This is a genomic window from Devosia sp., assembly GCF_048261455.1.
Lineage (GTDB): Bacteria > Pseudomonadota > Alphaproteobacteria > Rhizobiales > Devosiaceae > Devosia_A.
Genome location: NZ_JBLXGA010000007.1, coordinates 1 through 57,671, shown reverse-complemented (window position 1 = coordinate 57,671; position 57,671 = coordinate 1). Strand labels below are relative to the sequence as shown.

Sequence of the window (57,671 nt, the reverse complement as noted above, 5' to 3'; positions counted from 1 at the left end):
CTGTTCCGCTCGCTGGAAGCCGCCGTGCTGACCGCGGTGGCGCTGGTGATGATCATTTGCGTGGCAACGCTCGGCGTGCGCCCCGCCATCATGATCGGCACGTCGATCCCGATCTCGTTCATGATCGCCTTCCTCGTCGTGCAGATGCTCGGCATGACCATCAACATGATGATCATGTTCGGCCTGGTGCTGGCAGTGGGCGTGCTCGTGGACGATCCGATTGTGGTCGTCGAATACGCGGAACGAAAGCTGCAGGAAGGCGTCCCCAAAAAGGATGCCTTCATCATGGCGGCGCGCAAAATGTTCGTGCCGGTGGTTTCGGCCACGTTCACGACGCTGGGCGCCTTCGTCCCGCTGCTGTTCTGGCCGGGCATCATCGGCAAGTTCATGAGCTACCTGCCGATCATCGTGATCGTGGTGATGGTGGCATCGCTGGTGTCGGCCCTGGTGTTCATGCCCGTCATCGGCGCGATCATCGCTTCGACCCATGTCGACCCCAAGGCCAAGGAAGCGGCCGACGTGGTGATGTATGCCGACAAGTTCGATGTGAAGAAGGTGCGCGGTGCCACTGGTGGCTATGTGCGCATTCTGCAGCACCTGATCCGACACCCGATCATCACACTGACCGTCGGCGTGGCATTGGTCGGGGCAGCTTTTGCGGCCTATATCGCAAATCCGACCGGCGTCGAGGCCTTCCCGGCATCCGAGCCCGAGTTCGGCACCGTTCACGTGATTGCGCGCGGCAATTATTCGCCGCCGCAGATTCGTGATCTGCTGGTCGAAGTCGAAAACGAGATCCTGCAGGTGCAGGGCATCCAGGACTCGATCATGACCTTCGCCGGTTCGGGCGGCGGGTTGGGTGGCAGTTCGCCTCCGGATACCGTGGGCCAGTTCAGCCTGCAGCTGATGCCGTGGAACGAACGCGTCAAGGCCGACGAGATCTTCCAGAACATCCGCGAGCGGGTGGCCGATATCTCGGGCATCGAAGTGCAGATCGCGGCGCAGGAAAACGGCCCTCCGGCCGGCAAGGCGATCAACCTCACCGTTGAAAGCACGGTCTATGCCGATCTCGTGCCGATCGTCACCAAGCTGACCGACTATGTCGAAAACGATCTCGGCCAGACGATTGACGTCGAGAACGGGTTGCCCTCCCCCGGCATCGACTGGGAAGTGACCATTGACCGTGTCGCTGCAGCGAGGTCCGGCATCGGCGTGCGCGAGCTGAGCCCCTATGTCCAGCTGGTGACCACCGGCGTGACGCTCGGCAGCTATCGGCCGGACGATGCGACCGACGAGCTCGACATCAAGGTGCGCCTGCCGGAAGACGAGCGGTCGTTCGACAGTCTGGACTCGCTGCGCATCGTCACCAGCCAGGGCCTGGTCCCCGTCAGCAACTTCATCAAGCGCAAGGCTGTGCCGAAGGTCGCCAACATCTCTCGCAAGAACGGCCTGTATGAAATGGCGGTCGCTGCGAATCTGGAGCCCGGTGTTCCTGCCGATCAGAAGATCGAGCAGCTGAAGACCTGGGTCGATCAGCAGGACTTCCCGTCCACCGCCCAGGTGGTGTTCGGTGGTGCGGACGAGCAGATCGGCGACACCAACGCCTTCATCGGTCAGGCACTGCTTGCCGCGATGTTCCTGATCTTCCTGGTGCTGCTGCTCGAGTACAACAGCTTCTACCAGGTGGTGGTGACCCTCTCGACCGTGATCATGTCACTGGCCGGTGTGCTGCTCGGCATGCTGGTCACCGGCATGAGCTTTTCGGCGATCATGACCGGCCTCGGCATCGTGGCGCTGGCGGGTATCGTGGTGAAGAACGGCATCGTGCTGATCGACACCTACAACCACTACACTCGTGAAGAGGGTGTGGATCCGGTGAAGGCGATGCTGATCACCGCCAGCCAGCGTGTGCGGCCGGTGCTGCTCACCGCGACGGTGACCGCACTCGGCGTGATCCCGATGGCCCTGAATGTCGAGTTCGACTTCATCCGCCAGGAGATCGTGGCAGGTGGCCTCGCAGGTTCGTGGTTCACCCATCTCAGCGCCGCACTGGTGTCGGGTCTGTTCGTTTCGACCGCCCTGACCCTGGTGATGGTGCCGGTGATGATCACTGCGCCGAGCGTGATCTGGGCTGGCTGGATCGGTTCGGTGATCCGTGGCATTGGCCGGGCGTTTGCCGACGGCTGGAACTCGCTGCTCGGCCGCAAGCAGACGGCCGCGACGCCCGACGGCCAGGAGATCGAGATCCCCGCCGACGTGGACAGCGCCCAGCGCTTCATCCGCAAGGACAGTCCTCAGGTCAAGAAACCCGATGACGATGAACCGCATGTCTCCCGCGACGCTGCCGAGTAGCAGGCGTTGCAGCTGAATTGAAAAGGGCCGGTGGCAACGCCGGCCCTTTTTTCGTGCCGGGAAGCCACAATTGCACCTCACGACGCGATGAGCTAATTTAGCCAATATGGACACAGGAGACTGCGATGGCCGAGATCACTGCAACGGATGCCAAGAACCGCTTCGGGCAGGTGCTGGAAATGGCGCAGGCCGAGCCCGTGCGCATTCAGAAAAACGGCCGCGACGTCGCCGTCGTGCTGTCGGCGGAGCAGTATGCTGCGCTGATCAAGGATAATGCCGCGCCACGGGTGAACCCGATGGTGGCAAGGCTGCATGGCGAGAGTATCAAGCGCTGGGGCAAGGTCTACGAAGCGCTGGCGAAGTAGACCATGGCCGGGCTCACATATCTGACCCTTGATGACGCGCTCTGGATCCATCAGGAGCAGATCCGCATCTTTGGCGGTGCCGAAGGCGTGCGTGACGAGGGGCTCATCCTGTCCGTACTGCTTCGACCGCAGACGGGCTACTACGCCGACATCATCGAAGAAGCGGCGGCGCTATGGGAAAGCCTGACGATGAACCACGGGTTCGTCGATGGGAACAAGCGTGTGGCCTTCGCGAGCACCATCCTCTTCCTGCAGATCAATGGCGTCACGCCGACGGGTGAAGAGCAGGCGTGGATCGACTTCATCTACGCCCATCTCGACGCCGGCACGTTCCGCAAGGACGTCCTCGAGCCCTGGCTCAACGCCCATACCGCGCCGTTCGACCCGGAGGCCTGAGGCCTCCGGCGAGCAGGTGCCACAGCGGCCCTACTCTGCCGCCGGGGTGCCGCGCCGGACGAAACCTTCGGCATCGGCCGCCTTCTTGCGGGCGATCTCTTCGGCTTCCGACGCCTCGCGCTGGCGGTTCCACATCTGGGCATACAGGCCATTCTTGGCCAGCAGCTCGGTGTGATCGCCGCGCTCGGCGATCTTGCCATCACGCAGCACAATGATCTCGTCGGCCTTGATGACGGTCGAGAGGCGATGCGCGATGACCAGCGTGGTCCGGCCCTGCGAGACGGTATCGAGCGCCGCCTGAATGTCCTGCTCGGTCTTGGTGTCGAGCGCCGAGGTGGCCTCGTCGAGGATCAGGATCGGCGGTGCCTTGAGGATGGTGCGGGCAATCGCGACGCGTTGCTTTTCGCCACCCGACAGCTTAAGCCCGCGCTCGCCCACCGGCGTATCAAAGCCCTTGGGCAGGCTTTCGATGAAATCGGCAATCTGCGCCAGCTCGGCGGCCTTGCGCACCTCGGCATCGGTGGCGTCGGGGCGGCCGTAGCGGATGTTGTAGGCGATGGTATCGTTGAACAGCACCGTGTCCTGCGGGACCATGCCGATGTTGGCGCGCAGACTTTCCTGGGTGATGTCGCGCAGGTCCTGCCCGTCGATCGTCACCTTGCCCGAGATCACGTCGTAAAAGCGGAACATCAGCCGCGAGATGGTCGACTTGCCGGCGCCTGACGGTCCGACCACGGCGATGGTCTTGCCGGCGGGAATCTCGAAGCTGATGCCCTTGAGGATCGGGCGATCGTCATCGTAGTGGAAGCGCACGTCTTCGAAGCGCACCACGGCCCCATCGACCTCGAGCGGCCGGGCGCCGGGCTTGTCCTCGATCTCCGGTGTCTGGTCGAGCAGCTTGAACATCTCTTCGATGTCCGTCAGGCCCTGGCGGATCTCGCGATAGACGAAGCCGATGAAGTTCAGCGGCCGGTAGATCTGGAGGAGGAAAGTGTTGAGCAGCACGAAATCGCCGAGCGTCAGCGTGCCATCCATGACCCCCATCACCGCCATGACACCGATCAGTCCGGCACCAGCATAGAACACCAGCGCCTGGCCGAAGTTCAGAAAGCCCAGCGAGGTCCAGATGCGAATGGCGGAGCGCTCGTATTGCGCCATCGAGACGTCGAACCGGTCCGCTTCCATCTTCTCGTTGGCGAAATATTTCACCGTCTCGAAGTTCAGCAGGCTGTCGATGGCCTTGCCATTGGCGTCGGTATCGCTCTCGTTCATGTCGCGGCGGATCGCGATGCGCCAGTTCGAGGCCTTGATGGTGAAGTAGAGATAGAGCCAGATCGTCACGACAAGGACGCTGAGATAGCTGATCCCGAACATCACGACGAAGATAATGCCGACGATGAGGAACTCGACCAGCGTCGGCGCGGTGTTGAGCATCGTGAAACGCACGATGGTTTCGATGCCCTTGGTGCCGCGCTCGATAACCCTGCTCAGCCCGCCGGTGCGGCGCGCCAGGTGAAAGCGCAGGCTCATGCGGTGCAGGTGGCGGAAGGTGCGCAGCGCCAGCGAGCGCACCGCATTCTGACCGACCGAGGCGAACAACACGTCGCGCAGCTGCTGGAAGCCGGCATCGATGATATTGCCCAGCCCATAGGCGATGACCAGGACGATCGGCACGGCGAGCCCGAGGATCAGCGCCGCGTCGGCGCCGTTGGTATCGAGGGAGTCGATGACGCCCTTGTAGGCAAAGGGCACCAGCGTGCTGGCGACCTTGGACAGCAGCAGCGCACCAACAGCAAGAAGGACGCGCAGCTTCAGGTCCGGGCGGCCATCGGGCCACATATAGGTCCACAGATTGCGGACTGTGCCGAAAAGATCGCCCTCCTCGGCGCTAACCGAGGGGCGCTTGGTCGTGTCGTCTTTGGAAGCCATTAGGCGAGCTCTTTTCGAGTCCCGGAAAGGTCGGCCGACAGCCCGGTAAACAGACCGGCGCAGGCAGCATCGAGTTGGTCGAGACGGTCCCGACGCAGCGAATAGCAATTGCGCGTGCCCTTGGCGTGCCGCTCCACAAGTCCGGCATCGAGCAACACCTTGATGTGCTGGCTGACGGTGGACTGGGCGAGCGACAGGCACTGGATGACATCGGTGCAGCAGCATTCGCTGCGCCCCTGCTCGCCGAGGATGCGCAGGATGTTCAGCCGCACGGGGTGCCCGAGCGCGCGCATCAGATTGGCAAGATCATCGTCTTCAAGACTATTCATCGCCGATCAGCGATAAAAGAAGACGGTCACGAAGGCAAGTTGAAAGCACCTGCCCAGGCGGGCAGCTGCGCCGCAAGCGGGCGGTTCAGTCGTCAAAGACCAGCGGCAGATCGAACACCTGGCCGGGGTAGATGCGGCCGGCACGGCGGATCAGGGCGCGATTGGCGTTGACTATGGTGCGGTAGTGGATGCCGCGGCCGTAGTAGCGGCGGGCGATGGCCCACAGCGTGTCGCCGGGGCGGATGATGGCTTTGCCGGTCCGGAACCGGCTCCTGACGGGATCTCCGTAAGGCAACAGACGCAGGACAGTCGGTGGCCCGGGCGGCGGCTTTTCAGCAATGTCGAATTCGGCGGCGCTGGCAGGACCCCGCTCCTCGGCCAGCTTCTCGATTGAAGGCGTCTCACTGCCCTGCTCAAAGGTTTCGAAGGCGTCGCTGTCCCCGGGCAGCGGCGGTGGCGCCAGCACCTCGATCGACGGCGAGCCTGGGGCCGGCAGCCTGGGTCGCACTGCAGGCAGGTCAAACGTCACGTCCGGCCGGAGGGGCGCAGACGTTGCGGTGTCAGTGCCGGGCTGCTCTTCGGCCAGGGGCGCCTCTTCGGCCACGGGCCCCTCTTGTTCCTGCGGCAGCTCCAACGTCTCGACCTGCCGCGAAGGTGGCGCGCTCGCCGGCGGTGGCAGGTCGGGCGCGGCTTCGGCGCCGTCGTCCTCGGCTGGCGCCTGTGGTGCTTCGGTCGCGCCACCGATGCCCGGCGGCTGCCGGGTCGCAGGCGTCGACTCCCTCCCTGCCGGCGCGCTGCCTTCGGCGCCCTCGTCGACCGGCGCCTGCCGCTCATCACCCTGAGACGCGCCGTCGTCGGCCGGGTCGGGTTCCGCTTCGGGCAGTTCGATCTCGATGAGGATAGAGGCACTGCCGATCGTTTCCCCGGTCGCCGGGTCGATGGCGTCGACGCGGATGGCGATCTCGCCGCCGCGCAGGATATCGGCGGCCTCGATCAGCCAATAGCCATCGACCACCGGCGCGGAGCCGAACGCCTCTTCGTCGACGAAGAGGTGCATTTCGGCACCCTCCGGGCCCTGCCCGGCGAAAGCGCTGCTCAGGCCGTCGAGTTCGATGGCGTCGATGGTCGGCGCCTCGGGCGGCGTATCGATCAGTGGCGGGGCTTCCGGCTGCAGCTCGGGACCGACGGCTGCGGTATCGAAGGGCGCAGTCGATGGGACCGACGGCGTGCCCGCCGATGCCGGCAGTTCCGGTTCACCGGCCTCCAGCACCCTGCCCGGCTCCGGCGCTGCTGGCAGCAGCGGACCACCGGACGCCGGTGGACGCTCGGGCTGAGCTGGCGGCGGTGCGACGGGCTCCGGCGCCGGATCGAGCGGTGGCGGCATGGGCGCAAACGGCACGGTGTCGCCCGCGTCTGGCGGCGTCGGCGTCAGGTCCGCGCCGTCATAGTAGATCTGTGGCAGCGGCGTCGCAGGCGGCGGCAGCGGCCGGGCCGGCTCGCTCTCCGATTGCGGAATGGTGGCCGTTTCCGGCACCGGATCAGGCTCGGGGATCACGGGGTCCGGGGCGTTCGCGACATCCATGTCCGCCGGCAGTTCAGCCGGTGTCTCGGCTGGCAAGAGCGGGAGGGGCGACGGCGTCTCGGCGGCGCCTTGCGGGTCCAGTGGCGAATCCGCTGACACGGGCGCGATGGCGTCCGCCTCAGGTTCCGAGACGGTCTCCGGCTCTGGTGTGGGCACGGGCGTGGGCGCCATAGCCTCCGCTTCAGGCTCTGGCTCTCGCACAGGCACAGGCTCGGGCGCAGCCGAGGGCGCAAATACCTCTGCTGCGGGCTCTGACAAAGACTCGGGCTCCGGCGCAGTCTCGGGTTCCGGCGAAGCCTCTGCCTCAGAGGCAGACTTGGGTTCTGGCGCAGGCTCAGGTTCTGGCGCAGGTTCGGGCTCCGGCGCAGGCTCGGGCTGCGAGACAGTCTCTGGTTCCGGCAGATCGGCGACGTCGAAGCGCTCCGGTGCGGTCAGCGGGCGATCCTCGCCATCATCGGCCGCCTCGACAGGGGGCTCATCAGCAAGCGGTGCCTCGACCGTACCCTCCGGCGACGGCAGGGCATCCGGTCGCTCGGCGACAGCCGCTTCGTCCGGCACCGGCGCGATCGTCTCGACCGGCGCAGGGCGTGGCAACTCTGGTTCAGTGTCAACAGCTTCAGCGGCCGGCGCTTGCGGCAAAAGCTCCGGTGCCGCAGGCACATCAGGCGCCTCCGCCATCTCGACCGGCACCGCGTCGGGCGCAGGTTGCTGCTCTGGCTCCGGGGTCGGCGCGGGCTCCGGCTCCTGTGCCGGGGTCAAGGTCGGTGCCGGTTCGGCGTCAGGCCCGCTCACAGCAATTTCGCTATCTGCAGAAGCTCCGTCGTCTGCTGGCAGCAGCACCGTGACTTTCGGCTCGACAACAGGCGGCACTGGCGGCACCGGGGTCTCGGCGACTTCAAGCTCGGCCGCTTCTTCCGGCGCAGCCGTTGGCAGGGCCTTGGGCTCCGTCTCAGGTTGCGGTTCGGCTATTGCCTCCACCGACACGGCCGGTGCTTGCTCCGGCAGGGGCCTGACGGGGTCACCGGGCAGGTCGAAGCGTCTGTCGAGGCCGTCGCGCAGGCAATCGACAATGCCGCGCGGATCGTCGCGGCAGGCAGCAAGCGGCGGCCCGCCCAGCAGCACAGCGGCGACGGCAAGCGTCGCCCCCGCGGCGGCGAAGGTCAGCAGCAGACTGCGGCGGTGGTCGGAACGTCCCAGGCAAGCCTCCGTTGGCGGCGCCCGCCCTATTGCACTAAACGCCGACGGACGCTTCTGTTTTCATCAGCTTATACGTAATCGACTCGTAAAGTGCCTCAAATGAGGCATCGATGATGTTGGCGCTGACACCGATGGTATACCAGCGCTCGCCGGTCCCATCACGGCTTTCGACCAGTACACGGGTGACCGCGCCCGTGCCGCCGTCGAGGATACGGACCTTGAAGTCGACCAGTTCGAGATCGGCAATCCGTTCGGAGAATTTGCCGAGGTCCTTGCGCATCGCCACGTCCAGCGCGTTGACCGGGCCATTGCCCTCGGCCACCGACATCAGCAGCTCGTCGCCGACGCGCGTCTTCACCACCGCCTCGGTGACGGTGATCTGTTCGCCGCGGGCGTTGTGACGCCGCTCGACGCTGGCGCGGTAGCTTTCGACGGTGAAATATTCGGGCAGCGTGCCGAGGATGCGGTGTGCAAGCACAAAGAACGAGGCGTCCGCCCCATCATAGGAATAGCCCCGCGCCTCGCGTTCCTTGACCGAGCGCAACAGGCGCTCCAGCCGCGGATCGTCCTTGGCAATCGCAATGCCGTGCCGGTCGAGCGCCGTCAGCAGGTTGGATTTGCCGGCCTGCTGGCTGACCATGATCGAGCGCTCATTGCCGACGGATTCTGGCGGCACGTGCTCGTAGCTCGACACGTCCTTGGCCAGCGCCGAGGCATGAATGCCCGCCTTGGTCGCAAAGGCGGAGGTGCCGACATAGGGCGACTGCCGGGTGGGCGCCCGGTTGAGCAGGTCGTCGAAGGCCCGCGAGATCGAGGTCAGTCGCTCCAGCTGCTCGGGCCCGAGCCCCAGCTCGAAGCGATCGGCGAAGCCGGGCTTCAGCATCAGCGTCGGGATGAGGGTGATGAGGTTGGCATTGCCGCAGCGCTCGCCAACGCCGTTCAGCGTGCCCTGGATCTGGCGCACGCCCGCGTTGACCGCAGCCAGGGTGTTGGCAACGGCCTGACCGGTGTCGTCATGGGCGTGAATGCCCAGCTTGTCGCCGGGCGCTACCTCGAGCACGGCGGCGACGATCTCGGCGATCTCGGCGGGCATGGTGCCGCCATTGGTGTCGCACAGCACCGCCCAGCGCGCGCCTGCGGCGATGGCGGTTTCGACGAATTTCAGCGCGTAGTCCGGATTGGCCTTGTAGCCATCGAAGAAGTGCTCGCAATCGAGCATGGCTTCCTTGCCGGCCTCGACCGTCGAGGCGATCGTTTCGCGCATATTGTTCAGGTTCTGCTCGGGCGTGATGCCGAGAGCAACCTTCACCTGCTTGTCCCAGGCCTTGCCGACAAAGCAGGCCGCGTCGGCAGCGCAGTTGAGGATGGCCTGCACACCGGGATCATTGGCCACGGAGCGCCCTGCCCGCTTGGTCATGCCGAAGGCGGTGAACACCGCGTCGCGGGTGCGATTTTCAGCAAAGAACTGGTCATCGACGACATTGGCGCCGGGATAGCCGCCCTCGACATAGTCGACGCCGAGCCGCTCGAGCAGGCCGGCGATCGAAATCTTGTCCTCCAGCGAGAACTCGATCCCGGCCGTCTGGGCCCCATCGCGCAGCGTGGTGTCGAACAGGTAGAGGCGTTCCTTGGTCATGATACTCTTACTCGGCAGGCGGCCAGCTGGCCGTGTCGTGGTCGGGGTGCTGGTGGTTCGTGGCGCGGATGCCCTCGACCCAGCCGGCATCATTGTCGCCTTCGGTTGTCCCTTCGATCTGCCCGGCGGTGAGTTCGGAAAAATCAGGGTGGCGGCCTTCGAGACCGCACTGGAAGCGGATGGGGATCAGGTGTGGCTCGTCGAAGCTGCCGATGGTCAGCGAGACGAACTGGCCTTCGAGGTTCTGATAGAACAGCGGCGTGCCGCAATCGCTGCAAAAGCCGCGGGCGATGTGCTCGGAACTCATGAAGACGGCTGGCTCGCCCCGCGTCCAAGTCAGATGGTCGTGGCGCACGCCGACGAGCGGGGCAAAGAAACTTCCCATGGCCTTTTGGCACATGCGGCAATAGCAGATGTGTGGATTGTCATGCAGTTCGGTCGCGTGGAAGCGCACCGCGCCGCACTGGCAGCCGCCGGAATATTCGCGGAAGCGATAGGCGTCGTCGCTCATTTGGCGGTACCTCCCTCGGTCGGCCAGACCTCGGTGTCGTGGTCGGGATGCTGATAGCTGGTGACGGTGGCGTTGAAGGCCGCGTCGTCGCCCCGGTGCGGGTTGGGCAGGGTGTGCAGCGTCGCGAAAAACGGCAGGGCGTCCGCGTCGTTGATCTGCTTGACCGGCGGGACCGCAGACGGATCATCGAGCGTGCCGAGCGCCAGTTCGATGCCCCCATCATCCTGCAGGTAGGCGAGCGGCGTGCCGCAGGCCGAACAGAAGGCGCGGGCCGCGCGGTTGGACGAATTGAACCGGCTCGGCGCTCCTCTGGTCCACACCAGATCGATCGCCGTGCCGAGCGGGGCGAAGTAACTGCCGAAGGCCTTCTGGCACATCCGGCAATGACACAGCGCCGGCCCCTCGACCGTGCGGAGGGCATAACGCACGGCGCCGCACTGGCAGCCACCGGTCAGCCGGGACTCACTGTTCGCCATGACACACCGCCTCGATGTTGTTGCCGTCAGGGTCGAGCACGAAGGCACCGTAATAGTTCGGGTGATACTGCGCGCGGATGCCGGGGGCGCCATTGTCGGTGCCGCCCATGGATTTGGCTACCGACCAGAAAGCCTCGACCTCAGCGCGGCTGGCCGCGGTGAAGGCCACGTGGCTGTCGCCCTGCTTGCGGGTGCCGCTCGAGATCCAGAAGGTCGGCCGGTCCGTGCCGAAACCGGCATGGCGGTCGCGGCCATGGGCAAAATCGGCGAGCAGCTCGATGCCGAGCGTCGCCAGGGCCTCGCGATAAAAATCCCGCGCGCGCTCGAAATCGGAAACGCGCAAGCCGACGTGGTCGATGATGGCACTCATCGCTTGGTCTCCCATTTGGTCTGCCGGTTGCCGGCTTCGTCCTTGTAGTCCATCAGCTGGACGCCCTCGGCCAGCAGGTCGGCGCGGATTTTATCCGCGGTGGCGAAATCGCGAGCTTCGAGGGCCGCGAGACGGGCGGTGACGGCGGCGGAGATCGCCGGATCGACGTCCGCGTCAGTGGCGAGCAGGCTGTCGGCGGACAGCCCCAGAAAGCTCAGCGTCGCCGACAGGCAGCCGGCGGCCGAGGCCTCACCGCGGTTGGCCTTGCGCGCCATCGCATCCAGCGCCACCGCGGCGCGGTGGAAGTTCAGGTCATCGGCCAGTTCGGCTATTACCGATGCATCCGGTGCCGCGGACGGGTCCGCCCCCTCGGCGGTTCCGGCGGCCCGCTGCCAGTCGCGCAGCTTGGTCTCCGCTTCTTCCAGCCGCTTCACCGTGAAATCGATCGGCTCGCGATAGTGGGTCATCAGCATGGCGAGGCGCAGGACTTCGCCCGGCCACTTGCGGCCGCCGAAATCCTCGGTTTCCAGCAATTGAGCGATGGTGAAGAAGTTGCCGAGGCTCTTCGACATCTTCTGGCCCTCGACCTGCAGGAAGCCGTTGTGCATCCAGACATTGGCCATGGTGGGCGTGCCATGGGCGCAGCGCGACTGGGCGATCTCGTTCTCGTGGTGCGGGAAGATCAGGTCGAGCCCGCCGCCGTGGATGTCGAAGACCTCGCCGAGATAGCGCTCACTCATCGCCGAGCATTCGAGATGCCAGCCCGGCCGGCCGCGGCCCCAGGGACTGTCCCAACCCGGCTCGTCCTCGGCCGAGAGCTTCCAGAGCACGAAATCGGCGGGGTTGCGCTTGTGGTTTTCGACGGCGATGCGGGCGCCTGCTAGATTGTCTTCGAGGTTGCGGCCGCTCAGCTTGCCGTAGTCGGGCATGGACTCGACCGAAAACAGCACCTCGCCGCCGGCCTCATAGGCATTGCCATGGGCGATCAGCCTGGTGATCAGCGCCAGCATGCCGTCGATATTGTCGGTGGCGCGCGGCTGGACCGTCGGCTCGAGGCAGCCGAGCGCCGTCACGTCCTTCTGGTATTGCGAAGCGGTCGTCTCGGTGACCTTGCGGATCGCTTCGTTGAGCGGCAGGTCGGGGTGGTCGCGCAGGGCCCGCGCATTGATCTTGTCGTCGACGTCGGTGATGTTGCGCACATAGGTGACATGTTCGGCGCCATAGGTCTGCCGCAGCACCCGGAAGAGCAAGTCGAAGACGATCGCCATGCGGCCATTGCCGATGTGGGCGAAGTCGTAAACGGTCGGGCCGCAAGCATACAGGCGCACATTGTCGGGATCGATCGGGGTAAAAACCGCCTTCGACCGGGTCAGCGTATTGTAAAGCCGCAGTTGTGTCGTCTCGCCCAAACTCTTCGTCCTTCGCGCACAGGGTTACGCGCCGCGGGCGGGTTCTTCGGGGGTCGAGAAATAGGGGTGAAGAAAACCGCGCCGCCGGCAGATGCCTAGCGGATAATAATGCAGCCGGAAATGCAGATCGCGGTGCTGGTCTTCATGGCGCGGAAGATGCCGGGTTCGGCGCGCAAAATCAAGTGCGGATCATTCCGCGGTAATCTGGTCGGTGACCATCGACATGCCGGCCTGCACCTCGGCCGTTCCGAAGCAGAAGTTCAGCGCCGGGGCGACCCGCTCCTGCAGCTCGGGATAATCGGGATGCGCGGCATGCATTTCGTCGGTCGCCGTGCCGGCGAGATCGGCCGCCAGAATGTCGATATCGACCTGCGGAAAGACAGACAGGCTCTCGGTCAGGCAGACGCAGAGCGGGGACAAGAACGGCGCCGGATCGAGCGCGGGGTCGAGATCCGGCAAAAAGAACGCCCGCGCATCGAGGCACGCATCGGCGAATTCCGTCATGTCGGCGCCCTCCCCCTGCGTCATCGGCGCGTCCTGAGCCATGGCAACCGGGACAAGCAGGACGCCGAGCAGGCTTGCGGTGGCGAGGGCGCGGATGGCGATCATTGTGGCAAAATCCTTGTGGCCCGGGGCACATCGACCGCGGGCACCACCGAAACGGCGGGTGAAGGCGTCACAAGATCACTGCATAGCGGAAAAAGAAAGGCGGCCCCGAAGGACCGCCCCTATCCCTGCATGGGAACTGAACTGACTTATTTGCTGCGGAACTGCTGGTGGCACTGGCCGCACAGACCGCCGACGGCTTTGATCGCCGCCATGTAGGCTTCGCTATCGCCATCGGCGGCGGCAGTTTTCATTTCTTCGCTCGTCATTACACCCTGAGCCAGCAGCGACTCGAACGTATCCCAGTCCTCCCAGATCGCGGGCAGAGCGCGGGAGTCCGACGTGTTCGAGCCCTCCGGGAACAGTACCGTCAAATTCGAGAAGCCTTCAATAAGCGTCTCCGCGGCGGCAACGGCATCATCGCCGCTCAGCCCGCCGGCGCTGCGCAAGAGGCCGCCACTGGTTTTCATGATCTGCTGACGCTTCTCCACCATCTCATCGACGGAGAGGCTCTCAAGCGCGGGATCGGGCGTTATCGTCACGTCCTGCGCGACGGAGATTGCTGTCACGCCGGAAAGCGCCAGCGCGGCAAGACCGGTCAAAACAAAGCGTGAAATTGGCATTCGGAGCTCCCTCGATGGCACCGGAGACGGATGTCATGGTGTGCGATATCCACCACTCTGGCAGCCGCACGATTGGGAGAGTATGTCGGAAATTTGGCAAACGCAGCTTGGAAAACGCAACCGAACTCGTCACAGGTGCGTTACCAGCGGCGAATGAGGCTGATCCGGCGCAAATCCCGCCTTAACGGTTAGTGCTTGAATATGATGGCTGGTGCCGGTCGCGCTTTGGGCGCATTTGACCGGCAAATGGCGCTTGGTGACAACCGGAACGACACAATGGTCGGTATGAACAAAGTGGTGCTGCAGGCGCTGGCATTGCTTGTCGTCGCTCTCGTCGGGCTGGCGATGGATGTGAACACGGCCTACGCGCAGGCGGGCAGCTGTGCGCGATTGCAGGCGACGCTCGATCGGCTGGAGCGCAACAGCGACTTCCGAAGCTCGGGTGGCTCGCGCAGCGATCTGCGCCGCCTGCAGCGCGAGGTCCGTCGTGATGAAAGCCGCTATATCCGGGACGGGTGCAATGCCGATGCCAAGGCTGGCCGCCGGCTGAGCGGCAGTTGTCGCACGCTGGCGCGCAAGATCACCAGCGGCCGCGAGCGGGTCAAACAGCTCTCCGGCAGCGTCAGCACCGGCAATGCCGTGCAGCAGCAGCGCGAGGCAATCCTGCAGGAAATGTCCCGCTTTGGCTGTGACAGCCGTTCGCGCTCGCGCGTCGAGCGCCGGGGCAACCTGTTCGAGCGGTTGTTCGAAGCCTTCGGTAGCGACAGCTTCGACGGAGAAGGTGGCGTGCGCGGCGAAGAGTTCACTCCGTATGGCGGCTACCACACGGTTCGGACCCTGTGCGTGCGCAAGACAGACGGCTTCTACTGGCCGATCAGCTACTCGACGCTGGTCGACTATGTCTCCAACGACGCCCAGCAATGCATGGCGCAATGTCCGGGCCTCGATGTCGAATTGTACTACTACGACAATCCGGGCCAGGAACCGGAGCAGATGATCAACCAGTGGGGCGAGCCCTACACCAACCTGCCGAATGCCTTCCGCTTCCGCACCGAGTTCGACGAGACATCGAAGTGCCGCTCGAATGTCGACAGTGGTATGGTGGCGATGGTCGAGCAGGCAGATGGCGAGAGTACCGCCGTCGTGACGTTCAACGGCGTAAGCTTCCCGCTGCCGCAACGCGATCCGCGCCGCATCGCGACCCGCATCATCGAAGCACCGAGCGTGCAGATGGCCTCGTTCGTCGATGTGCCCCTGCCCCGCCGCCGGCCGGCCGCGCCGGGCGAGGACCCACTACCAGTCGCGGTCCCACAGACTGCCAACACGCCCGTGCAGCAGCGGATCGTTCAGTTCGGCGACAAGCGCGTCAGGGTAGTCGGTCCAGACACGCCTTACGTCCGAGCAGCGGAAGCAGGGACCTGAGTTCCGGGCCGGCCTCACGGCCGGTCAAGGCCAGGCGCAGCGGGTGAAACAGGGCTTTGCCCTTGCGGCCCGTCTCGGTCTTGATGCGGCCGGTCCAGTCTTTCCAGGTCTCGTCGGACCAGGGCTCGTCGGGCAGCAGTGCCGCCGCGGTGGCGAGAAACTCCGCATCTTCGACCGCAATCACCGGGGTCAGCGGCCCGCGGACGATTGTTGCGAGATCGGCGATGTCGACAAACCGCTCCAGATTGTCGCGAAGCGCATACCATAGCGCTGCATCGTCGAGCCCCATCCCGGCCAGTCGCGGCTGCGCGGTTTCGTAGGGCATGGCATGCAGGATGCGGGCATTGAGGCTGGCGAGTTCGGCCGGATCAAAGCGCGCCGCGCCATGCGAGACCTTATCGAGTGAAAACTGCGCGCCGAGGCTGTCGAGATCGGCATGCGGCTCGACCGGCAGGCTGGTGCCGGTCAGGACGGCGACAGCGGCGACGGCCATTGCCTCGAAGCCCGCATCGCGCAGGTCACCAAGCGACAGGGAGCCGAGCCGCTTGGACAGCCCCTCCCCTTCGGCGCCAGTCAGCAGGTTGTGGTGCGCGAAGACCGGCACGGTGCCGCCGAGTGCCTCGATGATCTCGATCTGCGTGCCGGTATTGCTGACGTGGTCCTCGCCACGGATCACATGGGTAATGCCCAGGTCGATGTCGTCGACCACCGAGGGCAGCGTATAGAGGTAGCTGCCGTCCTCGCGGATCAGCACCGGGTCGGACATCGAAGCCGTGTTGACGGTCTGCGGCCCCTTGATGAGGTCCTCGAACTGCACCGGCCGGCCATCCAGCCTGAAGCGCCAGTGCGGCTTGCGCCCCTCGGCCTCATAGGCCGCCTTTTGTTCGTCGGTCAGCGACAGCGCGGCGCGGTCGTAGATCGGCGGCCGTCCCAGCAGCCGGGCGCGGCTGCGCTTGCGATCGAGTTCCTCGGGAGTTTCATAGGCCGGGTAAAGCCGGCCATCGGCGATCAGCCGGTCGCGCGCCGCATCATAGAGCGCCGTACGATCGGACTGGCGCACTTTCAGGTCGGGAACGATACCGAGCCAGGCCAGATCGGTCTCGATCGCCTCGGCGAAGGCGCTGGTCGAGCGGGCCGTGTCGGTATCGTCGAGCCGCAACACGTAGCGGCCGGCATTGGTGCGTGCGAACAGCCAGTTCAGCAGCGCCGGCCGGGCATTGCCCAGATGCAGCCGCCCGGTGGGCGACGGGGCATAGCGAACGGTGGGCGGCGTCATTCGACGCCCTTGTCGTGGGCGATGGCCGGCGCACCCGCCGGGTCCGTCGCGGTGTCGCGATAGCCGTTGGTGATCGGGTAGCGGCGGCCCAGCCCGAAGGCCTTGCGGGTGATCTTCACGCCCGGGGCCGACTGGCGGCGCTTGTATTCGGCGATGTTGAGCAGGCGCTCGATGCGCTTGACCAGATCGCGGTCGAAGCGCCCTTCCCCACGCGCGACGATCTCGGCGACCGAGCGCTCTTCCTCGACCATGCCGACGAGGATTTCGTCGAGGATCGGGTATGGCGGCAGGGAATCCTGATCGGTCTGGTCGGGCCGCAGTTCTGCCGAGGGGGCTTTGTCGATGATCGACTGGGGGATCACCATACCGTCGGGGCCGAGGCAATCGTCGGGGCGGAACTGGTTGCGCCAGTGGGCCAGTTCGTAGACCCGCATCTTCAGCATGTCCTTGATCGGATTGAAGCCGCCGTTCATGTCGCCATAGATGGTGGCGTAGCCCACAGCCATTTCCGACTTGTTGCCGGTGGTCAAAAGCATCGAGCCGAGCTTGTTGGAAACCGCCATAAGATAGACGCCGCGCATGCGCGACTGGATATTCTCCTCGGTCAGGTCCTGCGGGCGGTTGCCAAAGACCGGCTGCAGCTCGGCCAGCGCGGCTTCCACCGGATCGCCGATCGATACCACGTCATAGCGCACGCCCAGATATTCGGCGCAGCCACGCGCATCGTCCAAGCTCGACTGCGACGTGTAGCGATAGGGCAGCATCAGGCAGTGGACGTGCTCGGGACCGAAGGCGTCGACGGCCATCGCGGCAACCACGGCGCTGTCGATGCCGCCCGACAGGCCGAGCACCACATCCTTGAAGCCGTTCTTGTGCACATAGTCGCGCAGGCCGAGCACGCAGGCGCGCCAGGGCGCCTCGTCGACGCTGGAGAGCGGCGCGACATGCGGATCGGTGCAGCGCCAGCCATCCGGCGTCTGGGCCCAGTTGGACATCAGGATTTCGGGCTCGAAGCTCTTGGCCTGCAACACCAGCCGGCCGCCCGGCTCGATGCCGAAGCTGGCGCCGTCATAGACCAGCTCGTCCTGGCCGCCGACCTGGTTGAGATAGAGCATCGGCACATTGTCTTCGGCCACCCGGTCGGTGACGAGTTGATAGCGGGTGGTCTGCTTGTCGCGCCAATAGGGCGAGCCGTTGGGGCAGAGCAGCAGCCGCGCGCCCTGATTGACCAGGTGGGCGCAGACATCGGGATGCCAGACGTCCTCGCAGATCGGGATACCGATCGACACGCCCTTGATGGTCACCGGCTCCTGCAGGTCCGGGCGCGCGAAATAGCGCTTTTCGTAGAACACGTCGTCATTGGGCAGTTCACGCTTGTAGCGGCGGGCGACAATGCGGCCATCGGCACAGACGAGCGCGGCGTTGAACAGCTGGTGCTCCTCGCGCCAGACGCAGGGCATGATCGCGGTGATGTCGCGACCGGCGGTGGCCTTGGCAAATGTCTCGACGGCTTCCATGGCATCGGCGACGAACTGCGGCTTGAACAGCAGGTCATCGGGGAAATAGCCGGTGATGAACAGCTCGGGGAAGAGCACAATGTCGGCGCCCTGCCCCGCGACATCGTCGAGGGTTTCGAGGGCCAGCTGCAGATTGTGCGCGATCGCCCCGACAGTCGGGTTGAGCTGCGCCAGGGCGATGCGGAGGGAGTCGGTCACGGGCAGGTCCGCCAGATAGAGCGCCGGCCTCAGGGCCCGGCCGTTGGAAATCGCGGCAAGACTTAGCCGCTCGCCCCGGTGGGGGCAAGCGGCCGCAAATGCCGGACGGCGTCAGCCGGTGATCAGAACTTGTAGGTCAGCTCGGCGAGTAGTCCATAGCGCAACATCGAGAAGGGATTGGCGGTCACGATGTAGTTCTGGTTCGCCAGGGTGGGCGCGGTATCGAAGTCAGGATCTTCGAGAGCATCGCTATCCGTAGGATCCGTGACCTGCGCCGCCGAGTAGGTGGCATCGTAAGTGCCCTGGACATACCAGGCACGTCCACCGATGCGGAACGTCAGGTTCTCGATCGGCTGCACGCCCACCATCACCTCGGCCATGCCGCCGTAGCCCCAGCCCGCAATATTGGTTTCGGACGTCTTGACGAAGTTTGGATTGCCGGCAGGCGTCAGTCCGCCTGAACTGATGCCATGATTGCCAATCACGCCATTGATGGCAGCATAGGGAACTGCGGCGACCTCGCCCGAAATGTCGAACAACCCGTCGCTGAAATCGGCCTTGCCGGACACACCGAGCCGCAGCATGTGCAGGTCGATGTTGGAGTCCGTGCTGTCGCCGGGAAAATTGATGATGCCGGTATCCTCGTTGAAGGTGACGTCGTCACCCGAGGTGGCCGTGCTGAAACTGACCCGATCGGTACGTGGGGAGTCATTCCAGTAGGCATAGCCGACAAGACCACCCAGCCCGCTACCGCGTCCGTCACCCAGCACGTTCCAGCCGAAATCGGCGCCGGCATAGCCAATCTGGCCGTCGACGATATCGCCGCTGCCGATCGGGCTGTCGTAGCTGCCATTGATTGCGGCACTGTAGCCGGCCCAGGCTTTCACGTAGCTGCGGCTCTGATAGTCGTCGATGCGCAGGTGCAGCTCGCCGGTATGAGCGTTATCGGTCGTCGTGAAGTTGTCCGACCCAATATTGTGGTCTTGGCTGCCCCACGAGTACCAGTACCGAACCCCGGTCTCGATCGCGATGCTGTCGTCCTCGTCGCCCAGGCCGGACCAGTCTTTCGGTTCGTGGAAATAGCCGCCGCGCATGTCGGTTTCACCGGCCCAGTCCTCACTCCAATCGGCAGCCACTGCGGGCGTGGCCATGGCGGCAAGCACCAGCGCGAGACTGGATGTAAGACGAGACATAAGGGTACTCCGCGACAAACTGCGAACAGGCCTTATTCATGATCGATTAGGGTTAATGTTCCCCTAAGCGGACTTGCCAAACGCCAGCATGAACTCTAGTCACTTCTGTTACGTATGCTTCCGGAACCTTTTCCTAATCAGTTCACCCACATCATTGCTATGCGACATGTGCATGCTGCGCATGTTGCAACCTGAGACGGTCCTCGGGAGTTTGGTCCATGAATTCGAAGCTGAATAGACGGGTAGTGAAACGATGAGTTGCCGCGTGCTGGTGGTCGAAGACGAGATTTTTGTCGCCACCGAACTCGAGAGCATTCTGGAAGATATGGGCCACGAGCCCATCGGCATCGCTGCCGACAGTCGGAGTGCGCTCGAGCTTGGCAAGCAGGCCGAGATCGCGTTCGTCGATCTCAATCTCGTCGATGGCGCCACCGGCATCGATGTGGGCCGCAAGCTCGCAGATGGCGGCGTGACGGTCGTTTACATGACGGCCAATCCGGCTCAGCTGGGTCAAGGCGTTCCTGGCACCGTTGGCGTCATTCCCAAGCCGGTGACCGACAGCGAAATCAAGCAGGCCGTCGACTATGCTGTTGCGCTGTTCAAGCAGCAGAATCCGGCACCGAACCCGCCTTCGCGGTTGAAGCTGTTCAGTCTCCCGGTGGGAGGTTCTTCCGGGTCTTCAGAGCCGCTTGCCGGCTGAGCGAGGCGATCGGTATCGACATCTCGAGTTCGATCCCCTCATCGCCGTAGCGCTTCTCAAACGTTCCCTTCATCTGCCCCTTGATGCTCAGATCGATGAGCCGTGAGCCGAACCCGTTCGGCGTGCCCTGTTTTACAGGCTGCCCCCCGCGCTCGACCCAGGTCATGCGATAGGTATCGCCGTCGAGTTTCCCCGTAACCTCGATACTGCCCTCAGCCGTTGACAGCGCGCCGTATTTCGCCGCGTTCGTCGCCAGTTCATGAAACAGCAGGGCGAGCGGCGTGGCAGCGCCGTCGTCAATCTTGGTGTTGTCGCCTTGAAGACTGATGCGCGACGCCTCTGTCTGCTTGTAGGGACTCAGCAGGTCCTCGATCAGGCCGAAAAGCGATGTCGGCGCAACGGTAGGCGCTGATCGCTGCGAATGTGGCCGCACGAAATCATGGGCCCGTCCCAGTGCCATTAGTCGCCCACGCAAGGTCTTGGCGAAATCGCCGGCTTCAGGATGCGAGCGCACGGCCAGGCTGATGATGCCGCCGATCACCGCGAAGATGTTCTTGATGCGGTGGCTCAGTTCCTCCGCAATGACCTCGCGTTCCTCGGCGGCCAGCTTGTCCTCATGGATATCGGTGCAGGTGCCGAACCAGCGCGCGATCTTGCCGGCAGAATCCCGGATCGGCAGGGCCTGACCCAGGACCCAGCGATAGGCGTCCGAATGGTGGCGCAGGCGATACTCGATGCGATAGGGCTCGCCGCTTTCGAGGCTGTGGCGCCAGCTTTCCCGGGCCCGCTGCTGATCGTCAGGATGGACCACGCTGTTCCACCCCTCGCCGTCTGTCGAGCCTTCCGGCACGCCGGTATATTCGTACCAGCGGGCGTTGTAATAGTCGTGATGGCCGTCGGGCAGCGCCGACCAGACCATCTGCGGCATGGTGTCGGCGAGAGTGCGAAAGCGCATCTCGGATTCCGCGAGCTGCTCTGAGACCCGCCGCTGTTCGGTGATATCGACGATGATGCCGGGGAAGCGCAGCGGCCTGCCCTCGGCATCTGAAATCACGGTTCCTGACGCGTCGACCCAGCGGATCGAGCCGTCGGTCTGGGGCAACCGGTAGGAGATCTTTGCACGTCCACCATCGGCGATGGCCTTGGTGATCTCGGCTTCGACCCGCTCGCGATCGCTGGGATGTATGGCGCGGACGAACTCTTCGATCGACAGGCCCTCCCGGGCCGCCTCCTCGTTGACGCCGAACAGCCGCGCAAAGCGCTCATCGGCGGAGATCTTTCCGGCAACGAGATCCCACTCCCAGATACCGACCATGCCCGACGCGTTCAGCGCCAGCTCGAGTTTTTCGCGGCTCTGGGCCAGGGCCCGCTCGGTGCGCACCCGGCCGGTGGTTTCCACCACGATCGCCAGGACGCCGAGGATGGTGCCATCCTCCGCGCGTACGGGCGAGTAGTTCAGGTTCATGAACACCGTTTCGGGTTCACCGGAGCGGTTGAACACCAGCTCCTGGTCGGCCAAATACCAGCTCTCGCCGGCAAAGCCTCGGCGCAGGTTCTCACGGTTGAAGTCCGCGACCTCGGGCCAGGCCTCGAGCACGGGTTGCCCGAAGCACCCCGGGTGCCGATTTCCAGCGACCACGGCATAGCCGCCGTTATAGATCATCACGCCGTCGCGCCGGCCGGCCATGATGGCCATTGGCACATCGGAGACCATGATCATCCGGACGGCGGAGCGCAGGGCTTCCGGCCAGTCCGACATCGGCCCGAGCTCGGTTGCGTCCCAGTCGAAGCTATTGGTGCGGTGCGTCATCTCGTCCGCGTCGAGGCGGGACTTCAGATCGACGGGGGCCGTCGGAAACAGGGTATTAGGCATCGGCTCTCCGCCCGGGGCGCAGTTCAGGATGTCCGGCACAGAACCGCACAACAGGTGAACGCGGCAGCATCGTCCCGCGTTCACGCGATGCCAAGATTTATCCGAACGCCGTGCGCGCTTCGCGTGCCGGCCTGTGGGCCTGCAGCTCCTCGGCGACGAGGAAGGCCAGTTCCAGCGACTGCGACGCATTGAGCCGCGGATCGCAATAGGTGTGATAGCGATCCTTGAGACTGGCTTCGGTCACCGCCGACACGCCGCCACCGACACATTCTGTCACGTCGTCGCCGGTCATTTCGATGTGGATGCCGCCGGCATAGGTGCCGAGCGAACGATGGACGTCGAAAAAGCTCTTCACTTCCGACAGAACGCGGTCGAAGGGCCGGGTCTTGAAGCCACTCGAGGCCTTGATGGTGTTGCCGTGCATCGGATCGGAGCACCACACAACGGTGCGCCCGGCCGCCTTCACGGCCTCGACCAGACGGGGCAGATGCTCCTCGACCTTGTCGGCACCGAAGCGCCCGATCAGCGTGATACGACCAGCCTCGTCTTCGGGGTTGAGCTTGTCGAGCAGTTTCAGCAGGTCGTCGGTGGCGAGGCTGGGGCCGCACTTGATGCCGATCGGATTGCGCAGGCCGGAGAAATATTCGACATGCGCCGCGTCCGGCTGGCGGGTGCGATCGCCGATCCACAGCATGTGGCCCGAGGTCGCGTAATAATCGCCGCTAATGGAGTCGCGGCGGGTCAGCGCCTCCTCGTAGCCGAGCAGCAGTGCCTCGTGAGAGGTGTAGAATTTGGTTTCGCGCAGCGCCGGGGTATTTTCAGGCGTCAGGCCCATCGCCCGCATGAAGTCGATGGCCGAGTCGATCTTGCCGGCCAGTTCCTCAAAGCGCGGATAGGCCCGGGAATCCTTCATGAAGCCCATGGTCCATTCGTGGACGCGGGTCAGTTCGGCAAAACCGCCGCTGGCGAAGGCGCGCAGCAGGTTCAGCGTCGCCGCGGATTGCCGGTAGGCGAGCAGCAGGCGCTCGGGATCGGGCACCCGCGAGTCCTCGGTGAAACCGATGTCGTTGATGATGTCGCCGCGATAGGAGGGCAGCGTCACGCCATCGATGGTCTCGGTGTCGGACGAGCGCGGCTTGGCGAACTGGCCGGCGATGCGGCCGACCTTGACCACGGGCTTGGAGGCGCCATGGGTCAGAACGACGGCCATCTGCAGGAAGACACGGAAGAAGTCGCGGATGTGATCGGCGCCGTGCTCGGCAAAGCTCTCGGCGCAGTCACCGCCCTGCAGCAGGAAGGCCCGGCCCGCCGCAACCTCGGCCAGCTGATGCTTCAGCTCGCGCGCTTCACCCGCGAATACCAGTGGCGGGAATGTGGCGAGCTGGCTCTCCACCGCCGCGACCCGTTCAGGATCGGGATAGGTTGGCACCTGCGAAATCGGTTTGTGCCGCCAGGATTGCGGGGTCCACGTCTCGGTCATGGTCTTTTGTCGCTGTTACGGGCGGCACCTCCACCCTTCGGCGGGCGGTCTAGCAAGATGCCGCCAATGTGCCAAGCCGCAAGTGCCGGAAAGGCAAACGGCGCCCGCAGGGGGGCGCCTCGCGTGCTGCATCGTTTCTAGTCGATGATATGAGCCTCACCCGAAGCCTGCAGCCGGGCGAGCCCCTCCTTCATCTGCATGAGCCGTTCGGGTGGATGGCCTTGCCATTTCGTGACTTCGCCCACGATCCGCAGCGGCGAGCGCGAGCGAAAGGACAGCGTCGGATTGCCGGGAAACTTCTTGTCCGTGAGGTTCGGATCATCCTCCACGGGGCCGGTCGGCTCGACGACATAGATGCGTCCGGCGCCCTCGCCGGCGGAGAATTCGGCGCCCCAGATCGCTGCATCGAGCGTTGCGGTGCAATAGACCCAGGACAAAGAGACGGACTTGTCGAAATTCGACGCGTGCCCGACAGCGATCAAGTCGCCGGGTGCGAGGTCCGCGCGTGTGCCGTGGAAATAGGATTGCGCGAATGTGGTGGCTGAAGCAGGCATCGTCAGGCTCCTTTGACGGAACAGGGGCCATCTCCATGGCACACCACCCCCGGCTTGACGCAATCCCCACCCAAGGCTAGACGATAATCATGGCGAGGGAGACACGATCTCCGCTCGCCTTTTTGTTTCCCCGATCCCGGCATAAACCATACCGACCCACCGCGTGCGGCGGGCGTGCGCTCAGTCCTGCTTCACGCCGTCGCGATAGATATGGGTCGGCGCCTTGAAGGTCACGAGCTCCTCGGCGGCCGTGGGATGCATGGCAATTGCGCGATCGAAATCGGCCTTGTTGGCCTGCATGCCCATGGGGATGGCCGCCAGCTGCACCATCTCGGCGGCCCCTGCCCCCTGAATGTGCAGGCCCAGCACCTTGCCGCCGTCGGCTTCGGTAATGAGCTTCATCAGCATGCGCTCGGAGCGCGTCGACAGCGTGTTCATCATCGGCCGGAACTTGGCGATATAGACATCGATATCGCCATGCGTCGCCGCTTCCGCTTCGGTCAGGCCGATCGCCGCGCTCTCAGGCTCGGCGAAGACCGCCGTGCCGATCAGCGAATGATCGACGGCCGTCGGGTTGTCGTTGAACACCGTCTCGGCAAACGCCTGCCCTTCGCGGATTGCGACCGGGGTCAGCGCGACCCGGCCCGTCACATCGCCCACGGCATAGATCGAGGGCACATTGGTCTTTGAATAGGCGTCGACCTCGACCACGCCATTGGTGGCCAGTTTCACACCGGCCTTGTCGAGCCCGAGGCCACGTACATTGGGACGTCGGCCGGTGGCGAACATCACAACATCGAAGGGCGCATCGACACCATCGGAGAAGCTGGCGCAGACCTTGTCGTCCTGCTTGCGCAACGCGGTGACATTGGTTTGGTAGATGCGGCGGATGCCGCGGCGTTCCAGCCCGGCATCGAGGCCCTCACGCAGATCCTCGTCGAAGCCGCGCAGGATGCAGTCACCGCGATAAACGATGGTGGTATCGACGCCGAGCCCGGCAAAGATGGTGGCGAACTCGACCGCGACGTAGCCGCCGCCCTCGATGAGTATCGAGTTCGGCAGGGTCTCGAGGTCAAACGCCTCATCCGAGGTGATGCCAAGCTCCCGCCCAGGAATGTCGGGCACGAAAGGGTGACCGCCGGTGGCGACAAGGATGTAGCGCGCGCTCAGTTCGCGGTCGGCGTTGACGAGGCGCAGCGTGTTCGGGCCGGTGATCTCGGCGCGGTCGCGGATCACCTCGGCGCCCGTCCCCTCAAGGCCAGAAACATAGGCGCCTTCGAGCCGGGTGATTTCCTTTTCCTTGTTGGCAACGAGCGTCGGCCAGTCAAAGTTGGCATCGACGGTCCAGCCGAAGCTGGGCGCGAGATCGAACATGTCGGAGAAGCGCGAGGCGAAGACATAGAGCTTTTTGGGGACACAGCCGCGGATCACGCAGGTGCCGCCGACCCGATATTCCTCGATGATCGCCACGCGGGCACCATGTCCCGCCGCGACACGGGCCGCGCGCACGCCGCCGGATCCAGCACCAATGACCAGCAGGTCGTAATCATGTTCCATATGCAGCCCCCTGAAATTCAAAAGGGGCTCCACCCGTGGCGAAGCCCCTCGAAATGCTGATGCCGAAAGCTCAGGTCTCGATGCCCTTTTCCTTCAGCTCGGCGCGCACCGCGGCAAAGAACTCCTTGCCGAGGTTGTCGCGGAAAATCGTCAGCACGCGGCTGTTGGTCCGCGTCAGGCCCGCACTGGCCTTGGCGAGCTTCATGCCGGTCGGCGACTCGTAAAAGGCGACGATCTCCTGCAGCTCATCCTCGGAGAAGGTCAACGCATAAACACGGGCGAACTGGTCATAGAGCTCGTTCTTGCGGCCCTTGAAGCTCTTGAGCACCGTCTCGATCGCCTCGTTCAGCGGTTCGGCGATATCGGGATTGGTCGGCAGCAGCTGGCGCATAGTGTTGATGCCGGCCTGCACGATGGTGGCTTCATACATGCCCGAATGGTCGGTCAGCTCGATATAGCGCCGCGCCAGCTCGAGATGTTCCGGCGTCAGTTCCTGGCTCTGCGCCGGCACCGCCGACAGCGCGCCGACCACAATGGCGACGGTCATGGCCACCAGGATACGCCCGCGCCTGATCATGTTCTTCATCGAATTCGTGCCTGTCATTATCTCGTGTTCCCCATTCGCGCCCTCTCCGTTTGCCTTGAAACGGCAATGGACTCAAGCGTCGACGATCTTGATGCCACCCGGCCCCGCGACATAGGCGCGGCTGCACAGGTTCAGGAACAGCCCGTGCTGGACCACCCCCGGAATGTCCAGCAGTGCCAAAGACAGCGCTTCTGGCTGCGGAATGCGGCCAAATAATGCATCGACGATGGCGTGACCGCCGTCAGTGGTAAAGGCCTCGCCAGTGTCCGTGACGCGGCGCACCGCTTGCCCCTCGGCACCGAAGTCCTTCAGCACATTTTCGAGCCTTTGCAGCGTCGCGCCGAAGCCGAACAGATTGACCTCGATCGGCAGCGGAAAGGCACCAAGCGTTTCGACGTCCTTCGATGCATCGGCGATCACCACCATGCGCTTCGAGGCAGCGGCGACGATCTTCTCGCGCAACAGCGCCCCGCCCCCGCCCTTGATCAGCGCCAGGCCCGGCCCGATCTCGTCGGCGCCATCGACGGTGAGGTCGAGCTCGGGGGTCGCTTCGAGGTCGGTCAGCGGAATGCCCAATTCCCTCGCCTGTGCCGCTGTTTTCTCCGACGTCGGCACACAGACGACCTCCAACCCATTGGCCACCTCACGGCCGACGAGGTCGACGAAGTGCTTGGCCGTCGAGCCGGTGCCCAGCCCCAGCCGCATCCCGGGACGCAATTCGACGAGCGCCGCCTGGGCCGCCTGTTGCTTGAAATCCTCAGACAGTTTGTGATCCTCCATTGCACGGGCCATCTAGCGCGTTCTCACAGATTGGTGAATTGGCAATTGATGCAGACGGGCAACACAGTGCGCTTCTGGTGACCTTTGTGTGACCGAATCACGGCAAAAACCGTTCTCGTGTGGTCGAGAACCAATTAATACGTTCCGAGTCTGTTCGGCGGGGGCCGAAGTGGGGCCGACAATCTTCATGAGGCGCAGTTTGACAATGATGAGCATGACTAAGACCGTGGTTGCCGGACTCCTGTCGGCAATACTTGCGGTTTCGACGATCGTACCGGCGCAGGCCGCCAAGGTGTGGGACACCAGCGCTGGCGGCTGGGTCGAAATGGGTGGCAAGTCTTCCAGCTCGCGCCGGAGCAGCTCCATCCCGAAGACGACCGTTGCCTATGAGACCAACCTGAAGCCCGGCACAATCGTCGTCGAGACGAGTGAGCGGCGGCTGTATCTGGTGCTCGAGGGCGGCAAGGCCCTGAAGTACGGCATTGGTGTCGGGCGCGACGGCTTCCGCTGGTCGGGCCAGCACAAGATCACCCGCAAGGCCGAGTGGCCGGGTTGGACGCCGCCGGCAGCGATGCGCAAGCGCGTTCCGGATCTGCCGGCCTATATGCCGGGCGGCCCCGACAATCCGCTGGGTGCACGTGCCCTGTACATTGGTTCGACGCTGTATCGTATCCACGGTACGTCCGAGCCCTGGACCATCGGCCACGCCGTGTCCTCGGGATGCATCCGGCTGACCAATGACGATGTGACCGATCTGTATTCGCGGGTCCGCGTCGGTGCCCTGGTGGTCGTCCGCCCGTAAGGCAGCACCATAGCGAAATCTGAAAACGGCCGGCAGCTCTGCCGGCCGTTTTGTTTTGCCGCCGATCACGCAGGGGTGCTTTCCGGCAAGCCGCCGCAGCGTTATTGTCGCGCCATGGCCCATACCCTGATTTCGCAGTCCGACATCGCCCCACGCGGCACCACCGACCCTCTGGTCGACCGCTATGGCCGCACCATCAGCTATCTGCGCGTGTCGGTGACCGACCGCTGCGATTTCCGCTGCGTTTACTGCATGAGCGAGCACATGAGCTTCCTGCCCCGCAAGGAGGTGCTCAGCTATGAAGAGATCGAGACGATCGTCGGTGCGTTCGTCCGCCGCGGCGTGCGCAAAGTGCGGCTCACCGGTGGCGAACCGCTGGTGCGGCGCGACATCATGCAACTGGTCGACAGCATCGGCAGCCGCATCGGCGACGGTCTTGAGGAGCTGACGCTCACCACCAATGGCAGCCAGCTGCGGCGCCATGCGGCAGGCCTTTATCAGGCCGGTGTGCGCCGGCTCAACGTGTCACTCGATACGCTCGAGCACAAAAAGTTTGCCGAGGTGACGCGTCGCGGTCGGCTCGACGAGGTGCTGGACGGGCTCGATGCGGCCAGCGAGGCCGGGCTGAAGATCAAGATCAACATGGTCGCCATGCGGGGCGTCAATGACGACGAGATCGAGCCGATGATGCACTGGGCCCACGGCCGCGGCTACGGGCTGACGCTGATCGAGGGCATGCCGCTGGGCGAAACCGGGATCGACCGGGTCGACACCTATCTGCCGCTGCGCGAGTTGCGGGAGCGGCTGGCCTCTCGCTTCACGCTGGAACCGAGCCATCACAAGACCGGCGGTCCGGCCCGCTATGACCGCGTGGCGGAAACTGGTGGCCTGCTCGGCTTCATCACGCCGATGAGCCACAACTTCTGCGAAAGCTGCAACCGGGTGCGGCTGACCGCGACGGGTCAGCTCTACATGTGCCTGGGTCAGGATTCGATGGTCGACCTGCGCGCGGCGCTGCGCGACGGCGGGCCAGGGGCGCTTGATGCGGCACTCGATCAGGCCATGCTGCTCAAGCCCAAGGGCCATGACTTTGTGCTGGACCGCGAGCATGCGGCCCCTGCCCTGTCACGCCACATGAGCGTGACAGGCGGTTAGCGGCCAGAACGGCTGGGTTAAAACTCGCTCCAGTCAGCCGATATTGCGGCATTACCGTCGCTCAGATAGTTGCGCGCCGCCGCATTGACTTTGGGGCTCGGCTCGCTCGCACGCGTCGGCGCCGGTCGGGCAGCTGCCGGGACGACCTTGGCGGCGGCAGCGGTGCCACCCCCACCCCGGGCATCACTGAGCACGAAGCCGTCGACAGCCTGGTCGAGTTCGCTGGCCTGGGACTCGGTCTGCTCGATCGAGGCATTGATTTCCTCAACCAGCGCGGCGTTGTGCTGGGTCATCTCGTCCATCTGGCGCACCGCGGTCGAGACCTCGGCAATCGCATTGGACTGTTCCTGGCTGGCCTGGGCGATGCCCTTCACCAGACCGCTGTTCTCCGAGACGGCGCCCAGCATGTCATTGAGCCGCTGTGCCGCCTGCGAGACGAGACGGGAGCCCGCGGCAACCTCACCAGCAGACTGCTCGATGAGCGTCTTGACCTCAGCAGACGCACCCGCTGCCGACTGGGCCAGCCGCCGCACCTCGATGGCCACCACCGCAAAGCCCTTGCCCGCGTCACCGGCACGCGCGGCTTCTACCGAAGCGTTGAGCGCCAGCAGGTTGGTCTGGAAGGCGATGTCGTCGATCATGCCGATGATGTTGGAGATCTTGGCCGAAGACTCCGTAATACGCTGCATCGCATCATTGGCCTGCCGCATCACCTCGCCGCCCTCGGTCGCCGATGTTTCCATGGACTGCGACTTGGTGTTGGCGAGATCCGCGCTCTTTGAGTTTTCCGTAACGGTTGACGCCAGTTGCTCCATGGCGGCCGAGGTCTCCTCGATCGCAGCAGCCTGCCGTGTCGTCCGCTCGGCAAGATCATTGGCGCCGGACAGGATCTCGGCAGTCGCCGTTCGCAGGGCACCGGAGGTCTCACGCAGCCGCGAGATGATCGCGCTGAAACTGTCGACCGAGTTGTTGAACGCGGTGCGTACGTCTTCGAGTTCCCCCGGCATCTTGTGCTCGAGCTTGCACCGCAGGTCACCCTGCGCGAGCTGGGCCAGGCTGGCGCCGATGTTCTCAACGGCCTGTTTGCGTTCGGTGACGTCGGTCGCGAATTTCACGACCTTGAAGACGCGACCGCGGGCATCGAGGATCGGGTTGTAGGACGCCTGGATCCAGACACGCTTGCCGTTCTTGCCGATGCGCAGATATTCAGCTGCCTGATACTCCCCCGCCGCCAGCTTTTTCCAGAAGTCACGATACTCCGGAGTGTTGGCGAATTCGGTCTCGACGAACATCGAGTGGTGCCGCCCCTTGATCTCCTCCGGCCGGTAGCCGAGTGCATCGCAGAAATTGTCGTTGGCTTCGAGGATCTCACCGGTCGGGGTAAAGGCGATAACCGCTTGCGACTTGGAGATTGCTTCGATCTGGCCGGCGTTCTCGGCCGCCTGCAACTTTTGCTGCGTGACGTCGGTGGCAAATTTCACCACCTTGGCCACCGCGCCCTTGGCATCGAGAACTGGATTGTAGCTCGCCTGGATCCAGACCTCGCGTCCGCCCTTGCCCAAGCGCAGGTACTCGGCGGACTGGAACTGGCCACTGCGCAGATTGTCCCAGAACTGGCGATATTCGGCGCTGGCCACCATGTCGGGCTCAACGAAGATGCTGTGATGCTTGCCGACAATTTCGTCGAGCGAATAACCCAACGCCGAGAGGAAATTCTCGTTCGCTGTCAGAATGGTGCCATCGGGCAAGAATTCGATGATCGCCTGCGATTTGGATATTGCATCCACAACCGCATCGGCGTCCGTGCGCCGGTTTGTGCTACGCCCGAACTTTCCTATTCCCAGCACCATTATGTGCTCCCTCATTGCAGCGATCCTTCGCCAGGATTGCGACAAGAGATACAGCGCGCAGCATTAATGATGGGTTACAGAATTAATCGACGCCGCGTATTTCCAGATGATATGTAAGTGTTAATGCCTTTACACTTGCCAAATATCGTGCATGTAGGTGCTACATACATATAATTATACTTCACGTGAGGAAAAATACTATAACAATATTTCTTTTGGATGAAGCATCCTCAGCACGTTTCCCAGCGATGTCGGAAAATTCGTGACAAATTTCGCATGAATTCGTAACGAGAGGCCGGCAATGCGGCTGTCCTTCTGGACTTGAGGCACAACTTTCACTGCGTCTCGGTACTCAAGCGATCATCTGACAGCAGTGAGATGTGTCAGCGCTTGTGCAAAGCCGAACTATAACGTGCTGAACGACTATCGCTGGCAGCGCAGACATCGCGGCGCGACTGACTTCCGCCTTCGCTTCACTTATCGTCGTCAGGGACGAGCGCATACTCAAGCGGCAGGGCTGTCGTGTACTTGATCTGCCCCATGGCGAAGGACGAGCTCACATCCGACAGTGCGATGCGCGAGATCAGCTTTTTGTAAAAGGCGTCATACGCACCAATATCGGGGACCACGACGCGCAGCAGATAATCTGTCTCGCCGCTCATGCGGTAAAACTCTACCACTTCACTAAAGTCGTCGACCACAGCGCCGAATTTCCGCATCCAGGCATCATTGTGTTCGCTGGTACGGATCGAGACGAAAACCGTCACGCCGGCGTTGACCTTGACCGGATCGAGAATGGCGACACGGCCGCGGATAATGCCGTCCTCCTCCATCTTCTGAATTCGACGCCAGCAGGGCGTGGTGGACAGGCCGACCTTGCGTCCGATTTCTGCGACAGGCGTGGTCGCATCCTTTTGAAGCAGCGCTAGAATTTTGCGGTCGATCTTATCCACAGACAATGCCCCCGGCGAAAACTGTTTCTTCAAATGGGAGCAATTTCGCGACCCTGCGCAACCGATCCCATCCCCCAAGCGCCATCAACGCAAATAACTTGCGCCTGTCAACTCCCGATCCACTCGCCCAAAGTGGTCACGAACCTCTCAAGGCGCGTCGGGCTGTCGGCTGTCCCGTTTGACTGCCTGAACTGCCGCGGTGGCACGAACGTGCCGGCCCACAAACCGCGCCGCGCCGCGCGGGCTTCGGCCTGTTCGGTGGCATAGGCGCCGGAGGAAATGGCGAGACCTTCGGCCACCATCGTGCCGGCAATATCGGTGTCCTGCGCACTGCAGCGCGCAAGCACGCGATCATAGCTGTCCCAACCGGAGGAGGTGCAGGCCACGCCGGTCGTCAACAGTGTGCGCAGGCGCTGCCCGGCGACCCGGCCGCAAGGCCAGTCCGCCCCGCCGGCGTCCTGGCACAGCTGGTCGTATTCCGGCGCATCGATGTCGGCGAGGCGGATGCCGACGCCATTCAGAACGAAGCTGTCACCATCCATCACCCGCTCGACCTGCCCCGTCATCGGACCGGGTACCGGCCGAAGTCGCGTCGAGGCAGGTGCCAGCAGATAGGAGATGAGACCCAGCGTCAGAACAGTGCCCGCTACGAGGCCAAACCGCCACGCACGCATGCGGCGCGCCGTCAGCCGCCGAGAATGACGGCGACGCGCCCAGGCAGGCCGGGGTGGCGGGCGTCGTTTCATGGTCCCTTAACCATACCGAAACTAGGATGCGATGCAGTGTAGCGAAGGCGTTTTAACTTCGCAGCTTTAGTTTGAGTAACCAATGATGCTGGCGAAGCCCGCGATGCACGACAGGACCGTGCGCGCCCCGACGGGCCGCGAGACCAAACGTACGTCGCGGCGTACGGTGTTCGATGCCCGGCAACGCCTCACCTCCACCTCCGGCACCCGTGTCGCTTTCGATTTCGACCTGCTGCATGAGTACGCCAGTTCGCGGCTCAAGAGCATGCTCGTCATTCCTGCCGTCGTGGTGGTGCTTGCCCTGTTCGCCATGCTGTGGGCGCCGGCGGTTTCAGCCCTCGCCTGGGCTGCGCTGGTCATCGCTACCAACGCGGTGGTCATCTATCTGGCCCATCGCTTCGAAGCCCAGGCCGATGCGCCGGATGCCAGGCGCTGGACAATGACCTTCGGGCTGGCAGAACTGCTGCACGGTTTTGCCTGGGCCTCGCTGATGCAGTTCGAGCTGATGGTGGGGCCGTCCGCCAATCTGAGCGTCGCCATGTTCGCCATGGTGCTGGTCGGCACCGCGACCAATGCGGTGACCACCAGTTCGCTGCCACGCGGCACCCTGGGCAGCACCCTGCCCGCGTCCATCGCGCTCACCGTTTTTCTGCTCCTAGAAGGCGGCGCGTTGAACTTTTCGCTGGCGGCGGTGCTCGTCGCCGGTGAAGTGTTCTTCGTCTATTTGGCGCGCAAGCTTTACCTCTCCAAACTCGGGATGGCCGCCTACCAGTCGGAAAAGGAAACGCTGATCACCGAGCTGGAGGAAGCCCGGGAGATGAGCGACGAAGCGCGCCGGCACGCCGAGCAGGCCAATATCGCCAAGTCACAGTTTCTCGCCACGATGAGCCATGAACTGCGCACGCCGCTCAACGCAATCATAGGGTTTTCCGAGGTGTTGCAGTCAGAACTTCTCGGACCACATGAAGTCAGGCAATACAAGGAATATGCCGGCGACATTCATCGCTCCGGCCAGCACCTGCTGACGCTGATCAACGAGCTGCTCGATCTCAGCCGGATCGAAGCGGGCAAGTACGAACTCAACGAAGAAGCGATATCGCTGGTCGACATCGCCGAAGACTGCCGGCGCATGCTGGAGATCCGCGCCAACAGCAAGTCGATCACCCTGACCTGTGCCTATGCCGACGACCTGCCTAAGCTGTGGGGCGACGAACGGGCCACCCGGCAGGTGGTGCTCAACCTGTTGTCAAATGCCATCAAGTTCACATCGCAGTCCGGCAAGGTGCTGCTCAAGGTCGCCCGCTCGGCCGATGGCGGTCAGTTGATCAGCGTGCGCGACAATGGCCCGGGAATCCCGGAAGAGGAGATGGAGACCGTACTCTCCAGCTTTGGCCAAGGCTCGCTGGCGCAGAAATCGGCCGAACAGGGTGCCGGGCTCGGCCTGCCGATCGTTCAGAAGATCATGGAACTGCACCAGGGCCGGTTCGACCTGTTCTCCAAGGTGCGCTTCGGCACCGAGGCGATCGCCACCTTCCCCCGTGCGCGCGTCATGAAGGCCCTCGCCCCGGTGATCGAAGACCGCAATCGGCTCGAGATCTACTCGGACGTCGGCTGAGCGCCGACGCCCACCGTCAGAACCCGTTCATCGCGCTGGCGATACCGCGGCAATTTCGCAGCGGCTTTGCCACAATCGCGCTTCCAATCACCCCTTGTTGCTGACCCCGGCGCTGGCGAAGGTCGCCATATTGTTGTGCAGGTGCAGCGCGGTCTTGGCCAGCACCGCCGCCAGCGCAGCGCCAGTCCCCTCCCCCAACCGCATGTCGAGATTGAGCAACGGCCGGACGCCCATGGCATCGAGCGCCCGCTGATGGGCATGCTCGGCCGAGACATGACCGAAGATGCAATGATCGATGGCCCCCGGCGACACGGCCTGCGCGATCGCGGCAGCCGAGGTGGCGACGAAGCCATCGACGATGACCGGGATCTTCTGCTGGCGTGCGGCGATGATGGCGCCGAGCATGGCAGCGATTTCGCGCCCGCCCAGCCGGGCCAGAATGGCCAGCGGATCGGTCAGCGTATCGCCATGATGGGCGAGCGCCGCATCGACCGCCTCGGCCTTGCGCGTCAGCCCCGCATCATCGACACCCGTGCCGCGGCCGACCCAGTCGGCGCCCGTGCCGCCGAACAGCGCCGCATAGAGCGCGGCGGCGACCGTGGTGTTGCCAATCCCCATCTCGCCGATGGCCAGCAGGTCAGGCTTACCTTCCACCGCTTCCATGCCGTAGGCGATGGTGGCGGCGCACATGCGATCATCCATCGCGGCTTCGCGGGTAATGTCGCCGGTGGGCAGTTCCAGCGCCAGCTCGAATACCCTCAGGTTGATCTCGTGTAGCGCGCAGATCTGGCTGATGGCGGCGCCACCATTGGTGAAATTGGCGACCATTTGCGCCGTCACTTCGCGCGGGAAGGCCGAGACGCCCTGATCGGTGACGCCGTGATTGGCGGCAAAGATCGCGACCATCGGGTTGTCCAGCGTCGGGGTTTCCTTGCCCTGCCAGCGCGCTAGAAATGTCACCAGGTCTTCCATCCGCCCCAGCGAGCCAGGCGGCTTCGTCAGTTGCAGATCGTGTTCCCGCACGGCAGCCACGGCTGTCTCGTCGCCATCGGGTGCCAGCTGCAGCAGTTCGAGGATATCGGCGAAAGGCGAGGCCATGGCTGTAGCGACTCCGAAGTTCGGGATGGTAAGGGTTGGCAGCTTGTGGACCAGGCGAGGCCTATTTGCAATTCGATCCCGATCAGCCGAAACCCGACCGTCCGCGGCAGGACAATCACCCCGATGCGCCGGCGCAGAGCTGGCGCTGGAGCGACGATCTGTTGATGGGTCTGCGGTTTTACTCGCGCCTGCCGACCGGCGACCGCCCCTTCGAAAAGCCTGACCTCACCCGCATCGCGCTCGGCCTGCCGTTCACCAGCCTGGTTATCGGCATCGGGCCGGCGCTGCTGCTGCTGCTCGGCGCGCTTGTCGGCCTGCCGGGCCTGATGGCCGCGACGCTGGCGGTCGGCGCAATGATCGCCGTCACCGGCGCCATGGGCGAGGATGCGCTGGGCGATACCGCCGACGGGCTGATTGGCGGGTCGACCATCGAGCGACGGCTCGAGATCATGAAGGACAGCCGGCACGGCACCTATGGCGTATCGGCCATGGTGCTGTTCATAGCGCTGCGGATCACGGCGCTGGGCAGCCTGGCGGCGATAAATCCGCTGGCGGCTGCCGGGGTCTGGCTCGCCGTGGAAATCCTGGGCCGCAGCGGGGCGCTCTGGCTCACCGTGGACCTGCATCCGGCCCGTGAAGGCGGTGCATCTGCCAGCGTGGGCCGCCTCAGGCGCCGAGGCTTTTTCATCGGCGCAGGCTTTGCGGCGCTACTTGCCTTCGTTTTCGCAGCACCGTTCACCAGCCTGCTCGGCGTTGTGCTGGCCGTCTTCGTAGCGGCAGGCGTGGCCCTTGGATGGAGCCAAATCTGCCGCCGGCTGATCGGCGGGCAGACCGGCGATCTGATCGGCGCGCTGGGGGCTCTGATCGAGATCGCCAGCCTCACGGTGCTGATGATCTTCGCGTGAGCGGCAAACAGTCCGCTTGGAAATCGTTCCGATGCACCCCATTATCCCCAGGCCGGGACTGATCCCGACCACAGTCCCGGGTTCGCATGCTGTTCATTGCCTTTGCCATCGCCATTTCCGTCGGTCTCGCGCTGCTGATCAGCGCAGATGCCGGCAGTCTGGTGGGCCTGACCCAGCAACAGACCGGCAGTCTGATCCCGATGGTGATCCTGCTGGTCGTTTTCGCTGGCGGTATGTTTGCCAGGCGCTACCGGCTGTCCGAACTCCTCGGCAATCTCGTGCTGTGGATCTGCGTATTCAGCATGGCGGCGCTGGTCTACACCTATCGCGACGATCTGCAGGATGTCGCGGCGCGGGTATTTGGCGAACTGATCCCCGGTGAAGCCATCGTCGCCAGCGAAGGCGGTTCGGTGCGCTTCCGCTCCGGCCGGGACGGTCATTTCCAGATCAATGCCGGGATCAATGGCACCCCGGTGCGCACCATCTTCGATACCGGCGCCAGCGCCATCGTTCTGACCCATGACGATGCCGTGGCGGCAGGGCTCGATACCGACAGCCTCGCCTATACGGTGCCGGTCTCCACCGCCAATGGCACCGGGCGGGCGGCCAGCGTCACGCTGGACGAAGTCGATGTCGGCGGCATCATCCGCAAGCGCGTGCGCGCCTTCGTGGCAGAAACGGACGCGCTGGAGACGAGCCTGCTCGGCATGACCTTCCTGCGCACCCTCACCGGCTATTCGGTCAGCGGCTCGACACTCGAGCTCACGGACTGACAAAGCGCGCGGGGTCGTCCATATTCGCGGCAGTGATACGGAGACTGCCCGATGAACGACGCCACCATCCGCCCCTATGACGAAGCGCTGTTGCGCGAGAGCTTTGCGGTCGCCAAGCGCTCCCGCGAGGGCGGAGACCATCCTTTCGGATCTGTGCTCGCCGACGGCGAGGGCAAGGTACTGCGGGTGCAGGGCAACGGCTTTACGTCGGAGGGCAACGACCGCACGGCCCATGCCGAGAGGCTGCTGGCCTCCTGGGCGGCCAGGAACCTCAGTCTCGAGGCGCTGCAGCAGTGCACGCTCTACACTTCGGCCGAACCCTGTGCGATGTGCGCCGGCGCCATCTACTGGGCCGGGATCGGGCGTGTCGTCTTCGGCCAGACCGAACGCGATCTCAAGGCGCAGACCGGTGCCCACGAGGAAAACCCGACGCTCGATCTGCCCTGCCACATCGTCTTCGAAGCCGGACAGCGCCCCACCGAGATCGTCGGGCCGCTGCTCGCCGATGAGGCGGCGCGATTGCAAGCCGATTTCTGGGACAGCAAGGGCTGACCTCTATTCGGCGGCGGCAAGCTCCGGCTCGACCATATCGAGCGCCCGCAGCATGACCTCGGGGCCGGCTCCGCGCCTGGCCGCGTCGACACTGAGGATCTGGCGGAACTGGCGCGCGCCCGGCCGGCCATTCGCGAGGCCCAGCATGTGCCGAGTGATGTTGTTGAGCCGCGCGCCACGCCCCAGTTCGCGCTCGGCATACCCGGCCATCGCGGTGATCACATCGCGCAGCGTGCGCGTGCGCTGCGGCACGCCGAAGAGGCGGGCATCCACCTCGGCCAGCATCATGGGCTCATGATAGGCGACGCGGCCGAGCATGACACCGGCGAGCGCCCCTTCCGCCAGCAAGGCTTCGGCCGCATCGAGCGTCTTGATGCCGCCGTTGATAGCCACCTGAAGCGGGGCCAGACGCCGGGCAAGGCGCTGCACCCGCGGATAGTCGAGCCGCGGGATGTCCCGGTTCTCCTTGGGGCTCAAACCCTGCAGCCAGGCCTTGCGGGCGTGCACGTAGAGCGCGTCGACGCCCGCACCGACCATAGCGTCAGCAAAGCGGTCGAGGCTTTCCTCGGTGTCCTGGTCGTCGATGCCGATCCGGCACTTCACCGTCACCGGGCGATCGGTGGCACCGCGCATCGCCCGCACGCATTCGGCGACGAGTTCAGGCTCGGCCATCAGGCAGGCGCCGAAGCGGCCCGACTGGACCCGATCGGAGGGGCAACCGACGTTGAGATTGATCTCGTCATAGCCGTAGGCGTCGGCGATCCGGGTCGCCTCGGCCAACTCCCCGGGGTCGGAACCACCCAGCTGCAACGCAACCGGCTGCTCTGCCGGATCGAAGCCGAGCAGGCGATCGCGCGGACCATGCACCACGGCCGGGCTGGTGACCATTTCGGTGAACAGCAACGCCCGATCGGTCAGCAGCCGATGCAGGTAACGGCAATGCCGATCCGTCCAGTCCATCATCGGCGCGACAGAGAATTTACGCGCTTCGGCTAGTGGCGGACTTGCTGAGTTCTCGGGTTGCGGCACGGTTTCGTGTGCACTCCATCTCACGTTTAAAAACGAGGCTTTGCGCCATGTTCGATGCTGCCGTGCATACACAGAGCGGGCGAAAATGGCCACCTTTGACCGAACGCCCTTGCTGACAAGTCTCCGCGAGCGCCCCAACGCCCACGGAGCATCGCGGCCTGAAAACGGAGAACCCCAGCCAAGCGACGGACTTGGCTGGGGCTATTGTGCTTGCGCGGGGGCGGCTTCGGCTTGGAGCTTCGCGGCGCTCTTGCGCTGCCCTACCAGATGGCGTTCAGGTTTTGGGACAGCGCCCTCAGAACTCGGACCACTCGGTGTCGGCCTTGAGAGCGGTATTGCCCTTGGTCAGATAGGCTTTTGCGGCGTTGACCACTTTTTCCTGTAGGCCCTTGATGCCCGTCGCCGGCGCGGAAGACGCCTCCGGCTTGCCCGCGTGGTTCGCCCTGCCCGTATCGGCAAGCGTAAACACGTCGACGATTTCGTCGAGCTTGCTGGCCTGGGTGTCGGTCTGCTCGATGGCCGCGTTCGTCTCTTCGACCAGCGCCGCATTGTGCTGCGTCATCTCATCCATCTGACGCACCGCAACGTTGACCTCGTCAATCGAGGACGCCTGCTCGCGGCTGTACTTGGCAATTTCCTGCATCTCCGTCGCATTGGACCTGACCGCGTCCAGGATCACCGAGAGCTTCTCGGCCGCCTTGGCGACGAGCTTGGTGCCGCCCGCCACCTCCTCGCCAGACTGCTCGATCAGAACCTTGACCTCGGACGAGGCTTCGGCGGCAGACTGGGCCAGGCGACGCACTTCAATGGCGACCACGGCAAAGCCCTTGCCCGCCTCGCCGGCCCGCGCCGCCTCGACCGAAGCGTTGAGCGCCAGCAGGTTGGTCTGGAAGGCGATGTCGTCGATCATGCCGATGATGTTGGAGATCTTGGATGAGGAACTGGAGATGCGGTCCATGGCCTCATTGGCCTGACGCATCACCTCGCCACCTTCCTCAGCGGTCTGCGAGACCCCGCTGGCCTGCTCGGATGCCGCGCCGGCCTTTTTGGCGTTGTTCATCACGGTGTGCGCCAGCTGCTCCATGGCCGCCGAGGTTTCCTCGATGGTCGCCGCCTGCTTGGTCGTGCGCTCGCTCAGATCGTTGGCGCCGCTGAGGATTTCGCCGGTCGCCGTCTTCAGGCCTCGCGAGGTTTCCTTGATCTGCCCGACAACCTCGGTCAGGCGATCGGCGACGGCATTTGTACTAGTCTTCAGGCGCTGGAAGGCACCCTCGTAGTTGCCGGTGATGCGCCGCGTCAGGTCAGTTTCGGCAACTGCGGCCAGAACTTCACCGGTCTCTCCGATGCCACGATCGACGGTCTCGACCAGCGAATTCACCGAGCTGGCCAGAGCATTGAGTTCGGCGTCCGGGAATTCGGTCTCGACGCGCTGGCTGAAGTCGCCGGCAATCGCCGCGTCAACGACCTGTCCGAACTCGGACCGCAGTTCCTGCATCATCCGGGCCCGCTCTTCCTGGCGACGTTGTTCGGCTTCGACCTCGGCGTGGGTCATCTGTTTGACCTTCACGGCGTTCTCGCGGAACACCTCGACCGCATTTGCGATCTGCCCGACTTCGTCGCCGCGCTGCTGGAAGGGGATGGGAGACTGGGTGTCTCCATTTACCAGGTCCTTCATGGCAGCTGTGATCTTTTCGATCGGCTTTGCGATATTGCGCGCCGCCAAAAACATGATCAGGCAAGCGACAATCGCAATGGCGAGCCCCAGGCCAGCCTGAACCATTGTCGCAAATGAGGCCTGTTCCGAAAGGCTCTCATGCAGGGCCGTCACCTGGGCCAACGCAACATCACGCGGCACGGAGATTGCGAACGACCAAGGCGCGCCATCGTCGCTGAGCCTGATCGGCGAGTACACGTTGATGTTGTCCTGAGCCGGATCGTCAACGGCAATAGGCTCGGCTGCTGCCACAGCCTCCAAGCTGTTGACCCAGTTGGGACCGGCTTGCGACACGTCCTGGCCGATCAGGCTGGCGTCTGCACTGTCGGCGATAATCAGACCGTTATCGCTGATGATAAGGACGGAGCCCTTGCCATCGAAGAGCGACTGATTAACGGAGGTCGCCAGCTCCTGAATGAACCCGAGATTGAAGTTCGCCCCGGTGATGCCGCGGAACTGTCCGTCGATCATCACGGGGATGGCGAAGGTGGCGAGAGACTCGATCTTGCCTTCGGCCGGATAGGTCAAAGGACCGACAATGCGTTCTTTTCCGGTTGCCCGCGGATCGAGATACCAAACGCCTGTGGCCAGGCCGTTTGAGCCGATCGACGCGTCTTCATGGCCCGTGAGTGGCTCGACCTTGAAGGTCCCGCCACCAGCGCGCGTCCAGTAGGGCAGAAAGCGACCCGTCGCGTCGGCGCCGGTGTCCTTGCGGTTCCGGAACGCCGCGTCATTGCCATCAAGCGCATTCGGCTCCCAGGCCGAATAGGCGCCGTTGATGGTGGGATTGCGCTCGAGAACCCGCTGCATGACGGCATTCAACTGCTCGCGGCGTTGCTCGGGCGGTGTCGCACCGGCTCCGCTACCGGCAAGCACGGAGAACGCGGTCGCCATTTCGCGAGCGGCACCAATCGCGACGCGTAGCTCGGACTTGACGGTACCCGCCTCTGCCGCTGCGCGGTTGATCAGAATTTCCGTTGTCTGTTCGCCCGCGATCTCGTCCATCTTCGCCTCGGCGAAATCGTTGGAGCTGTTGGCGAAATAGATCGCGCTCGCGGCAAGGGCGACAACCACGCCTATGATACTCAGGCCCGCGATGCTGACCACTTTGAACTGGATATTGTCGAAACGCCTGAGCAAAGACATAGCCATATTTCCGAAACCCCATCGTCCGAGTGCTTCGAGCAGGGCGCAGTCGGCGCATGGATCAGCGTCAATACACCAAGGTAAGGCCGTGCTCGGTCATATATTCCTCGCCCGAACTTTATAGAGGCAATCGTTAACGTTCTGACCGTGCGCCATCGCGTGGATGCGCGGATAACCGAGCCGACAGTTATTCACCGCAACTACCGGTATCGAGCTCGAAGTTTTGGTCACCTCGGTACGGTAAGCGGGGCGGGAAATTGCCTTTTGCGCCGCACCGGTGCCGGGGCGCTAGAAGCCGGCGGCCTTGGTGCCGGCAGTGATGCCGCGCAGCGAACCGCCGAGAATGCGCGGCTGCTGTTCGGTCATCATCTTGAAGCCGATCTTCAGCGTCGTGCCCTGCTTCATCTTCTCCAGCATCGCATCATCGACCCGGGCCGCGGCGATGCAGGAGGTATTGAGGCAGGTGCGCAGCTGCATCTGGAAGCCCGCGGCATCATCCAACCCGCCGCTGACGCCCGCCGCGAAGTCGATCCCGAGCGGCACCAACGCAACGAGCGAGACCGTGTCGTTCTGCTCATCACGACCCAGGCTGAAGCGGACCAGCAGCTTGCCGGTCTCCTGGTCGACCAGCGACTGGTTGAGCGCACAGGCCTCGCGGCCCTCGCCCACGGCGACGCATTCATAGACCCAGTCACCGAAGACTTCGCCCGGTTTGGCGGTGGCTTGGGCGAAGGCCGGCACCACCGGCACTACGGTCAGCAGCCCGAGACAGGCTGCTGCCGCCAGTGCGAGAGACCACCGCATCACCATTTCCCCTGCACTGCGACCTGGCCTTCGTAGCTCGACAGGCCGGCGTCGCCGATACCCTGGGCGCCCGACAGATCGGTCGAGATGGTCAGACCCTCTCCGATCTGGCTGGAAAAGCCGGCGCCGAACTCGACGCGGGGCCCACCGGTGCCGGTGCCATACTCGTAGCCGTCCACGGTGACCGTTTTCTGGTCGTAAAGGTCCTGGGCGAGGGCGACATTGGCATAGGGCGAGAAGCCGCCATTGCCTTCGACCCGCACACCACCGCGGGCAATGAGGGAGTCGGAGGTGGCAAAGTTCACGCTGTCGACCCAGGCGCTGTCGAGATTGGAGTAGTCGGTGACCTGGTACAGCAACTGCCCCCAGGGCGTGATGCTGGCCGGGCCCATATCGAGACTGAGGCCGGTTTCGATGGCCGCCGTCGCAGTCATGCCGGAAATGGTGCTGGCGCTGCCATCGACGGGACTGATGGTCCAGTCGCTGCCGCCATACTGCGCCAGAGCGTCGAGATAGAAGACACCGGCCGTGACGGAGCCTTCGACGCCGATATTCCACAAGGAGCCATCCAGCGACGCCACTCCCAGCTCGGTGGTCACGTCACTCGACGATGCGCCATAGGAGCCCAGAATGCCGAAGCGCAGCATGTCGGTGGAAATGAAGTCGATGCCCGCCTGAGTGAAGCCCACTGTCTGGGTGCTCGAGATATCGTCATCGATGTCGGCAAAGCTGCCGCCGGCCCGCATCCACACGCTGTTCTTGCGCTGGGCGCCGAGGCGATCGGCAAAGCTGCCCAGCATGGCATCGCCGGCATTGTGGGTCGCCCCCACTAGGTTGGCGAATGCGAAGGTCTCATCCAGCACGACGGAGTCGAGCCCATAAACGATATAGCCGTCGTTATCCGAGTTGCTCTCATCGAAAAACTGGATCTCGGTCTGGCCGGGGCCGCTGGCATCGGTGCCCACCACGATATCGCTCGTGGCCGCAACGCGATTTGCCATGGCGGTCTCGGTGCTGACGATGCGGATTTCCTGACCGTTCTGGGTGAGGCGGTTGATCTGCGTCACGCCAGCGCCGTCACCAACCGTGCCGCCAATGCGGATCAGCTCGATGTCGGACAGATCGCCAAGGGCTGCGCCGCGCTCGCCGAGGCCGACAAGCTGCACCGGCAGGACGCCGCTGGTGGCACTGCCATCCTTGACCATGTCACCGCCGATATTGATCTGGTCATAGGTAACACCAGCCTGAGGCGCCTGGCTGAAGTCGACCTCCAGAAGCGCGCGGGCGCCGCTGAGGGCAGCAACGTCGGACCCGCCCGAGTCGGTGAGCGGGGCACCGTCGGCATCGACGAGGAAGTCGCCCGTCGCAGTGATAAATCCGGGCGAGTGGCCGGGCGTGATGAAGCCGCCGAGAGACAGGTTGCCGTGAATGAAGAGGTTTCCGTAGATCCGGCCGTCGGCGAAGGTGCCGTCGCCCACGACTTCCAGCGCGTCATCGGAAATCTCGCCGTTGACGATGGCGCCTTCCGCGACCGTGAGGTTGCCATTGATCTTGCTGCCTTCCTCGAAGAAGACGCTGGCGCCCTGGGCGACATCGAAGCTGGCGGCATCGGTGAAGCCGGACCATGCCGAACCCGCAGCGACCGTCACGAAGGTGCCGCCGTTCGTCCCGAGGTTGACGGAGTTGTCGATGATGTTGCCGACCACGGCCTTGTCGGTGCCGAGCCCGCCGTTGTCGATCGTCAGATGGACCTTGCCTGCCTCGCCACCCGCGTCGCGCTCGACCAGCAGCAGCCGGTCGTCGTCATTGGCGACGAAAAAGGCGTCGGTGCCGATGGTGATGTGGGCATCAGCTGCCGTGTTGAAATAGGCGTAGATGTCGGGACCAGCAGACGACAGCGCGGTGCCGACAACCTCGATATTGCCGCCATTCGACACGTTGAGCGCGGAAGACCCGGACGCCGAGGACGTGATAGAACCGCCCATCACCTTGACAACACCGGCGTCTGAAGGCGCGCCGTCTGCCACCAGTCCGGTTTCGATCGTGCTGTTGTAAAAGCTCTGGGTGCCCGAGACGATCAACTGCCCTTCGCCGGAACTCTTGATATCGCCCATGAAGACGGTGTTCTCGTCGCCGGCGGTGATCTCCAGCGACTTGGTGCCCAGTTGCACCGTGGCACCCGTCCCGTCGGTATTGGTGAGAAGAGACGCGACCTGGGCGCTATCGCCTGTGATACCAGAAACATCGAACAGGCTGCCGTCATTGAGGCCGAGGCCCGAGGACGTGGCGACGCTGCCGTCACCCTCGAGCAGCAGTTCGGCGCTCTCGGCGAGGAAGGTCGTGCCGGTGTAGGTATTGGAACCGGTCAGCACCTGACGCCCGCCGCGGATCTCCATGCCGCCGCTACCACCGATGACGCCCGCGAAGCGCGCAGCCGGATCGGTGCTGTCCAGCACCGAGCCAAAGATGCCAATGGAATTGGCGCCGAGCAGGATTTTTGCTGCCGACGCATCGCCGGTCAGGCCATTGAGACTGCGATCCTCGTCAGCGCCCGAGATGTCGAACGTTCCGTCGAGATGGAGACCGGACGCATTGATGATATTGCCCTCACCGGTCAGGACCAGTTCGGCGCCCTCGGCGACGCTGGCGGCGCCGTAGAAACCGGCATTCTGGCCGGACAGGGTCTGGGTACCGGCGTTGATTTCAAAGGCGCTGTCGGCACTACCGAACAGGCTACCCGAGAAGGTGCCAAAAGCACTTTCGATGGCCAGCGTCTTGCTGCCGATCTGCGCCTGGCCCGAGCCGGTCAGCGCGTCGATCGAAACGCTGTCGGCAGTCACACTGGCGGTGTTGAAGATGCCGTCGACATTGACCCCCGAGCTGTCGGCAATGGTGCCGTCGCCGGTGAGGACGAGCGCTGCGCCGGTGTCGATATCTGTCGCGCCCGTATAGGTATTCGTGCCCGCCAGGGTCTGGGTGCCGCCGGAAACCGTCACGCCGCCGGATCCCGAGATGGTGCCGTCGAAGCTGCCGTCGTCATCGGGGTTTTCGTCGGTCAGCTCATAGGTTTTGGCCTCGGTGAGGACGAGCGTATTGGCGCCCAGGGTCACGCTGCCGCCACCGGTCAGGGTCTTGATCGAAGAGCTGTCCGGATTCGTGCCGGAATCGCCATCGGAGACCTGGGCGATGTCGAAGGTGCCATCCACCAGAACACCGGCCGAATGCTGCAGGGTGCCGAAGTCCTTGAGGCGCAGGGTATTGCCGGTTTCGATGACCGTCAGACCGGAATAGGTGTTCTCGCCGGTCAGGGTCAGATCGGCGGTGCCGTCCAGTGTGAGACTGCCCAACCCGGTGATGATGCCATCATAGGTCGAGGTGCCGGACTGGTTGATCACCAGTTCGCCATTTTCCGCAATCGAGAAGGCGCCACTGCCGGTCAGGCCGGTGGTCGTCAGGGTCGACGTCCCTTCTCCGACACCAAAGGCACTGTCGGCGCCGCCGGTATAGGTGCCGGTCAAGGTCAGGTTGCCACCGACCAGTGTGAAGGCGAAGTTGTTGACGAGATCGCGGGCCGTGATGTCCGCGGTCACCATGACGATGCCGTCATTGGTGATGTCACGAACCGTATCGTCAGCGCCGAGGATGAGCTTGGCGCCGCCCGCGACATCGATATCGCCGCTATCGGCCAGCACGTCTTCGCCGGAGGTGATCAGAGTGCCCGACCGCACGTCGGTGCCGCCCACATAGGTGTTCTTGCCGCTCAGTACGAGTGTGCCGGTGAAGCCATTGCCGGTTTCGCCAACGATCAGATCGCCGTTCGAGATCACACCCTTGATCTCGGCGTAGCTGTTCTGCTCGGCATCAAGGCCGTTGTCGACGACCGCGATCTGGCGGCTACCGCCATTGAGATCGATGTTGTTGAGGAAATCGACGTGATTGTCAGCATATTCGGAGCCGAACACCAGACTGCCGTCGCCTGAAGTCGACGCGAAGAAGTTGTTCTCGCCCCAGGTCAGGGTTTTGGGCTGGCTGAGGGCGCCCATGTTGACCGTCAGTACGCCGCCCGATGCCGCGAATCCGCCGCTGCCGTTGAACTGCACCTTGTTGCCGAGCGTGCCCATGGTTCGGGCGAAGGTGCCGCTGGTCATCAGCACACCGACATTGGCCTCGCTGAGGCTGCCGGTGCGGCCATCGCCGCTGAAGTTGATATTGCTGGCAACGTTGATCCCGACACCGTCATCAGCGTTAAGCGTGCCGCCCTTGATGATGGTCTGGCCGGAATAGGTGTTCGCGCCGTTGAAGACCACCTGCCCCGGACCGCCTATCGTGATGCTGGCGCCCTGCCCCGCCGCATTGGAGGCGTCCGCGTAGCTCGCCTTGCTATCATCGGCGATCGTGCCATTGAAGGTGATGGTCTTGCCGTCACCGGGCTGCAGGGTGACCTGAGCCCCCTTCATGATGAACAGGTCGGACCCCGCCTGATCGCCGGCTTCGCCACCGTTCAGGCTGGAGCCGCCCATCGACTGGTTGTCGGAGAAGGTCGAGTTGCCCTTGATGGTCAGCGTGCCGCCACTGCGCACGAAAATTGCACCGCCGTAGCCCGAGCCACCTTCGCCATAGAGGCCGTCGCCGTTGCTGCCGTCACCGGCGCCAAAGCCGCCCTTGCCGCCGGCGCCCGCGTCACCGTCGGCCGCATACTTGCCGGAGCCACCGTCGCCGCCGCTGCCACCTGCACCGCCGCCGGCACCGAAGCCACCGTCGCCGCCATCACCACCAGCACCACCGTCACCGCCGGTTCCCGCAGATACGCCCGAGTTGCCGCCATCGCCGCCGGTACCGCCCTGCGCGCCACCGAAGAAGGTGGAGCCATCGCCACCATCACCACCGGCACCGCCATTGCCGCCGAAGGCCAGTTCGCCCTGGCTCAGACCGATATTCCACGCCACGAGCAGGGCCGTATCCTTGGCCAGGTTGGAGTAGGTCAATGCCAGATCAGAGCCGTCCACAGCGGCCTTGGGCACATCTGGCGTCGGGATGGGCGCCCCGTTCGGCGTCAGGTCAGCAACAACTTGCGCGGTCTTGATGATCGCTTCGGCAGCCCCGAGGGCCACGGAAGCGGTGAGGTCGGGATTGAACGGCAGCGCGTCACTGCCATTTCCGCCCTTGCCGCCCTTGCCGCCGACTCCGCCAGCGCTGGCATCGCCACCGTCCTCACCATTGGCGCCGCCACCGCCCTCGCCCGAATTGACGATGGCATAGGTCGCACCACTGCTAGCACCGTTATTGCCGTTGGTGCCTGAGCCGGACGTCGTGTCCAGGCCGTTCATGGCGCCACCCGTGGTGAGTGGCGAGTCGAAGCTCAAAGCGGCGACGAGACTGCCATCGGAAACCGCGTTGGACAGTGTCACGGTCGAGCCGGACACGGAAACCACAGTCGTTCCCTCCGGAATCCCCGGGCCCGACACGACCTGACCAACCTGCACGCCCGAGGGCAGCGCACCGCTCACAAAGGTGATGTTCGAGCCGGAAGCCGACTGCACGCCGTTGAATGACAGCGCGCTCGGCACGACGTCGGTGACATTGTTGCTCAGCTTGACCGTCTTGCCATCGGGCGACACCTCGGTCACCGTCGTGCCGTCCGGGATCCCCTCACCACTCACCTTCATGCCGACCTTCAGACCGGTATTGGCGACAGGCAGATTGAGAACGTTGGAGCCGTCCTGAGCGGCATAGGTCGCGGCGGTGAAACCGGTCACCTTCGTGCCGTTCGGGATCGTCTTGTCGATGGTCACGCTGGTGCCGTCGGCGGAGATCGCGGTGATCCTGGCCCCGTCCGGAATACCTTCGCCGGTCACGAGCATACCAACCGCCATTTCTGCGGAGGGCGCGGACAGCATGTTGATGGTAGATGATCCGCCGGATTGGGTCGTCGACAGGATCGGGCTGGCACTCAGAGGGCCAACGGTAACGAAGTTGTACTCCGGCCCTACCCCAACAAAGTCGTCGGTGGTCAGAGGATTCGTCAGCGTCACCTCGCCGCTCGAATAGTCGACGCTCTTGACCTTGGTACCGGGCACGATACCGGGGCCCGTGACGTAGCTGTCGATCTTGACGATGGGGTCTTCGGGGCTGCCGACGTCGGCCAGAACAAGCGTATCGCCACCAGCATACCCGGTTAGGGGGGCAAGCCCAACCGTAGTCGGCTCGACTGTAACCGGCGTCTCAAAGGTCACCGTCGTGCCGCTGACGCTCTGGATCTTGGCGGTGGTATTCCCCGTCAGTCCCGGAATTGTCACCACCATACCCGCCTTGAGCAGCGGATTGGGATCACTCAAAGTAATGGTGCTGATCTGGTCGCTGCTGCCGTCGGCAACGAGACCCGGATCGGTGATCAGGCCGCCGAGCGCGATGACAGAGCTCTGGTTGCCGACAAGAGCCACCGAAACGAGGCCGGCCGCCACGCCCGGATCGCTGCCACCGGTCCCGCCGATCACCGTGTTGGTCGAGAATTCTACATTGTCGAGCGTCAGGTTGGCGTTGGCGTCGACGAAGAACACACCACCGAGGCCAGCACCGCCGCCGGAGCCGGAGCCGCCCTGGGTAACGAAATTGGTGTAGATCCTGTTCGAGATCGTCGTGCCGCTCGCCACGAACTGGTTCTCGCCGAGGTTCATGGCGTTCGAGGACTGAACGAGGTAGCCGCCGCCCTCCTGCCCATCAACGACCGTCTTTTCCTGGGCAACCGCCACGCCGACCATGACGCTGACAGCAAGCGCAGAAACGCCGACCATTGCCGCGCTGCGCACCCCGCCAAGCACGCGACGACCAGAATTCACACGACCGGAACCGGTCACGCGAGAAACTACGGATTCGGACATTTCTTAACCCCAGGGACAGCAAGCGAGCGCGGCGGGAGACAGGGGTCACCCGGCGATTCGATACTGATTACCACTTAGGCCCGGAGCAAAAATTTCGTAACGTTACATGGCGGCGCGTCGTTCTGATGCAACTCAGCAACAGTTATCGGCTGAATGCAAAATTGCGCGTTTCAGTCTGCAATAACGCGCTCACACAACTGATAGCCCCAGTTGCGAATGGCTCGGATGGGGCGCTCGACACTGCTGATTCCGGTGGCGCGAAGTTTTGCACCAAGCCGGAATATCGCCACGCCAACATTAGCACGATTGAAGGTCCAACCGGACCGCTCGAATATTTCGAGGATCTGCCAACGCTCCAGGCGGCTGTCTGGCGATCGGATAAAAGCGCCGAGTAATGCCGCCTCCTGTTGCGAGATCGCCACCTCGTGTTCGCCGCCAAGCAAACGCAGATTACCGCTGTCGAGTCGGATCGTAGCGCGTTGGGGCTTGGCCTGTCGTAGTCGACGGCGCAAGGCCGAAACGGCCGCCTTCAGTTCCGGCGGGGAGACAGGTTTGACCATGCAGATGTCGGCACCGCTTTCGTAGCCGACACTCAGATCATCGCGCCCGGTCAACATGATGATGCCGGCCTGGGGCCAACTGGTGCGAAAACGCTTTGCCAGGGCAATACCGCCCCGCCCGGACAGGCTGGCATCGACCACCAGCAAATCGACCGAGGGCGGAGCGGATTCCTCGACCCAGGCTTCGACCGAGGGCACCTCGCTGGCGCGATGACCAGAGCCGACCAGCGCTTCGACGATCATCCGACGCTGCGAGTCGTCTTCGTCAACGACGGCGACGTTCAGCATGACAAGGTGGCTCGGCTGCGTCGTGCAGCGCATTGGCCCAGCTGGAAGTGCGCTTGAACAGGAACCCGGCACGCACTGGGCGCGCACCAACGCTGCGTTGAGACCGTATGCAACTTTATCCTCGGACTGCATCGTCAGCGGTCTTGGGGCCGCCCTGCGATGCCAAATGCTTAAAAAACCACTCAATCTAAGAGTTTATACATAGTCAGCGTCTGCGGCGCTGTCAGGTGTTTTCTGGCGCTTCGTTCGCTCCCAGCCCCATCATTTCGCTGCCTCAGACCGGCTTCCGGCAGGGCACCGAGCCGTCTTGCGCGGCGGCAAGAGTATGCAGCGCAAAGGCATTGCTGCGGCTGCTGGCTAAGCGAATACGGACGTTTCGACCGAAGTTTGACTCAGATTGTCGCCGTTCCGCGCGTTGACTTGGTAAGCCCACTTATTATATGTGCGCTTATGAAATTACGGAAACAGTCATTCAGGAAGCAGGCGCCCGTCGCCTATCTGGTTTTCGAACTGAGCAAGCTGTTGAAGCGCCGGTTCGAGGACGAGGCGAAGGCCAAGGGTCTGACGCTGCCGCAATGGCGGGTGCTGGCGCATCTGCTGCATGAGTCGGGGATCAGCCAGTCCGGCCTTGCGACCGCGACAGACACGGACCCGATGACGATCAGCGGCCTGCTGGATCGGCTGGAAAAGCGCGAACTCGTCGTGCGGCAGCCGGATCCCAACGATAGCCGCGCCAAGCTCGTGCACCTCACCGAAGAGGGTGAGGAGCTGGCGATCGCCTCGCAGCGCTTCGGCCTCGACATGTACGACCTGGCCGTGCGGGACATCCCGGCGGCCGACCGCGAGATCGCGACACAGGTGCTGACCCGGATGCGCGACAGCCTGTCCGGATCGACAAGAGGAATTGAGGACGACAAATGAACGCTCCAATGCAAAAACCGCAGCCTGGAGCTGTGACACCCGCCGATGACAACGATACCGTCGCTGCAGGTGCGGCGGTCAGCCCGCGCCAGACTTCGCCCACGCCGCCGCCCGCCGCGCCAAAGGCCAAGTCGCGTGGCCGGCGGATCGCGCTCATGCTCAGCGTGCCCCTGCTGCTCGTCGCGGCGGGCGGCTGGTTCGTTCTGACGGGCGGACGCTATGTCGAAACCGACAATGCCTATATCCAGCAGCCCAAGGTCTCGATCTCCTCAGATGTCTCGGGCCGCATCGCCACGGTGAGCGTCGTCGACAACCAGCCGGTCAAGGCGGGCGATGTGCTGTTCACTATCGATCCCGAGCCCTATCGCATCGCCCTCGACCAGGCCGATGCGGCGCTCGCGGCGGCACGCGTCAATGTCGAACAGCTCCGCGTCGGCCTCGCCAGCGCCCGCGCCCGGCTGCAATCGGCACAGGCGACACTGGAAGTGCGGCAAAAGGATTGGGAGCGTCAGTCAGGCCTCAAGTCCCAGGGCGTAGCGACCGAAGCCAAGCTCGACGATGCGCGGCTGGCGCTGCGCGCGGCAGAGGCCAATGTGGCGCTCGAGGAGCAGGACGTGGCCAATTCGATCGCCGCGCTGGCGGGTGATGCCGACATCGCGACCGATGACCACCCGGCCGTGCGCTCCGCTCTCGCGGCGCGCGACAGTGCGGTCCGCAATCTCGAAAAGACCACGGTACGCGCCCCTGGCGACGGCATCGTCAGCCAGGTCGCCAGCCTCAATGTCGGGCAGTTCGTGTCGACCGGCACGACTATCGCCAGTCTGGTCGAGACCGGCGATGTGTGGATCGTGGCCAATTTCAAGGAAACGCAGCTCGATGGCATTGTCGTCGGCCAACCCGTCGAAGTGAAGGTCGACGCCTATCCGGGCCTGGTGCTGGAAGGCGATGTCCAATCGATCGGTGCCGGCACGGGGTCGGAGTTCTCGCTGATCCCGGCGCAGAACGCCACCGGCAACTGGGTGAAGGTCACCCAGCGCATTCCGGTGCGGATTGCCGTGACCGACCCGAGCGAGACGCGCCTGCGGGCCGGCATGAGCACCGTCGTGACGGTCGACACCCAGCCTGAAACCGGAAGCCCCGGAACCGTTGCCGCGGCCGAGTGAGGCAAACTGCGATGACCGAGAGTGTTTCAGCGCCGAACGTGGTGGTGGCCCATAAGGGCCTGCTGACGTCCGCCATCATGCTGGCCATGGTGATGCAGGTGCTCGACACCACCATCGCCAATGTCGCCCTGCCCCATATGCGCTCGAGCCTCGGCGCGTCGCAGGACGAGATCAACTGGGTGCTGACCTCCTATATCGTCGCCGCGGCCATCGCGACGCCACTAACTGGCTGGCTGGCCGACCGGCTGGGCCGCAAGACCCTGCTGCTGTTTGCCGTGGCCGGGTTCACCGGCTCATCGCTGCTGTGCGGGATTGCCACCAGCCTCGAGGAGATGGTGCTGTTCCGGATCATGCAGGGGTTGTGCGGCGCTGTTCTGGCGCCCCTCGCCCAGGCGACGATGATGGACATCAACCCGCGCGAAAAGCTGGGCCAGGCGATGGCCATCTTCGGCGCTGGTATCATGATCGGCCCGATCATCGGACCGACGCTGGGCGGTTGGCTGACCGAGACCTTCAACTGGCGCGCAGTGTTTCTGGTCAACCTGCCGGTGGGCGGTCTGGCGCTGTTCATGCTGTTCGCGCTGATGCCCAATACCGAGGTCAAGCGGCGGCGCTTCGACTTTTTCGGCTTCGGCATGCTGGCCCTCGCCGTCGCATCGCTGCAGCTGCTGCTCGACCGCGGGCAGAGCGTCGACTGGTTCAGCTCGATGGAAAGCTGGATCTATGTCGGGCTGATCATTTCAGGCACGTGGGCCTTCCTCATCCACAGCGCCACGGCGGCCGAACCGTTCATCGACCTCAAGATGTTTGCCGACCGCAATTTCGCGACCGGCGTCGGGCTGATCTTCGTCGTCGGCATCTCGCTGTTTGCGGGGCTGGCTCTGCTCCCACCGCTGCTACAGAACCTCATGGGCTATCCGGTGATCGAGACGGGGCTGGTGATGGCGCCGCGCGGTGTCGGCACCATGGTGTCGATGATCCTCGTCGGCCGGCTCGTCTCCCGCTACGACCCGCGGCTGCTCGTCGCCGTCGGCACGCTGATGACCGCCTATTCGATGTATCTGATGACCCAGTTCACCATCGTGATGGGGCCAGGGCCGATCATGTGGAGCGGCTTTTTGCAGGGGATCGGCATGGGGCTGGTGTTCGTGCCGCTCAACACGCTGGCCTTCGCGACGATTGCATCGAAATATCGCGTCGAGGCGACCAGCATGTTCTCGCTGGTACGCAATGTCGGCTCCGGCGTCGGCATTTCAATCGTCACGACCGTTCTGGCGCAGATGCAGACGGTGAACAGTGCCGAACTGGGCGAGCGTATCACCCTCGACTCCGGCGCCGTGAGAGACTTTGCCGCAAGTCATGGCGGCATCGACCAGGTGGTCTCGACGGTCACCGGCCTCATTGCCCAACAATCGGCCATGATCGCGTTTCTCGACGACTTCAAGCTGATGATGCTGATCACCCTGGCGTCGCTACCCGTCATCCTGCTGCTGCGGCGGCCGCCCCGCAGCGGTGCGCTGACGGCAGACCAACGGGCGCACGCCATGGCCGAATAGGTGACGCGGCGTGTGGTCGGTAGCCGGCGCTGCGTTACCTGAACGAGGGGGCCCTCACCCCATGCATGGATTTAAATCTGCAGAGGGCCCTCTCGTACCTACATCCAAATGAGACGGGACGCCGATTGCGCCCTTATCCCCGCGCCAGCAGGCGCTCCGGGGCGAGCCAGAAGGGCGGCAGCGCTCCGGCAAGGTTCGACATCGGCAGCACTTCGGGTTTCAGCGTGATGCCGAGGACGTCGGTCATGAAGGCCCGGCGGGCCTGCACCCGGTCCCACATCTCGGGAAAAGACGATCTCAATTCGTCGCGGCCGCCTTCGTCGAGCAGGGCCACGCCATCCTCGATATTGACGCCGTGGTAAGGCGCCCCCACGGCCGGAATGATATCGCATTGCACCATGTTGCCCGAGGTGAATTGCTCTGTCGATCCGGGATAGACCGGCGTGCTCAGCCATTCATCGAGGTGGGTCAGGTGACCCGGGTTCAGAATGAGATTGAAGAACGAGCCGCCGAGATGACGCCGCACCAGCGCGTCGATCTCACCGCCGGTCACGCCGATACCGATCGTCTCGTACCATTCGGCAGCGCAGGCGAAATAGGGCCCGGCGAGGCGCTCGACATAGTCCCGGGCATTTTCCGGGAGGTCCTGCGCATCGGCGGCCAACCAGCCCAGCCGGCTGGATAGTCCGCCCGGATACCCGACCGCCGTCGTCACCGGATCCCCGGGCAGAAGTTCTCGACCAGACGGGCTCGACAACCCCGCCAGCCCTTCGCCCGACGACAGCATGGTGTGGCAGGTATGCGGCAGCACGCCGAGTCCCATCAGCCTGATGGCATCGAACTCGCTCATGCCGGGCCGGATGCCGGCGATCAGCGCCTTGACCGCTTCCGAGGCGGCAACGGCGCTGAACTCGAACTGGGCGATCTGTGCCACTTCGTTCGTCGCACGCAGGCCGGTCGAGGGATGCATCATCAGGGCGTTGGCATTCACCACGCGCCCATCTTCACCCACGATGCGCCGCAGTGTGTCGGCAATGAAGGCCGGCGTTTCCAGCCAGGTTTCGGGCCGGGCGGCTTCGTCGGGGCCGAAGTACTTCCAGCCCAGAACACCGATCCGCTGCCCCGTGCCAAGACCAGACTGACGCAAAACCTGTTCCAGCGCCGGGGTCAGGCCTCTGTCCTGCCCCAACAGGCCGAAGGGCTGGTAGAGCCGGGCCTCGACGTCGATTTCCGCGGCGCGGGCCCGCGCCAGGTTCTCGGGGCCGACCAGCAGCGTCGGCGTGATGTCGGGCGCCATCACCAGCAGGGCTTCCTCGAAGCGCGGCTCGAAGCCGGTCAGCCAGTTGAGGTTCGCGGCATGCTCGCGGTCGGCATAGATCACTATGGCATCGAGTCCGGCACCACGGCGCGCCCGGTTGAGGGCGATCTGCCGGTCGGCATAGACGCCGCGCGTCAGCAGCGGCCGGTGCTGCGGCACCCCGAAATCAGGCAGTTTTGCTTCAATGAGGCGAAAGGTCGACATGGTACCGGCGGAATTAGGGGAAGTCGCGTACGTAATCGTGCGGGAGTCGCGCCGCGAAAGCAACGTGCATCCAACCTGTGCCCAATGGCAGGCACCCGCCATTGACTTGGCGCGCCCAGCTGCTATTAAGAATTATTCGCAACTAGGTGAACTCATATGTTGTCCCGCCGTGCCTTTACCCAGATCGGCCTCGCCGCGCTGCTTGCGACGTCGGCCACACCTGCCTTCGCCCAGCCGAAACTGAAGGTGGTCACCACCTTCACCATCATCGCCGATATCGCCCAGAACGTGGCCGGTGACGCCGCCGAGGTGGTGTCGATCACCCGCCCCGGCGCAGAGATCCACAATTTCCAGCCCGGCCCGCGCGACGTCGCCCGGACCCAGGATGCCGGACTTGTATTGTGGAACGGCATGAACCTCGAACAGTGGTTCGAAAAATTCTTCACCAATGTCGGCGACGTGCCGCAGGCCGTGGTGAGCGACGGCGTGGAGCCGATCGGCATTTCGGAAGGCCCCTATACCGGCAAGCCCAATCCGCATGCCTGGATGTCGCCCGCCAATGCGCTGATCTATGTCGAAAATATCCGCAAGGCGATGAGTGACGTCGACCCGGCTAATGCGGAGACCTATGCCGCCAATGCCGCTGCCTATGCGGAGCAGATCAAGGCGCTGGATGCGCCGCTGCGTGAACGGCTGGCGCGGATCCCCGAGGGCCAGCGCTGGCTGGTGACCAGCGAAGGTGCGTTCAGCTATCTGGCGCGCGACTACGGCCTCAAGGAACTCTATCTGTGGCCGATCAATGCGGACCAGCAGGGCACGCCGCAGCAGGTGCGCCACGTGATCGATGAAGTGCGCGCCAACGACATTCCGGTGGTATTTTCCGAAAGCACCATTTCGGACAAGCCGGCCAAACAGGTCGCCAAGGAGACCGGTGCAACCTATGGCGGGGTGCTCTATGTGGACTCGCTGAGCGAGGCCAATGGACCGGTACCGACCTATCTCAAGCTGATCGAGACGACGGTCGACACGATTGCACGGGGATTCGGCACGTGACCCCCTCCCCCAACGTGCCGCATGAGGCGTGGAACCCCGTGCCGCAACCCAGTCTCGCAGTCGACGGCGTCACCGTCGCCTATCCCAATGGCAACGTGGCGCTGCGCGAGGCCAGTTTCTCGCTGGGCGCCGGCACCATTGCCGGGCTGGTCGGCGTCAACGGCAGCGGCAAATCCACCCTGTTCAAGGCGATCATGGGCCTTGTGCGCCCGGTCGCCGGTTCGGTGCAGATCGCCGGTCTGCCTGTCGAGCAGGCGCTGCGCCAGAACATCGTCGCCTATGTGCCGCAGGCCGAAGAGGTCGACTGGAACTTCCCCGTCCTCGTCGAAGACGTTGTGATGATGGGCCGGCAGGGGCAGATGAACTTCTTCCGCATCCCCTCCCGGAAGGACCGCGAACTGGTGGATCACGCGCTTGAGCGGGTCGGCATGGCGGACTTCCGCAAGCGCCAGATCGGCGAGCTTTCGGGCGGGCAGAAAAAACGCGTCTTCCTCGCCCGTGCACTCGCCCAAGAGGGCCAGATCATCCTGCTCGACGAGCCGTTTACCGGCGTCGACGTCAAGACGGAGACAGCGATCATCGAGCTGATGACAGCGTTACGGGCCGAGGGTCACCTGATGCTGGTTTCGACCCATAATCTGGGCAGCGTGCCGGATTTCTGCGACCAGGTGGTGCTGGTCAACCGCACCGTGCTGGCCTTCGGTCCTACCGGCGAGGTGTTCACCCAGGACAATCTGGAAAAGGCCTTCGGCGGCGTGCTGCGGCATTTCCAGCTGCACGGGCCGGACCTGCACGACGACAGCGATCCGCGCCGCGTCACCGTGCTCACCGACGACGAGCGTCCGGTCGTCTTTTATGGAGACCAGCGCGGCCATCGGCCGGCGACGCCGAGCCGTAATGGCGAGGGCGGAACGGAATGATCGAGCTGCTCGCGACCCCCTTCGCCTACGACTACATGGTCAAGGCCATCTGGGTCTCGGCCCTTGTCGGCGCGGTCTGCGCCTTCCTCTCTGCCTATCTGATGCTCAAGGGATGGTCGCTGATCGGCGACGCGCTGGGCCATGCGGTGGTACCGGGCGTCGCCGGGGCCTACCTGCTCGGCCTACCCTATTCGGCCGGTGCCTTCGTTGCGGGTGGACTGGCTGCGGCGACGATGGTGCTGGTGCGCCAGCGCACCCAGCTGCGCGAGGACGCGGTGATCGGCATCGTCTTCACCTCCTTTTTCGCGCTCGGGCTGCTGATGGTGTCGCTCAACCCCACGGCCGTCGACGTCCAGGCCATCGTTATGGGCAATATCCTCGGCATTTCCGACGCCGACGTCATCCAGGTTGTGGCCATCTCGCTGGTTTCGCTGACGATCCTCGCGCTGAAGTGGAAAGACCTGATGCTGGTGTTCTTCGACGAAAGCCATTCCCGCACTGTCGGGCTCAGGCCACGCGCCCTGCAGGTGCTGTTCTTCGCGCTGCTGGCCGCCTGTACTGTCGCGGCGCTGCAGACGGTGGGCGCCATCCTGGTCATCGCCATGGTGGTGACCCCGGGTGCCACGGCCTATCTTCTGACCGACAGGTTCAGGACACTGCTCATTGTCGCGATCGCATTGGGCTCGGTCACCTCGGCTGTCGGCGCCTACCTCAGCTTTTTCATAGACGGCGCCACCGGCGGGGTCATCGT

General features: G+C 64.0%; 46 protein-coding genes (1 of these 46 running past the window's edge). 17 read left to right on the top strand and 29 right to left on the bottom strand.

Features of this window, described 5'->3' with window-relative positions; translation table 11 throughout:
• The 3 genes from ACN0TK_RS09475 to ACN0TK_RS09465 form a co-directional block, all read left to right on the top strand.
• A protein-coding gene (locus tag ACN0TK_RS09475) for an efflux RND transporter permease subunit (protein WP_417309237.1) crosses the window boundary here: on the top strand, positions 1 to 2,352 show its 3' portion. The gene continues 981 nt to the left of window position 1, outside the view; only the last 2,352 of its 3,333 coding nucleotides appear in the window; its start codon lies off the left edge, out of view; it ends in the stop codon at positions 2,350 to 2,352.
• Positions 2,353 to 2,477: 125 nt separating this feature from the next.
• Entirely contained in the window at positions 2,478 to 2,717 is a 240-nt protein-coding gene (locus ACN0TK_RS09470) for a type II toxin-antitoxin system Phd/YefM family antitoxin (protein WP_417309236.1), read from the top strand.
• 3 nt (positions 2,718 to 2,720) lie between these two features.
• The gene (locus ACN0TK_RS09465; RefSeq protein WP_417309235.1) at positions 2,721 to 3,113 is read left to right on the top strand and encodes a type II toxin-antitoxin system death-on-curing family toxin; all 393 of its coding nucleotides are present in this window, start codon (positions 2,721 to 2,723) and stop codon (positions 3,111 to 3,113) included.
• Between the two features lie 30 nt (positions 3,114 to 3,143).
• On the opposite strand, the gene ACN0TK_RS09460 is transcribed toward ACN0TK_RS09465, so the two are convergent.
• From ACN0TK_RS09460 to ACN0TK_RS09415, 10 genes are all read right to left on the bottom strand, one after another.
• Positions 3,144 to 5,042, bottom strand: a complete 1,899-nt coding sequence (locus ACN0TK_RS09460; protein WP_417309234.1) for an ABCB family ABC transporter ATP-binding protein/permease — start codon at positions 5,040 to 5,042, stop codon at positions 3,144 to 3,146.
• Positions 5,042 to 5,371: an ArsR/SmtB family transcription factor gene (locus tag ACN0TK_RS09455; RefSeq protein ID WP_417309233.1), complete on the bottom strand. Its 330-nt coding sequence runs from the start codon at positions 5,369 to 5,371 to the stop codon at positions 5,042 to 5,044. Before ACN0TK_RS09455 ends, ACN0TK_RS09460 begins: the two co-directional genes overlap by 1 nt.
• 85 nt (positions 5,372 to 5,456) lie before the next feature.
• Positions 5,457 to 8,075, bottom strand: a complete 2,619-nt coding sequence (locus tag ACN0TK_RS09450) for a LysM peptidoglycan-binding domain-containing protein (RefSeq protein WP_417309232.1) — start codon at positions 8,073 to 8,075, stop codon at positions 5,457 to 5,459.
• A 109-nt stretch (positions 8,076 to 8,184) separates the two neighbouring features.
• A complete protein-coding gene (gene cimA, locus ACN0TK_RS09445; protein ID WP_417309231.1) occupies positions 8,185 to 9,786 on the bottom strand; it encodes a citramalate synthase in 1,602 nt (533 codons plus the stop codon).
• A 7-nt stretch (positions 9,787 to 9,793) separates the two neighbouring features.
• A complete protein-coding gene (locus ACN0TK_RS09440) occupies positions 9,794 to 10,297 on the bottom strand; it encodes a GFA family protein (protein ID WP_417309230.1) in 504 nt (167 codons plus the stop codon).
• Positions 10,294 to 10,773 (bottom strand): GFA family protein, encoded by a 480-nt coding sequence (locus ACN0TK_RS09435; RefSeq protein WP_417309229.1) that lies wholly within the window; start codon positions 10,771 to 10,773, stop codon positions 10,294 to 10,296. The genes ACN0TK_RS09440 and ACN0TK_RS09435 overlap by 4 nt, the downstream gene beginning before the upstream one ends.
• The gene (locus ACN0TK_RS09430) at positions 10,760 to 11,134 is read right to left on the bottom strand and encodes a VOC family protein (RefSeq protein WP_417309342.1); all 375 of its coding nucleotides are present in this window, start codon (positions 11,132 to 11,134) and stop codon (positions 10,760 to 10,762) included. Before ACN0TK_RS09430 ends, ACN0TK_RS09435 begins: the two co-directional genes overlap by 14 nt.
• A gap of 5 nt (positions 11,135 to 11,139) precedes the next feature.
• Positions 11,140 to 12,552: a cysteine--tRNA ligase gene (gene cysS / locus ACN0TK_RS09425; RefSeq protein ID WP_417309228.1), complete on the bottom strand. Its 1,413-nt coding sequence runs from the start codon at positions 12,550 to 12,552 to the stop codon at positions 11,140 to 11,142.
• Between the two features lie 189 nt (positions 12,553 to 12,741).
• A complete protein-coding gene (locus ACN0TK_RS09420; RefSeq protein ID WP_417309227.1) occupies positions 12,742 to 13,161 on the bottom strand; it encodes a hypothetical protein in 420 nt (139 codons plus the stop codon).
• 146 nt (positions 13,162 to 13,307) lie between these two features.
• Positions 13,308 to 13,781 (bottom strand): c-type cytochrome, encoded by a 474-nt coding sequence (locus ACN0TK_RS09415; RefSeq protein ID WP_417309226.1) that lies wholly within the window; start codon positions 13,779 to 13,781, stop codon positions 13,308 to 13,310.
• A gap of 276 nt (positions 13,782 to 14,057) precedes the next feature.
• Here ACN0TK_RS09415 and ACN0TK_RS09410 point away from each other — a divergent pair, with 276 nt between their 5' ends.
• Complete coding sequence (locus ACN0TK_RS09410; RefSeq protein ID WP_417309225.1) at positions 14,058 to 15,203, top strand: DUF2865 domain-containing protein; 1,146 nt, start codon at positions 14,058 to 14,060, stop codon at positions 15,201 to 15,203.
• Here ACN0TK_RS09410 and ACN0TK_RS09405 read toward each other — a convergent pair.
• From ACN0TK_RS09405 to ACN0TK_RS09395, 3 genes are all read right to left on the bottom strand, one after another.
• Complete coding sequence (locus ACN0TK_RS09405; RefSeq protein WP_417309224.1) at positions 15,148 to 16,479, bottom strand: glutamate--tRNA ligase; 1,332 nt, start codon at positions 16,477 to 16,479, stop codon at positions 15,148 to 15,150. The two genes, ACN0TK_RS09410 and ACN0TK_RS09405, sit on opposite strands and share 56 nt — an antisense overlap.
• A complete protein-coding gene (locus tag ACN0TK_RS09400) occupies positions 16,476 to 18,194 on the bottom strand; it encodes an NAD+ synthase (protein WP_417309223.1) in 1,719 nt (572 codons plus the stop codon). The genes ACN0TK_RS09405 and ACN0TK_RS09400 overlap by 4 nt, the downstream gene beginning before the upstream one ends.
• Positions 18,195 to 18,316: 122 nt before the next feature.
• Entirely contained in the window at positions 18,317 to 19,387 is a 1,071-nt protein-coding gene (locus ACN0TK_RS09395; protein WP_417309222.1) for a hypothetical protein, read from the bottom strand.
• Positions 19,388 to 19,640: 253 nt separating this feature from the next.
• Here ACN0TK_RS09395 and ACN0TK_RS09390 point away from each other — a divergent pair, with 253 nt between their 5' ends.
• Positions 19,641 to 20,087, top strand: a complete 447-nt coding sequence (locus ACN0TK_RS09390) for a response regulator (RefSeq protein ID WP_417309221.1) — start codon at positions 19,641 to 19,643, stop codon at positions 20,085 to 20,087.
• Here ACN0TK_RS09390 and ACN0TK_RS09385 read toward each other — a convergent pair.
• The 6 genes from ACN0TK_RS09385 to rpiA form a co-directional block, all read right to left on the bottom strand.
• The gene (locus tag ACN0TK_RS09385; RefSeq protein WP_417309220.1) at positions 20,035 to 21,960 is read right to left on the bottom strand and encodes a PAS domain-containing protein; all 1,926 of its coding nucleotides are present in this window, start codon (positions 21,958 to 21,960) and stop codon (positions 20,035 to 20,037) included. The genes ACN0TK_RS09390 and ACN0TK_RS09385 overlap by 53 nt on opposite strands.
• A gap of 97 nt (positions 21,961 to 22,057) precedes the next feature.
• Entirely contained in the window at positions 22,058 to 23,440 is a 1,383-nt protein-coding gene (locus ACN0TK_RS09380; protein WP_417309219.1) for a class II 3-deoxy-7-phosphoheptulonate synthase, read from the bottom strand.
• 137 nt (positions 23,441 to 23,577) lie between these two features.
• Positions 23,578 to 23,994 carry an NAD(+)--rifampin ADP-ribosyltransferase gene (gene arr, locus ACN0TK_RS09375; RefSeq protein ID WP_417309218.1) on the bottom strand — a complete coding sequence of 139 codons (417 nt, stop codon included), beginning with the start codon at positions 23,992 to 23,994 and terminating at the stop codon, positions 23,578 to 23,580.
• Positions 23,995 to 24,174: 180 nt separating this feature from the next.
• Positions 24,175 to 25,551 carry a glutathione-disulfide reductase gene (gorA, locus tag ACN0TK_RS09370; protein ID WP_417309217.1) on the bottom strand — a complete coding sequence of 459 codons (1,377 nt, stop codon included), beginning with the start codon at positions 25,549 to 25,551 and terminating at the stop codon, positions 24,175 to 24,177.
• 70 nt (positions 25,552 to 25,621) lie between these two features.
• Positions 25,622 to 26,155, bottom strand: coding sequence for a DUF2059 domain-containing protein (locus tag ACN0TK_RS09365; protein ID WP_417309216.1), 534 nt, complete (start codon positions 26,153 to 26,155; stop codon positions 25,622 to 25,624).
• A gap of 54 nt (positions 26,156 to 26,209) precedes the next feature.
• A complete protein-coding gene (rpiA, locus tag ACN0TK_RS09360) occupies positions 26,210 to 26,929 on the bottom strand; it encodes a ribose-5-phosphate isomerase RpiA (RefSeq protein ID WP_417309215.1) in 720 nt (239 codons plus the stop codon).
• 313 nt (positions 26,930 to 27,242) lie between these two features.
• Here rpiA and ACN0TK_RS09355 point away from each other — a divergent pair, with 313 nt between their 5' ends.
• On the top strand, positions 27,243 to 27,719 hold the full coding sequence (locus tag ACN0TK_RS09355) for a L,D-transpeptidase (protein ID WP_417309341.1): 477 nt from the start codon (positions 27,243 to 27,245) through the stop codon (positions 27,717 to 27,719).
• Between the two features lie 114 nt (positions 27,720 to 27,833).
• A complete protein-coding gene (moaA, locus tag ACN0TK_RS09350) occupies positions 27,834 to 28,874 on the top strand; it encodes a GTP 3',8-cyclase MoaA (protein ID WP_417309214.1) in 1,041 nt (346 codons plus the stop codon).
• 17 nt (positions 28,875 to 28,891) lie between these two features.
• Here moaA and ACN0TK_RS09345 read toward each other — a convergent pair whose 3' ends face one another.
• The 3 genes from ACN0TK_RS09345 to ACN0TK_RS09335 form a co-directional block, all read right to left on the bottom strand.
• Complete coding sequence (locus ACN0TK_RS09345; protein ID WP_417309213.1) at positions 28,892 to 30,739, bottom strand: methyl-accepting chemotaxis protein; 1,848 nt, start codon at positions 30,737 to 30,739, stop codon at positions 28,892 to 28,894.
• Between the two features lie 458 nt (positions 30,740 to 31,197).
• Positions 31,198 to 31,677, bottom strand: coding sequence for an Lrp/AsnC family transcriptional regulator (locus ACN0TK_RS09340; RefSeq protein WP_417309212.1), 480 nt, complete (start codon positions 31,675 to 31,677; stop codon positions 31,198 to 31,200).
• A gap of 107 nt (positions 31,678 to 31,784) precedes the next feature.
• Positions 31,785 to 32,351 carry a thermonuclease family protein gene (locus tag ACN0TK_RS09335; RefSeq protein ID WP_417309211.1) on the bottom strand — a complete coding sequence of 189 codons (567 nt, stop codon included), beginning with the start codon at positions 32,349 to 32,351 and terminating at the stop codon, positions 31,785 to 31,787.
• Positions 32,352 to 32,505: 154 nt separating this feature from the next.
• Here ACN0TK_RS09335 and ACN0TK_RS09330 point away from each other — a divergent pair, with 154 nt between their 5' ends.
• On the top strand, positions 32,506 to 34,038 hold the full coding sequence (locus ACN0TK_RS09330; RefSeq protein ID WP_417309210.1) for a sensor histidine kinase: 1,533 nt from the start codon (positions 32,506 to 32,508) through the stop codon (positions 34,036 to 34,038).
• Positions 34,039 to 34,125: 87 nt separating this feature from the next.
• Here the strand turns inward: ACN0TK_RS09330 and cobT are convergent, their stop codons facing one another.
• The gene (cobT, locus tag ACN0TK_RS09325) at positions 34,126 to 35,136 is read right to left on the bottom strand and encodes a nicotinate-nucleotide--dimethylbenzimidazole phosphoribosyltransferase (RefSeq protein WP_417309209.1); all 1,011 of its coding nucleotides are present in this window, start codon (positions 35,134 to 35,136) and stop codon (positions 34,126 to 34,128) included.
• Positions 35,137 to 35,201: 65 nt separating this feature from the next.
• Here cobT and ACN0TK_RS09320 point away from each other — a divergent pair, with 65 nt between their 5' ends.
• The 3 genes from ACN0TK_RS09320 to ACN0TK_RS09310 all read left to right on the top strand — a co-directional run bounded on the left by ACN0TK_RS09320 (position 35,202) and on the right by ACN0TK_RS09310 (position 37,366).
• Entirely contained in the window at positions 35,202 to 36,041 is an 840-nt protein-coding gene (locus tag ACN0TK_RS09320) for an adenosylcobinamide-GDP ribazoletransferase (protein ID WP_417309208.1), read from the top strand.
• An 86-nt stretch (positions 36,042 to 36,127) separates the two neighbouring features.
• The gene (locus tag ACN0TK_RS09315) at positions 36,128 to 36,814 is read left to right on the top strand and encodes a retropepsin-like aspartic protease family protein (RefSeq protein ID WP_417309207.1); all 687 of its coding nucleotides are present in this window, start codon (positions 36,128 to 36,130) and stop codon (positions 36,812 to 36,814) included.
• Between the two features lie 51 nt (positions 36,815 to 36,865).
• Entirely contained in the window at positions 36,866 to 37,366 is a 501-nt protein-coding gene (locus ACN0TK_RS09310; RefSeq protein WP_417309206.1) for a nucleoside deaminase, read from the top strand.
• Between the two features lie 3 nt (positions 37,367 to 37,369).
• Here ACN0TK_RS09310 and dusA read toward each other — a convergent pair whose 3' ends face one another.
• The 5 genes from dusA to ACN0TK_RS09285 form a co-directional block, all read right to left on the bottom strand.
• Positions 37,370 to 38,395 carry a tRNA dihydrouridine(20/20a) synthase DusA gene (gene dusA / locus ACN0TK_RS09305; RefSeq protein WP_417309205.1) on the bottom strand — a complete coding sequence of 342 codons (1,026 nt, stop codon included), beginning with the start codon at positions 38,393 to 38,395 and terminating at the stop codon, positions 37,370 to 37,372.
• A gap of 295 nt (positions 38,396 to 38,690) precedes the next feature.
• Complete coding sequence (locus ACN0TK_RS09300) at positions 38,691 to 41,255, bottom strand: methyl-accepting chemotaxis protein (RefSeq protein ID WP_417309204.1); 2,565 nt, start codon at positions 41,253 to 41,255, stop codon at positions 38,691 to 38,693.
• Between the two features lie 288 nt (positions 41,256 to 41,543).
• Entirely contained in the window at positions 41,544 to 42,059 is a 516-nt protein-coding gene (locus tag ACN0TK_RS09295; RefSeq protein WP_417309203.1) for an invasion associated locus B family protein, read from the bottom strand.
• The gene (locus tag ACN0TK_RS09290) at positions 42,059 to 48,937 is read right to left on the bottom strand and encodes an autotransporter-associated beta strand repeat-containing protein (RefSeq protein WP_417309202.1); all 6,879 of its coding nucleotides are present in this window, start codon (positions 48,935 to 48,937) and stop codon (positions 42,059 to 42,061) included. The genes ACN0TK_RS09295 and ACN0TK_RS09290 overlap by 1 nt, the downstream gene beginning before the upstream one ends.
• A gap of 170 nt (positions 48,938 to 49,107) precedes the next feature.
• Positions 49,108 to 49,785 (bottom strand): response regulator transcription factor, encoded by a 678-nt coding sequence (locus ACN0TK_RS09285; protein WP_417309201.1) that lies wholly within the window; start codon positions 49,783 to 49,785, stop codon positions 49,108 to 49,110.
• 450 nt (positions 49,786 to 50,235) lie between these two features.
• Between ACN0TK_RS09285 and ACN0TK_RS09280 the strand changes: the two genes are divergently transcribed.
• The 3 genes from ACN0TK_RS09280 to ACN0TK_RS09270 are packed head-to-tail and all read left to right on the top strand — an operon-like array spanning position 50,236 to position 53,425.
• Positions 50,236 to 50,706, top strand: a complete 471-nt coding sequence (locus ACN0TK_RS09280) for a MarR family winged helix-turn-helix transcriptional regulator (protein ID WP_417309200.1) — start codon at positions 50,236 to 50,238, stop codon at positions 50,704 to 50,706.
• A 32-nt stretch (positions 50,707 to 50,738) separates the two neighbouring features.
• Complete coding sequence (locus ACN0TK_RS09275; protein ID WP_417309199.1) at positions 50,739 to 51,869, top strand: HlyD family secretion protein; 1,131 nt, start codon at positions 50,739 to 50,741, stop codon at positions 51,867 to 51,869.
• A gap of 11 nt (positions 51,870 to 51,880) precedes the next feature.
• On the top strand, positions 51,881 to 53,425 hold the full coding sequence (locus tag ACN0TK_RS09270; protein WP_417309198.1) for a DHA2 family efflux MFS transporter permease subunit: 1,545 nt from the start codon (positions 51,881 to 51,883) through the stop codon (positions 53,423 to 53,425).
• A gap of 133 nt (positions 53,426 to 53,558) precedes the next feature.
• Here the strand turns inward: ACN0TK_RS09270 and ACN0TK_RS09265 are convergent, their stop codons facing one another.
• On the bottom strand, positions 53,559 to 54,947 hold the full coding sequence (locus ACN0TK_RS09265) for an aminopeptidase P family N-terminal domain-containing protein (RefSeq protein WP_417309197.1): 1,389 nt from the start codon (positions 54,945 to 54,947) through the stop codon (positions 53,559 to 53,561).
• A gap of 156 nt (positions 54,948 to 55,103) precedes the next feature.
• Here ACN0TK_RS09265 and ACN0TK_RS09260 point away from each other — a divergent pair, with 156 nt between their 5' ends.
• From ACN0TK_RS09260 to ACN0TK_RS09250, 3 genes are all read left to right on the top strand, one after another.
• Positions 55,104 to 56,000 carry a metal ABC transporter substrate-binding protein gene (locus ACN0TK_RS09260; protein ID WP_417309196.1) on the top strand — a complete coding sequence of 299 codons (897 nt, stop codon included), beginning with the start codon at positions 55,104 to 55,106 and terminating at the stop codon, positions 55,998 to 56,000.
• A complete protein-coding gene (locus ACN0TK_RS09255; RefSeq protein WP_417309195.1) occupies positions 55,997 to 56,920 on the top strand; it encodes a manganese/iron ABC transporter ATP-binding protein in 924 nt (307 codons plus the stop codon). Before ACN0TK_RS09260 ends, ACN0TK_RS09255 begins: the two co-directional genes overlap by 4 nt.
• Positions 56,917 to 57,671 (top strand): metal ABC transporter permease (locus ACN0TK_RS09250; protein WP_417309194.1); only part of this gene is annotated, 755 nt, incomplete at its 3' end. The genes ACN0TK_RS09255 and ACN0TK_RS09250, both read left to right, overlap by 4 nt.

Bases quoted from the DNA above. Each gene is read 5' to 3' on its own strand.
- ACN0TK_RS09415 (WP_417309226.1), bottom strand. From the start codon at position 13,781: ATGCCAATTTCACGCTTTGTTTTGACCGGTCTTGCCGCGCTGGCGCTT.
- ACN0TK_RS09285 (WP_417309201.1), bottom strand. From the start codon at position 49,785: ATGCTGAACGTCGCCGTCGTTGACGAAGACGACTCGCAGCGTCGGATG.
- ACN0TK_RS09290 (WP_417309202.1), bottom strand. From the start codon at position 48,937: ATGTCCGAATCCGTAGTTTCTCGCGTGACCGGTTCCGGTCGTGTGAAT.
- ACN0TK_RS09335 (WP_417309211.1), bottom strand. From the start codon at position 32,351: ATGCGTGCGTGGCGGTTTGGCCTCGTAGCGGGCACTGTTCTGACGCTG.
- ACN0TK_RS09380 (WP_417309219.1), bottom strand. From the start codon at position 23,440: ATGACCGAGACGTGGACCCCGCAATCCTGGCGGCACAAACCGATTTCG.
- cobT (WP_417309209.1), bottom strand. From the start codon at position 35,136: ATGGCCTCGCCTTTCGCCGATATCCTCGAACTGCTGCAGCTGGCACCC.
- ACN0TK_RS09260 (WP_417309196.1), top strand. From the start codon at position 55,104: ATGTTGTCCCGCCGTGCCTTTACCCAGATCGGCCTCGCCGCGCTGCTT.
- ACN0TK_RS09455 (WP_417309233.1), bottom strand. From the start codon at position 5,371: ATGAATAGTCTTGAAGACGATGATCTTGCCAATCTGATGCGCGCGCTC.
- gorA (WP_417309217.1), bottom strand. From the start codon at position 25,551: ATGGAACATGATTACGACCTGCTGGTCATTGGTGCTGGATCCGGCGGC.
- ACN0TK_RS09280 (WP_417309200.1), top strand. From the start codon at position 50,236: ATGAAATTACGGAAACAGTCATTCAGGAAGCAGGCGCCCGTCGCCTAT.
- ACN0TK_RS09265 (WP_417309197.1), bottom strand. From the start codon at position 54,947: ATGTCGACCTTTCGCCTCATTGAAGCAAAACTGCCTGATTTCGGGGTG.
- ACN0TK_RS09420 (WP_417309227.1), bottom strand. From the start codon at position 13,161: ATGATCGCCATCCGCGCCCTCGCCACCGCAAGCCTGCTCGGCGTCCTG.
- arr (WP_417309218.1), bottom strand. From the start codon at position 23,994: ATGCCTGCTTCAGCCACCACATTCGCGCAATCCTATTTCCACGGCACA.
- ACN0TK_RS09295 (WP_417309203.1), bottom strand. From the start codon at position 42,059: ATGCGGTGGTCTCTCGCACTGGCGGCAGCAGCCTGTCTCGGGCTGCTG.
- ACN0TK_RS09330 (WP_417309210.1), top strand. From the start codon at position 32,506: ATGATGCTGGCGAAGCCCGCGATGCACGACAGGACCGTGCGCGCCCCG.
- cimA (WP_417309231.1), bottom strand. From the start codon at position 9,786: ATGACCAAGGAACGCCTCTACCTGTTCGACACCACGCTGCGCGATGGG.
- rpiA (WP_417309215.1), bottom strand. From the start codon at position 26,929: ATGGCCCGTGCAATGGAGGATCACAAACTGTCTGAGGATTTCAAGCAA.
- ACN0TK_RS09460 (WP_417309234.1), bottom strand. From the start codon at position 5,042: ATGGCTTCCAAAGACGACACGACCAAGCGCCCCTCGGTTAGCGCCGAG.
- ACN0TK_RS09435 (WP_417309229.1), bottom strand. From the start codon at position 10,773: ATGGCGAACAGTGAGTCCCGGCTGACCGGTGGCTGCCAGTGCGGCGCC.
- ACN0TK_RS09470 (WP_417309236.1), top strand. From the start codon at position 2,478: ATGGCCGAGATCACTGCAACGGATGCCAAGAACCGCTTCGGGCAGGTG.
- ACN0TK_RS09405 (WP_417309224.1), bottom strand. From the start codon at position 16,479: ATGACGCCGCCCACCGTTCGCTATGCCCCGTCGCCCACCGGGCGGCTG.
- moaA (WP_417309214.1), top strand. From the start codon at position 27,834: ATGGCCCATACCCTGATTTCGCAGTCCGACATCGCCCCACGCGGCACC.
- ACN0TK_RS09385 (WP_417309220.1), bottom strand. From the start codon at position 21,960: ATGCCTAATACCCTGTTTCCGACGGCCCCCGTCGATCTGAAGTCCCGC.
- ACN0TK_RS09300 (WP_417309204.1), bottom strand. From the start codon at position 41,255: ATGTCTTTGCTCAGGCGTTTCGACAATATCCAGTTCAAAGTGGTCAGC.
- ACN0TK_RS09345 (WP_417309213.1), bottom strand. From the start codon at position 30,739: ATGAGGGAGCACATAATGGTGCTGGGAATAGGAAAGTTCGGGCGTAGC.
- ACN0TK_RS09315 (WP_417309207.1), top strand. From the start codon at position 36,128: ATGCTGTTCATTGCCTTTGCCATCGCCATTTCCGTCGGTCTCGCGCTG.
- ACN0TK_RS09465 (WP_417309235.1), top strand. From the start codon at position 2,721: ATGGCCGGGCTCACATATCTGACCCTTGATGACGCGCTCTGGATCCAT.
- ACN0TK_RS09365 (WP_417309216.1), bottom strand. From the start codon at position 26,155: ATGACAGGCACGAATTCGATGAAGAACATGATCAGGCGCGGGCGTATC.
- ACN0TK_RS09310 (WP_417309206.1), top strand. From the start codon at position 36,866: ATGAACGACGCCACCATCCGCCCCTATGACGAAGCGCTGTTGCGCGAG.
- ACN0TK_RS09270 (WP_417309198.1), top strand. From the start codon at position 51,881: ATGACCGAGAGTGTTTCAGCGCCGAACGTGGTGGTGGCCCATAAGGGC.
- ACN0TK_RS09355 (WP_417309341.1), top strand. From the start codon at position 27,243: ATGGGTGGCAAGTCTTCCAGCTCGCGCCGGAGCAGCTCCATCCCGAAG.
- ACN0TK_RS09410 (WP_417309225.1), top strand. From the start codon at position 14,058: ATGGTCGGTATGAACAAAGTGGTGCTGCAGGCGCTGGCATTGCTTGTC.
- ACN0TK_RS09390 (WP_417309221.1), top strand. From the start codon at position 19,641: ATGAGTTGCCGCGTGCTGGTGGTCGAAGACGAGATTTTTGTCGCCACC.
- ACN0TK_RS09440 (WP_417309230.1), bottom strand. From the start codon at position 10,297: ATGAGCGACGACGCCTATCGCTTCCGCGAATATTCCGGCGGCTGCCAG.
- ACN0TK_RS09395 (WP_417309222.1), bottom strand. From the start codon at position 19,387: ATGTCTCGTCTTACATCCAGTCTCGCGCTGGTGCTTGCCGCCATGGCC.